The organism is Mastigocoleus testarum BC008, from assembly GCF_001456025.1.
In the GTDB taxonomy this organism is placed as follows: Bacteria; Cyanobacteriota; Cyanobacteriia; order Cyanobacteriales; family Nostocaceae; genus Mastigocoleus; species Mastigocoleus testarum.
In genome coordinates this window covers 173,015-230,685 of record NZ_LMTZ01000140.1, presented here as the reverse complement: position 1 = coordinate 230,685, position 57,671 = coordinate 173,015, and the positions used below count along the sequence as shown (strand labels likewise).

47 protein-coding genes (1 of these 47 cut by a window edge) are annotated in these 57,671 nt (G+C 36.9%); 25 read left to right on the top strand and 22 right to left on the bottom strand.

Annotated features, from left to right (window positions below):
• Positions 1-186: 186 nt before the first annotated feature.
• Both metK and BC008_RS37890 read right to left on the bottom strand, forming a co-directional pair.
• On the bottom strand, positions 187-1,452 hold the full coding sequence (gene metK / locus BC008_RS37895; protein WP_027838887.1) for a methionine adenosyltransferase: 1,266 nt from the start codon (positions 1,450-1,452) through the stop codon (positions 187-189).
• A 288-nt stretch (positions 1,453-1,740) separates the two neighbouring features.
• Positions 1,741-2,745, bottom strand: coding sequence for a phosphoribulokinase (locus tag BC008_RS37890; protein ID WP_027838886.1), 1,005 nt, complete (start codon positions 2,743-2,745; stop codon positions 1,741-1,743).
• 1,385 nt (positions 2,746-4,130) lie between these two features.
• Between BC008_RS37890 and petH the strand changes: the two genes are divergently transcribed.
• The 3 genes from petH to BC008_RS37875 all read left to right on the top strand — a co-directional run bounded on the left by petH (position 4,131) and on the right by BC008_RS37875 (position 8,482).
• Positions 4,131-5,474 (top strand): ferredoxin--NADP reductase, encoded by a 1,344-nt coding sequence (gene petH / locus BC008_RS37885; RefSeq protein ID WP_027838885.1) that lies wholly within the window; start codon positions 4,131-4,133, stop codon positions 5,472-5,474.
• A 124-nt stretch (positions 5,475-5,598) separates the two neighbouring features.
• A complete protein-coding gene (locus BC008_RS37880) occupies positions 5,599-6,924 on the top strand; it encodes a homoserine dehydrogenase (RefSeq protein WP_027838884.1) in 1,326 nt (441 codons plus the stop codon).
• Between the two features lie 349 nt (positions 6,925-7,273).
• Entirely contained in the window at positions 7,274-8,482 is a 1,209-nt protein-coding gene (locus tag BC008_RS37875; RefSeq protein WP_036262352.1) for an S-layer homology domain-containing protein, read from the top strand.
• 267 nt (positions 8,483-8,749) lie between these two features.
• Here the strand turns inward: BC008_RS37875 and BC008_RS37870 are convergent, their stop codons facing one another.
• The gene (locus BC008_RS37870; protein WP_153009734.1) at positions 8,750-9,187 is read right to left on the bottom strand and encodes a CAAD domain-containing protein; all 438 of its coding nucleotides are present in this window, start codon (positions 9,185-9,187) and stop codon (positions 8,750-8,752) included.
• Between the two features lie 1,535 nt (positions 9,188-10,722).
• Positions 10,723-11,178 carry a pentapeptide repeat-containing protein gene (locus BC008_RS37865; RefSeq protein ID WP_027838883.1) on the bottom strand — a complete coding sequence of 152 codons (456 nt, stop codon included), beginning with the start codon at positions 11,176-11,178 and terminating at the stop codon, positions 10,723-10,725.
• A 512-nt stretch (positions 11,179-11,690) separates the two neighbouring features.
• On the opposite strand from BC008_RS37865, the gene BC008_RS37860 reads away from it, so the two are divergent.
• Positions 11,691-12,527: a metallophosphoesterase family protein gene (locus BC008_RS37860; RefSeq protein WP_063800849.1), complete on the top strand. Its 837-nt coding sequence runs from the start codon at positions 11,691-11,693 to the stop codon at positions 12,525-12,527.
• Between the two features lie 156 nt (positions 12,528-12,683).
• Here BC008_RS37860 and BC008_RS37855 read toward each other — a convergent pair whose 3' ends face one another.
• Positions 12,684-13,514: a M48 family metallopeptidase gene (locus BC008_RS37855; RefSeq protein ID WP_235596002.1), complete on the bottom strand. Its 831-nt coding sequence runs from the start codon at positions 13,512-13,514 to the stop codon at positions 12,684-12,686.
• Between the two features lie 372 nt (positions 13,515-13,886).
• Between BC008_RS37855 and BC008_RS37850 the strand changes: the two genes are divergently transcribed.
• The 3 genes from BC008_RS37850 to BC008_RS37840 all read left to right on the top strand — a co-directional run bounded on the left by BC008_RS37850 (position 13,887) and on the right by BC008_RS37840 (position 16,357).
• Positions 13,887-14,417: a DUF4330 domain-containing protein gene (locus BC008_RS37850; protein ID WP_027838881.1), complete on the top strand. Its 531-nt coding sequence runs from the start codon at positions 13,887-13,889 to the stop codon at positions 14,415-14,417.
• A 741-nt stretch (positions 14,418-15,158) separates the two neighbouring features.
• Complete coding sequence (locus BC008_RS37845; protein WP_036262350.1) at positions 15,159-15,575, top strand: RusA family crossover junction endodeoxyribonuclease; 417 nt, start codon at positions 15,159-15,161, stop codon at positions 15,573-15,575.
• Between the two features lie 482 nt (positions 15,576-16,057).
• Positions 16,058-16,357: a hypothetical protein gene (locus BC008_RS37840; RefSeq protein ID WP_036262348.1), complete on the top strand. Its 300-nt coding sequence runs from the start codon at positions 16,058-16,060 to the stop codon at positions 16,355-16,357.
• 353 nt (positions 16,358-16,710) lie between these two features.
• Here BC008_RS37840 and BC008_RS37835 read toward each other — a convergent pair whose 3' ends face one another.
• Entirely contained in the window at positions 16,711-17,607 is an 897-nt protein-coding gene (locus BC008_RS37835; protein WP_027838878.1) for an alpha/beta fold hydrolase, read from the bottom strand.
• 489 nt (positions 17,608-18,096) lie between these two features.
• Here BC008_RS37835 and BC008_RS37830 point away from each other — a divergent pair, with 489 nt between their 5' ends.
• Both BC008_RS37830 and BC008_RS37825 read left to right on the top strand, forming a co-directional pair.
• Positions 18,097-18,681: a hypothetical protein gene (locus BC008_RS37830; RefSeq protein ID WP_082650723.1), complete on the top strand. Its 585-nt coding sequence runs from the start codon at positions 18,097-18,099 to the stop codon at positions 18,679-18,681.
• A 144-nt stretch (positions 18,682-18,825) separates the two neighbouring features.
• Positions 18,826-19,593 (top strand): hypothetical protein, encoded by a 768-nt coding sequence (locus BC008_RS37825; RefSeq protein ID WP_027838876.1) that lies wholly within the window; start codon positions 18,826-18,828, stop codon positions 19,591-19,593.
• A 183-nt stretch (positions 19,594-19,776) separates the two neighbouring features.
• Here BC008_RS37825 and ftsE read toward each other — a convergent pair whose 3' ends face one another.
• Complete coding sequence (gene ftsE, locus BC008_RS37820) at positions 19,777-20,526, bottom strand: cell division ATP-binding protein FtsE (RefSeq protein WP_027838875.1); 750 nt, start codon at positions 20,524-20,526, stop codon at positions 19,777-19,779.
• Between the two features lie 192 nt (positions 20,527-20,718).
• Positions 20,719-21,474, bottom strand: coding sequence for a WecB/TagA/CpsF family glycosyltransferase (locus tag BC008_RS37815; RefSeq protein ID WP_027838874.1), 756 nt, complete (start codon positions 21,472-21,474; stop codon positions 20,719-20,721).
• A 1,085-nt stretch (positions 21,475-22,559) separates the two neighbouring features.
• Between BC008_RS37815 and BC008_RS37810 the strand changes: the two genes are divergently transcribed.
• The 4 genes from BC008_RS37810 to BC008_RS37795 all read left to right on the top strand — a co-directional run bounded on the left by BC008_RS37810 (position 22,560) and on the right by BC008_RS37795 (position 26,811).
• Complete coding sequence (locus BC008_RS37810) at positions 22,560-23,267, top strand: response regulator (protein ID WP_027838873.1); 708 nt, start codon at positions 22,560-22,562, stop codon at positions 23,265-23,267.
• Positions 23,268-23,447: 180 nt separating this feature from the next.
• Entirely contained in the window at positions 23,448-25,133 is a 1,686-nt protein-coding gene (locus BC008_RS37805; protein WP_027838872.1) for a SpoIIE family protein phosphatase, read from the top strand.
• A gap of 3 nt (positions 25,134-25,136) precedes the next feature.
• Entirely contained in the window at positions 25,137-25,559 is a 423-nt protein-coding gene (locus BC008_RS37800) for an ATP-binding protein (protein WP_027838871.1), read from the top strand.
• A gap of 811 nt (positions 25,560-26,370) precedes the next feature.
• Positions 26,371-26,811 carry a hypothetical protein gene (locus BC008_RS37795; protein ID WP_058184490.1) on the top strand — a complete coding sequence of 147 codons (441 nt, stop codon included), beginning with the start codon at positions 26,371-26,373 and terminating at the stop codon, positions 26,809-26,811.
• Between the two features lie 167 nt (positions 26,812-26,978).
• Here BC008_RS37795 and BC008_RS37790 read toward each other — a convergent pair whose 3' ends face one another.
• Both BC008_RS37790 and BC008_RS37785 read right to left on the bottom strand, forming a co-directional pair.
• Positions 26,979-27,419 (bottom strand): ketosteroid isomerase family protein, encoded by a 441-nt coding sequence (locus BC008_RS37790; RefSeq protein WP_235596001.1) that lies wholly within the window; start codon positions 27,417-27,419, stop codon positions 26,979-26,981.
• A 442-nt stretch (positions 27,420-27,861) separates the two neighbouring features.
• Complete coding sequence (locus BC008_RS37785) at positions 27,862-28,383, bottom strand: orange carotenoid protein N-terminal domain-containing protein (protein ID WP_027838869.1); 522 nt, start codon at positions 28,381-28,383, stop codon at positions 27,862-27,864.
• A 234-nt stretch (positions 28,384-28,617) separates the two neighbouring features.
• Between BC008_RS37785 and queG the strand changes: the two genes are divergently transcribed.
• On the top strand, positions 28,618-29,568 hold the full coding sequence (gene queG / locus BC008_RS37780; RefSeq protein ID WP_027838868.1) for a tRNA epoxyqueuosine(34) reductase QueG: 951 nt from the start codon (positions 28,618-28,620) through the stop codon (positions 29,566-29,568).
• On the top strand, positions 29,565-30,209 hold the full coding sequence (locus BC008_RS37775; protein WP_036262346.1) for an HAD-IA family hydrolase: 645 nt from the start codon (positions 29,565-29,567) through the stop codon (positions 30,207-30,209). Before queG ends, BC008_RS37775 begins: the two co-directional genes overlap by 4 nt.
• A 135-nt stretch (positions 30,210-30,344) precedes the next feature.
• Here BC008_RS37775 and BC008_RS37770 read toward each other — a convergent pair whose 3' ends face one another.
• The 3 genes from BC008_RS37770 to BC008_RS37760 all read right to left on the bottom strand — a co-directional run bounded on the left by BC008_RS37770 (position 30,345) and on the right by BC008_RS37760 (position 34,068).
• Positions 30,345-31,079 carry an ABC transporter ATP-binding protein gene (locus BC008_RS37770; protein WP_027838866.1) on the bottom strand — a complete coding sequence of 245 codons (735 nt, stop codon included), beginning with the start codon at positions 31,077-31,079 and terminating at the stop codon, positions 30,345-30,347.
• Between the two features lie 305 nt (positions 31,080-31,384).
• Complete coding sequence (locus BC008_RS37765; RefSeq protein WP_027838865.1) at positions 31,385-32,602, bottom strand: ABC transporter permease; 1,218 nt, start codon at positions 32,600-32,602, stop codon at positions 31,385-31,387.
• Positions 32,599-34,068, bottom strand: coding sequence for an efflux RND transporter periplasmic adaptor subunit (locus tag BC008_RS37760; protein ID WP_027838864.1), 1,470 nt, complete (start codon positions 34,066-34,068; stop codon positions 32,599-32,601). Before BC008_RS37760 ends, BC008_RS37765 begins: the two co-directional genes overlap by 4 nt.
• A gap of 697 nt (positions 34,069-34,765) precedes the next feature.
• Here BC008_RS37760 and BC008_RS37755 point away from each other — a divergent pair.
• A complete protein-coding gene (locus BC008_RS37755) occupies positions 34,766-35,665 on the top strand; it encodes a tetratricopeptide repeat protein (RefSeq protein ID WP_027838863.1) in 900 nt (299 codons plus the stop codon).
• Positions 35,666-36,131: 466 nt separating this feature from the next.
• Here BC008_RS37755 and BC008_RS37750 read toward each other — a convergent pair whose 3' ends face one another.
• A complete protein-coding gene (locus BC008_RS37750; protein ID WP_027838862.1) occupies positions 36,132-36,539 on the bottom strand; it encodes a response regulator in 408 nt (135 codons plus the stop codon).
• Positions 36,540-36,815: 276 nt separating this feature from the next.
• Between BC008_RS37750 and gyrA the strand changes: the two genes are divergently transcribed.
• Together gyrA and BC008_RS37740 are read left to right on the top strand one after the other, a co-directional pair.
• A complete protein-coding gene (gene gyrA / locus BC008_RS37745; RefSeq protein WP_027838861.1) occupies positions 36,816-39,317 on the top strand; it encodes a DNA gyrase subunit A in 2,502 nt (833 codons plus the stop codon).
• Between the two features lie 613 nt (positions 39,318-39,930).
• A complete protein-coding gene (locus tag BC008_RS37740) occupies positions 39,931-40,110 on the top strand; it encodes a chlorophyll a/b-binding protein (RefSeq protein WP_027838860.1) in 180 nt (59 codons plus the stop codon).
• A 135-nt stretch (positions 40,111-40,245) separates the two neighbouring features.
• Here the strand turns inward: BC008_RS37740 and rpoD are convergent, their stop codons facing one another.
• Both rpoD and gyrB read right to left on the bottom strand, forming a co-directional pair.
• A complete protein-coding gene (gene rpoD, locus BC008_RS37735) occupies positions 40,246-41,415 on the bottom strand; it encodes an RNA polymerase sigma factor RpoD (protein ID WP_027838859.1) in 1,170 nt (389 codons plus the stop codon).
• Between the two features lie 2,151 nt (positions 41,416-43,566).
• On the bottom strand, positions 43,567-45,504 hold the full coding sequence (gene gyrB / locus BC008_RS37730) for a DNA topoisomerase (ATP-hydrolyzing) subunit B (RefSeq protein ID WP_027838858.1): 1,938 nt from the start codon (positions 45,502-45,504) through the stop codon (positions 43,567-43,569).
• A 342-nt stretch (positions 45,505-45,846) separates the two neighbouring features.
• On the opposite strand from gyrB, the gene miaA reads away from it, so the two are divergent.
• The 5 genes from miaA to BC008_RS37705 all read left to right on the top strand — a co-directional run bounded on the left by miaA (position 45,847) and on the right by BC008_RS37705 (position 51,685).
• Positions 45,847-46,794: a tRNA (adenosine(37)-N6)-dimethylallyltransferase MiaA gene (miaA, locus tag BC008_RS37725; protein ID WP_027838857.1), complete on the top strand. Its 948-nt coding sequence runs from the start codon at positions 45,847-45,849 to the stop codon at positions 46,792-46,794.
• A gap of 109 nt (positions 46,795-46,903) precedes the next feature.
• Positions 46,904-47,638, top strand: coding sequence for a GDSL-type esterase/lipase family protein (locus BC008_RS37720; RefSeq protein WP_036262343.1), 735 nt, complete (start codon positions 46,904-46,906; stop codon positions 47,636-47,638).
• A gap of 180 nt (positions 47,639-47,818) precedes the next feature.
• Positions 47,819-49,297: a glycolate oxidase subunit GlcD gene (glcD, locus tag BC008_RS37715; RefSeq protein ID WP_027838855.1), complete on the top strand. Its 1,479-nt coding sequence runs from the start codon at positions 47,819-47,821 to the stop codon at positions 49,295-49,297.
• 373 nt (positions 49,298-49,670) lie between these two features.
• Positions 49,671-50,915: a glycoside hydrolase family 10 protein gene (locus tag BC008_RS37710; protein WP_027838854.1), complete on the top strand. Its 1,245-nt coding sequence runs from the start codon at positions 49,671-49,673 to the stop codon at positions 50,913-50,915.
• A 191-nt stretch (positions 50,916-51,106) separates the two neighbouring features.
• On the top strand, positions 51,107-51,685 hold the full coding sequence (locus tag BC008_RS37705) for a hypothetical protein (RefSeq protein ID WP_027838853.1): 579 nt from the start codon (positions 51,107-51,109) through the stop codon (positions 51,683-51,685).
• Between the two features lie 80 nt (positions 51,686-51,765).
• Here the strand turns inward: BC008_RS37705 and BC008_RS37700 are convergent, their stop codons facing one another.
• The 3 genes from BC008_RS37700 to BC008_RS37690 all read right to left on the bottom strand — a co-directional run bounded on the left by BC008_RS37700 (position 51,766) and on the right by BC008_RS37690 (position 53,704).
• Positions 51,766-52,665: an MBL fold metallo-hydrolase gene (locus tag BC008_RS37700; protein WP_027838852.1), complete on the bottom strand. Its 900-nt coding sequence runs from the start codon at positions 52,663-52,665 to the stop codon at positions 51,766-51,768.
• A gap of 11 nt (positions 52,666-52,676) precedes the next feature.
• Positions 52,677-53,060: an aspartate 1-decarboxylase gene (gene panD / locus BC008_RS37695; RefSeq protein ID WP_027838851.1), complete on the bottom strand. Its 384-nt coding sequence runs from the start codon at positions 53,058-53,060 to the stop codon at positions 52,677-52,679.
• 128 nt (positions 53,061-53,188) lie between these two features.
• On the bottom strand, positions 53,189-53,704 hold the full coding sequence (locus BC008_RS37690) for an inorganic diphosphatase (RefSeq protein WP_027838850.1): 516 nt from the start codon (positions 53,702-53,704) through the stop codon (positions 53,189-53,191).
• Between the two features lie 263 nt (positions 53,705-53,967).
• On the opposite strand from BC008_RS37690, the gene BC008_RS37685 reads away from it, so the two are divergent.
• Positions 53,968-54,513 carry a GNAT family N-acetyltransferase gene (locus BC008_RS37685; RefSeq protein ID WP_027838849.1) on the top strand — a complete coding sequence of 182 codons (546 nt, stop codon included), beginning with the start codon at positions 53,968-53,970 and terminating at the stop codon, positions 54,511-54,513.
• A gap of 134 nt (positions 54,514-54,647) precedes the next feature.
• Here the strand turns inward: BC008_RS37685 and BC008_RS37680 are convergent, their stop codons facing one another.
• On the bottom strand, positions 54,648-55,247 hold the full coding sequence (locus tag BC008_RS37680) for a 5-formyltetrahydrofolate cyclo-ligase (protein WP_036262341.1): 600 nt from the start codon (positions 55,245-55,247) through the stop codon (positions 54,648-54,650).
• A 243-nt stretch (positions 55,248-55,490) separates the two neighbouring features.
• Here BC008_RS37680 and BC008_RS37675 point away from each other — a divergent pair, with 243 nt between their 5' ends.
• Positions 55,491-55,901 carry a GNAT family N-acetyltransferase gene (locus BC008_RS37675; protein WP_027838848.1) on the top strand — a complete coding sequence of 137 codons (411 nt, stop codon included), beginning with the start codon at positions 55,491-55,493 and terminating at the stop codon, positions 55,899-55,901.
• Positions 55,902-56,004: 103 nt separating this feature from the next.
• Here BC008_RS37675 and BC008_RS37670 read toward each other — a convergent pair whose 3' ends face one another.
• The gene (locus BC008_RS37670) at positions 56,005-56,961 is read right to left on the bottom strand and encodes a GDP-L-fucose synthase family protein (RefSeq protein ID WP_027838847.1); all 957 of its coding nucleotides are present in this window, start codon (positions 56,959-56,961) and stop codon (positions 56,005-56,007) included.
• Positions 56,962-57,060: 99 nt separating this feature from the next.
• On the bottom strand, positions 57,061-57,671 hold the 3' portion of the coding sequence (gmd, locus tag BC008_RS37665; RefSeq protein ID WP_027838846.1) for a GDP-mannose 4,6-dehydratase. It continues 469 nt past the right edge of the window; only the last 611 of its 1,080 coding nucleotides appear in the window; its start codon lies off the right edge, out of view — the gene reads right to left on this strand; the stop codon is at positions 57,061-57,063.

The window sequence follows — 57,671 nt, the reverse complement described above, 5'->3', positions numbered from 1 at the left end:
TTCTGCCGGGTTATTAATTAAATAGCTTATTTTAGTTAGCGTAGGTTGAGAGAATTAATTAAAAGTAAAACAGGAAAAAACTTCATGAAAAAGAGTATAGACAAAAAACTCAAAATTTTTATCTACACTCAGAAATTAATTAACAACTAACTTAAGCTGTCAAAAGTTCAAGTTGTAAAAGTTTATTTAAACTCTTACACCTGCAGAAAGTAAACTTTGTGCAGCAGCTTTTAATGCTGCAGCTTTGTCAGTACGTTCCCAGGGCAAGTCTAAATCTTCCCGCCCAAAGTGACCATAAGCCGCGACGTCCTGATAAAAACGTCCGCCTCGGTCGCCAGGTAATTTACGTAAGCCAAAAGCATGAATAATGCCTGCTGGGCGCAGTTCAAAATTCTCTTCCACTAATTTAAGCAAAGTGTCCTCATCCACTTTACTGGTACCAAAAGTCTCAACAAAGATACTCACGGGACGAGCAACCCCGATCGCGTAACTTAGCTGTACTTCACACTTCTGGGCCAAGCCAGCAGCGACAATATTCTTCGCCACATAGCGACAAGCATAAGCAGCAGAGCGGTCTACCTTCGTGGGGTCTTTACCAGAAAAAGCACCACCACCATGACGGGAATAACCACCATAAGTATCGACAATAATCTTACGTCCAGTCAAACCGGAATCTCCTTGGGGACCACCAACCACAAATTTACCTGTGGGGTTTACCAAAAAGCGAGTATTAGCATCTGGTTTAATTTGAACGTCACCAAAGACTGGCTCCACAACTGCCGTTAATAGGTCCTGCCTAATTTTGGCTTGGATCTGGGCTTCGTCCGTAATATCCCCAATACTAGCGGCATGCTGAGTAGAGATTAGGATTGTGTCAATTCCAACTGGACGTCCGTCTTCGTAAACGACTGTGACTTGAGTTTTACCGTCAGGACGTAGATATCCCAGTTGACCAGTTTTGCGCACAGCGGTTAATCGGCGAGCAAGTTTGTGTGCCAAACTAATTGGCAAGGGCATTAGTTCGGGAGTCTCATTACAAGCAAAACCGAACATGATACCTTGGTCGCCAGCACCAATTTTATCAAACAAGTCTTCACTATTTTCTTCGCGGGTTTCGCTCGCGGTGTCTACGCCTTGAGCAATATCTGGTGACTGTTCGTCTAATGCTACAAGTACTGTACAACTTTGGGAACAAAAACCATTATCGGCGTTGGTATAGCCAATTTCTGCTACTTTTTTACGTGTTATCTCGGCATAATTTACATGTGCTTTGCTTGTAATTTCGCCAGTGATTAACACCAAGCCAGTATTCACTACTACTTCAGCTGCTACGCGGCTGCTAGGGTCAGCAGCGAGTAAAGTATCCAAAATAGTATCGGAAATTTGATCGCAGATTTTGTCGGGATGACCTTCTGTGACTGACTCGGAGGTGAAGAGATAGCGATTAGACAACAGCAATTCCTCCATTTTTATGTTATTTGGAACACTAAATATTTCCATTTAGCTTAAATATCCAATCTTCCAAATCATAACAATTTTTTTACAACTAAATATTGCTATTTCAATATAGTCGTTTCAATTCTGAAAATCATTTTTTACTATTAAAAAAATTTGACATTTGTGACTCTTTAATGTTTTATACCTAATCACCAAGTTTGAGACCAAAAATTAGATCAAAAATTTAGACAAAAAAAGGACACCTCCGAAGGTACCCTAACTACTAGCCTAAATATTTAAAATTTAGACTTTAGCTGCCATTTTTGCTTCTTGAGATGTTAATTTCTCATATGCTGCACGCATTTTTAAACCTGTCAGTACTTGGAATAGTCCTGTGCCATTATTAGACCCAGGATACTCTCTATGTTGTAACAATAAATGGGTCATTTCACCTTCATACTTAGTAGAGGTGTTACTGAGATGAGTTTCAATATAGATAACTTCGTCCAGATTGTCGAATTGACCGTCTATTTCCAAGACTGAAACGTAGCGGCCATAATAAACGTCGGAACCATAGTAAACTTGCATTCCGGGATAGGAACAAGTTAGTTTTCTGCCACAAGGGGTCCAATTGATGGTAGAACCTTCATCAAACAGATATACTGGCTCAAAGCCTTCTCTATCTTCCCTTTGTAGCATTCTTACTCGTAGAACCTTCCGTTCTTTATCATCCTTGATCAGGTTGGTTGGTAAGACTTGTAATACGACATCCGCGAACTCTCTTTGTGGTTCGATATATTTTTGGAAGTCGGGTTTACGAGAATTGATAGCCGCCAGAACATCTTCGTAGCGATGACCGCGCTCAGCCATATCTCGCTGAATTTTCCACGCAATTTTTACTTCATCACTAATGTCCAAGTAAACGCTAAAATCGAGCAGCGATCGCACGCGTTCGTCGTACAAAGGATGTAATCCTTCCACAACAATGATATGATTTTGTTCTACTCTTTCAGGGGGGTCAATTTCCCCTGTTTCGTGATTATATATAGGTTTATCAATGGGTTGTCCTTCTTTGAGCGCCTTGATTTGTTCGTACATCAAATCAAAGTTGTTTGCTCTGGGGTCAAGGGCTGTAATACCTGTTTCTTTTCTTTGTTTTCTGTCTAACGAATGGTAGTCATCTAAACAGATGACCGTCATTAACTCTTCACCAAAAAGATCTATTAGACGACGCAAAAAAGTGGATTTTCCACAACCAGAATCTCCGGCGACTCCAATTAAGACCACACGTTCCGGCTTACTTATCATAAATCTCCTTTAGTTTAGTAAAGATGAGTCAATCAATAATTTTTCACACAACTATTTAACAAGATAGGAATTCATCCCCAAGGTCTGCTCTATCTCGATGTAACTCAGCAAGTCCATTAAAAACGTGTCGGGAAATAATAAAGTAACAATTATCACCCTTGCATCCAAGCTTTATTGGCCGCTGGTAAGTATTTAATCCTAGTTATATATGGGATCTTAACAGAATGAGGTATTCTATACAAGATTTGATATTAATCCAAATTTAGTATTTTTCTAGGTACTTCAGATTTTATCTCTGTTGTTAGGTATATAGGCGTAAAAACCTTCACTTACATACGCCATTCTGCCTGCAGAGATAGCTATTTGGCGATAAACAAAGGTTGGGACAAAAAGTCCAGGTTAATAGTTGAATTATGGATATTTTTTTTCAAAAATGATTGATTATTTAATTTTTGATGTCATTTATGACATTGTTATTTTTAGAACACGTAAAAACTATAAATGCAGTATTTAAACTAGTATGTAAAAATCAAAAAAGAAAAATGTATTCCTTTTCCCATTCTGGGATGCTAAAGATTTTCTACCGGAAGGTCTTTACTTCTCACCCCAAGTTCTTAAGTTCTGAGTCTTCAAATCCAAATCCAGGCTCTTAGCTTATTCTCTCTTGAAGCTGAGTTGGAACTTACAAAGTTAAAGGCTTGAAGTTCAAAGTTTTTAACTCAAAGTTTTTAACTCAAAGTCTAAAATCAATATTCTGAACTTGAAATTTTATTAAACTTAAAATTTTAAGTTTTGTATGGTTTTAAGTTTTATATGAGTTGTGAGTTTTGAGTTTTGAGTTTCGTATGGTTTACAAATTTTAAACCCCGAATAGAGATTTATGAGCTATAAGGGGTGAGAGCGCTTGCAATAAATTTTGATCGAAACAAGCGCATGAAGGGGTATGTATCAATACAGCTTAGCTAAACATCTTAAAGCTAGTATTGGGTTTTGGGAAAAGATAAAAGGGTAAGAGCTAAAAGTTTTTCTTTCCCATTGCTGTTTTCCCTTAACCAGAAAATTATTGGGATGTCTGTCTCTATGGAGAAGAGCAAAGGAAAAGTAATCTACGCGATCGTGTTCCAATGATTGGCGAAGAAAAGATTAAATTGACTCATGATTAACATTCTCCTAGAGACATATCCTTTAAGTTAGAAGCTGAATGGGTGTGTTTTTTGCGATGCCTCGTTAGTTTTTTGGTGAGTGCAAATCGCGAAGCATTAGCTTGTGCCTCCTATTGCATACGTGTCAGCTTTGTGTAGCCGAAATCAGGTAAACTAAAGCTGACCGGTAGTGGGAAGTTTTTTTGATAAACGGTTACGTAGAAAATCGGAGTGGTAGAACGAATGTACAATCAAGGTGCTGTTGAAAATGCTGTCAGGGGTTCGGGTAGTCGATGCTTTGTCTATGAAGTAACAGGGCTGCGTCAGAATCAAGCATCCGAGTTAATAAACTACCCAATTCGTAGAAGTGGCAGTGTATTCATCAGGGTGCCTTATAACCGCATGAATCAAGAAATGCGGCGGATAACTCGCCTCGGCGGAAAAATACTCAGTATTAAGCCGATGGGTGTCTCGGAACAAGCTAACGGTAAGGCTTCAGAAGAAGTAGTTACCAGCACGGTCGATAACAGCATTGCACAAGAGACTAACAATAATAAAGGGCATGGTAAAGCTACACCCCAGAAAGCTAACAGTGAGGTGAAAGGTTTCTCCAAATCACCAGCTGAGCAACAGCCCAAGAAGAAGGACAAAAAAGGCAACACCATGTCTCAAGCAAAAGCAAAGAAAAATGCCCATGCTAACGTTCCGGTAAACATTTATCGTCCCAACTCTCCCTATGTTGGCAAATGTTTATCCAATGAAGAATTAGTTGGTGAAGGTGGAATCGGTACAGTCCGTCACTTGAAATTCGATCTTTCACAAGGAGATCTGCATTACGTTGAGGGACAAAGTATCGGTATCATTCCACCAGGGACTGATGCTAAGGGTAAACCTCATAAATTAAGATTATATTCTATTGCTTCTACCCGCCACGGTGATGACGTAGACGACAAAACAGTGTCTTTGTGCGTTCGTCAGTTGGAATATAAGCATCCAGAATCCGGCGAAACTGTCTATGGTGTTTGTTCCACCTATCTCTGTAACCTGGAAGCAGGCACAGATGTAAAAATCACTGGTCCGGTAGGTAAAGAAATGCTTTTACCTGAAGACCCTGATGCTAACATCATCATGATGGGAACTGGAACAGGTATAGCACCTATGCGTGCTTACTTGTGGCGCATGTTTAAAGACGAGGAAAAGAAAGCTAACCCAGACTATGAATTCAAGGGTTTTGCCTGGTTAATATTTGGTGTGCCTAAAACTCCTAATATCCTCTACAAAGAAGAATTAGAAGAACTACAACAGAAGTACCCTGATAACTTCCGTCTAACCTACGCGATCAGCCGCGAACAACAAAATAAAGATGGTGGTAGGATGTATATCCAGCACCGTTGCGAAGAATATGCAGATGAGTTGTGGAACTTGATTAAGCAAGAAAAAACCCACACTTATATTTGCGGTTTGAGAGGTATGGAAGGCGGTATTGATGAAGCTATTGCTGCTGCTGCTGCTAAAGACGGTGTTACCTGGAGTGATTACCAAAAACAACTCAAAAAAGCAGGTCGCTGGCACGTAGAAACCTATTAAGGACTACGGGCGAAATAATTGGCTAATTAATGACTAATTACTGAGTAGGCAGGATAATCATTAAATAGGGTGGGCAATTTTGCCCGCCCTGTGTGTTTTATGGTTGTTAACGGGGGCCGCATTCGTGGGTGTTAAACTCGGTATATTAGGATTGGGAACCGTAGGAACGGGGACGGTACAGTTACTTTTGGATAGAACTGAACGTCACCCATTATTACAAGAAATAGAAATATTACGGGTTGGAGTCAAAAGCGTAGAAAAGCCCCGTGATGTGCAACTGCCTTCGGGTACATTAAGTTCTGATTTGACGAGTATTGTTACTGACCCCAAAATTGATATCGTAGTAGAACTAATTGGCGGTTTAGAACCAGCACGATCGCTCATTCTCCAAGCGATCGATTGCGGAAAACATGTGGTCACCGCAAATAAAGCTGTAATTTCTCGTTTCGGCGATGAAATATTGAATGCTGCGAATAAAGCCGGGGTTTACGTCATGCTTGAAGCAGCCGTGGGTGGAGGGATTCCAGTCGTTCAACCCCTAAAGCAATCTTTAAGCGTTAATCGCATTCAAGCAGTAACTGGAATTGTTAATGGTACCACCAACTATATCCTGACGAAAATGCAAACTCAGGGTAGCAGTTTCGATGATGTTTTAAGTGATGCTCAGCGCTTGGGTTATGCAGAAGCTGACCCCACAGCAGATGTTGATGGATGGGATGCTGCAGATAAAATTTCTATTCTTGCTGCAATTGCTTTTGGTGGACGTATCAAACGTGATGAAGTCTATTGTGAAGGAATTCGCCAAGTTAGCCAAACAGATATTACCTACGCCGAAAAGTTAGGTTTTACGATCAAACTTTTAGCGATCGCAAAACGAGAAGAATCTTCCCCATTAGCAGTAAAAGTTCATCCTACTTTGGTTCCGATAGATCATCCTCTAGCAAGTGTAAGCGGTGTTTACAATGCAGTTTTAGTAGAAGGAGAACCTCTCGGACAGGTAATGTTTTCTGGTCCGGGAGCAGGTGCAGGGGCTACCTCTTCAGCCGTATCTTCAGATATTTTGAATTTGGTGGCGCGAATCAAAAGTAGTCCATTTAATGAAAAAGCAAATGGTAAAAATGCAAAACCTCAGATTACTTGCTTAGATCCTCTATTGGCTAGTGCTCATCAAGATTATTGTCAAATTGCACCAATGTCAGAATTAGTCACTCGCTTTTATGCCCGTTTTCTCACCAAAGACCAATCAGGGGTGATCGGCAAACTAGGTACTTCTTTTGGAAATCATGGCGTTAGTTTGGAATCTGTTGTGCAAACGGGTTTTCAGCAAGATTTAGCGGAAATTGTAGTTGTTACCCATGATGTAAAGGAAGGCAACTTCGAACAAGCTTTAAAAGAAATTAGAACTTTAGAGGCAGTAGATAGTATTCCTAGTTTATTAAGGGTATTGTAGTTGATATCAAATTTACAAACTCAGAAATTTTGATTTCAAAAATTTTGAGTTCAAAAATTTTGAGTTCAAAAGATTTGAGTTCAAAAGATTTGAGTTTGGAAAAACTTATAGTTGTAGTTATAAATTATTATTGGGATATTTGTCTAATCACTATTTCCTTGGAAGCAAAATTAGTATTTAAGGTCCCAAATAACATGCATATTGCTACAAGCTGAAAATAATTAACTGAGAGATAATTAGTCAAAAAATCGCAAGTTTTAAAATTTTGTTTTCAATAAACTAGAGAAACAAACTAGTATATGCCTTAATTAGAGTATAAATTAACTGTAGTCATACCAGGGTAATTACGATGACAAATCCCCCACCTAACAATTCTGAGTCATCCCGAACTGGTACCCTAGGCTTCGATGAATTCATAGCAATTCTGGTTGCCTTTGCGACCATCGGTGGTATTTTATTTTGGTCATTTTCCCGCAAGCCTGATGGTAGTTGGAAGCTTAACTGGTTTTCTAACCAATTCAGTAATTTATCTTCCCAAAGAAAAACTTCTTTACAAACAAATCAACCTTCAATCGTTATTGGTTCGAGAAATACAGAGGTAGTTGAAAAACAATCTCCTGTATTGTCTTTGCTTCCTCAAAACAATAAAAATCTTATTTCCGAATCAACTATTTCCCCAAATAGATTACAGTCCCCAGAAATTCCTGGAAGTCGCCCGTCTCTATCCGATAGGGTCAAATTAGGACCTATACTTCCTGAAAATTCTGATTCTTCAAATTTAGTGACCAGCCCAGAAGATTCAGAACTACAAGTATCATCACCTGCCAAAACTTCACAAATACCAGAAGCTAAGGATAAAGATACAAATACAAATACAAATACAAATAATGGCGTTCGAGTAACTCCAGATACTGCTGTCACTCCAAGCCCTGTAGATAAGGAAACAGCAATTGTTACACCCAAAACATTTACTGATGTCGAACAAGCTTCTTGGGAACGCCCTTTTATTGATGCTCTTTCTTCCCGTGGAATGATTGATGGCTACCAGGATAATTCTTTTAAACCAGACCAACCTGTAAGTCGTGCTGAATTTGCAGCTCTATTAAATCAAGCTTTTAACAAGCAAAAAACCCCAAGAAAGTTGGAATTTAAAGATATCAAACCAGACTTTTGGGCAAATTCTGCAATCGAAGAAGCCGTTAGTACAAAATTTTTATCAGGTTATGGCGATCAAACTTTTAAACCCACGCGTAAAATACCTCGCGTAGAAGTTCTAGTCGCCATTGTAAGCGGATTAAACTTGGAAGTACCCTCTTCTACCAAACAAGTACTAGAAACCTATGAAGACGCAAATAAAATTCCCAAATATGCTAGGGAAAAAATTGCCATAGCCACAGCAAATAATCTTGTTGTAGATAGTACTGGTACACTCAAAAAATTTGCTCCAGATCGTCAAGCGACTCGAGCTGAAGTTGTGGCGATGATTCATCAAGCATTGGTGCGGACAAATAAATTACAACCTATCCGCTCGGATAAAATAGTCCCTTATCAACCCTAAAAAAACAAGTTAGGTAATAATTTTGATTTTGAGAGCTTGGAAATAAAATTTAGTTTCTAAACTTTCGGAGGTTTATAGGTGAAAGTGGCTTGGTGTTTTTATAGACACTAAACCACTTTCATGTTTATTACAATGTTGTTAATTTTCACAAATGGGAGATTATAAATCACAAGTATTGCGCTTCCCCAACTTGCTCAGCTAGAGTTGGGACTTCCCAACATATTGAGCTTAAAATCTCCACAAGTATCAAATAACTAAATCTAAGCTTTAAGCTTCAGAAGTATTTTGACCAACAACTTGAGATCTCAAACCTTGGATCTCACTTGTTAGCTCTTTACGGGTTGAAGCCTTAAGTAAGTAGCGGTACACAAACCAAATAGAGTAACCAATACCTATTAATTCAAAACTTGGTGCTACTAAAGGAATGTCATTCAACGCATCTAATACAGCCAAGACAACCTTAACAGCAATCACAGCTGCAACAAACACAGCTGCAAAAATTAGGGGTTGTTTGTATTTGTTGTAGAAAGTTCCTAGGTACTCAGGAAGAGTGGCTAAAAAACTAGAAATTTGTTCGCCGTATTTTAACCATTCCTCTTGGGGCTGTGTAGAAGGCTGAATCTTTGTGATAGTCCCTCCAGGCTGATTATTTACTTCTACTTCTGGCATTGTTGTCTCTTGAGTTTTGCTTTCCATGACTTCCATCTCTTATAAATTTGCTTCCATAATCAAGGATTGTTGAATTATCCGATTTTGAGGATAATCACAAACAACAAGAATGTTGAATGAGGAATGTAGCAACAAAACTGCACGAAAGGATTTTCGGGTAAAAAAGGATTTTAGTAAAAATAACCTCAATCCCCCTTCTATACCTACGTCGTTCGCTAAAAATTAGAAAATCAGTAGGATTTTAGCAGCATTCAAGTACTGGCACTAACTTAAATCAGTATTCTAGATACAGTTTTTTTAATTAACCCCGAATCTTAAGACTAGCTTTATTTAAAGCTATCTCAAGCACCTATAAATCGTGTTTATCCGCTGTACAAACCACGCAATAATCAGTGTACCTTTCTATTTATACAAGTATTGCGACAGATTTTATCTAACATTACAGCTATATTAAGCTGCAATCCCCATTCAAGGCATCGGTACCGATATTAATACGCTACAAAAGTTTTTATGTGTTGAATTACACGATATTTTTTTTATGTTTGTATCTTGGCGTAATAGTTTGATTCCAAAATGAACCGTTTCCAAGCGGATTTAATTTACTTTCACAATTGAATCAAAAGTTTTTTTGAGTAATAAAGTGTAGTAAGGGTAGGACTTCCAGCCATTATACTCCATAGATAATAAAATTTTGTTTGGGATCGTTTTTGTCTTAGATTTTTTCTTTTTACAAAAGTAACATTATTATTACAGAAATAATACATAAGTTTTTCTAAACACTTAATCGGTAAGGTATTTCAAATTATCAATTTTCGCTTTTCAAATACAAGAATGATATTTTTGCAATTTAAAGCTTTTTATCGCTCCATATTGCTAATTTAGGGCCAACGAGTGACAAATTTAAATTGACTTAAGATTAGTGGTTAAATAATTTAACTATAGCAATCCGAAATCATTCATGAGAAATAAAATCGCTGAAACCCTTGTACATACGTCTTTATTATTTATGTGTTTTCTCACGTTTCAATCAGGATTGCTATAGTATTTAGATTTTATTAGTATTTAGAGAACTAGTATAAGAAAATCTAAGTTAAACAATAAACAAAAAATCTCAATCTTACGGGAAACGTTCGTAGAATGAGATTCTTGCAAAAACTTTATTATTAAATTTTAAGGTCTTTACTACCTTTCACAGTCATACTTTGTGCATCTGAGCATATTTGTGCATCTGAGCATAAAGTATCAACACAAAATTTTACTCGATAGTATGTCCCTAGAAAACAAATCAGTTTACTTAACAGAGAAGAAATACCTTAGTTCCTGAATCAATCTGTCTATTTGAATAAATCTTGTTTAAACTATTGGGCAAATCTACTGGGCGAATCTATTTGGCAAATATTTATTACGAAAGTTTCGAGGAGTTATATTCGCCATATATTTTTTGCTCTTTCACGAATGTCAGGGTGATTAAAATGTCAACGGAAAGAGCATTTCAGGAATAGAATTATTATGATGTTTGGTTAAATTTAATTCCAATCTATCTGAGTCGCAATTTATCTGTTCTTAATCTTCTAATCCCAATCCTCGATTTGTAAATCTTCACCTCCAATACCGATACCAGTATGAAAAATCTCAGCATCGCTGATATTCATGTCATTCATCGAAGCTCCATAAACATTGGAGTCATATATCTTAGCCCCTGACAAATTGGTATGATCGAGATTTGCTTCTTTGAAATTGACGTTAGAAAGCATTGCTGAGGATAAGTTAGCTCCTTTCAGGTTTGCGCCAGTTAAGTCAGCCCCTTCCAGATTTGCATGTTCGAGATTGGCACCTTCAAGATTTGCATTTCTCAGATCGGCACCGATTAAGTGCGCTTCACTAAGGTTTACTCCTGATAAATTACAACTCATACATTCCCGGGTTTCAAGCAACCTTTGTACGTGTTGTTGATTACTCGCTTGAACTGAGCTAGTCAAAAATAGGGGAGCTAGAAAGGCGAGGGTCGCTAAAAGCTTAGTATTCATGATATTTTCCCCTTTACGGTAAAATGTCTCCGTTTTCCTCACATTCTTATTATCTCACTATAATCTGTCAATAGATTGATTGATTTTGAACTAATGTTATGAATTACCCCTGTGTGCTAAAAGTTTCCAATTAAGCAATCCGTGAAAGATGTTAATCGGCCCTACTTTCAAGCTCACTAACTCATTAGTAACATCTTATTTCAAGGATATGTAAATTTTTTTAAATAAATTTAACTTCTGTTTTTGATACATGTCTTCCTAAGTACACAATAACTGTTTTTTTTGATACTGGGTAACCGACAGGTCAAGATATAGCCATATAAAATGAAGAAAGTCTAATACTTTTTAGATACGCACAATCTAGGCAGCAATTAGTCTACTGTGTTGCAACGTGAATTAAATTGAAAAGTAATTTTCTCATAACATTTAGCACAAAATTTTATTGTTCGAGATATATCCGGATGTCGATGTATCAAAAAAATTAAGCACCATCATAAGATTAAGCAAAAGTGATGACGGAAACTAGCCACAGGCGAATTGCGATCGGGGATGTACATGGTCACTATAAAGGTTTGATGACCTTGTTAGAGATGATTGCTCCCAGCAGTAGCGACAGTATATATTTTTTGGGCGACTTAATCGACCGAGGTCCCCAAAGTGCCCAAGTTGTTAAATTTGTTAAAGAAAGTCCCCATAAATGTTTGTTGGGTAACCACGAACAAATGTTGTTGAATGTAATGGCAGAAGAAGAAGCGTCTAGTTCGGTCATACAAAACTGGCTTTATAGCGGCGGACAAGCAACTATTTCTAGTTATCAGGGAGGTACAATTCTCAAAGAAGATGTGGAATGGTTAAAAACTCTACCGACCTATCTCGATTTGGGGGATGTTTGGTTAGTTCACGCGGGAATAGATCCAAATATTCCCTTAGCAAAACAAACAGCGGATCAGTTTTGTTGGGTACGTGACGAATTTTTAAGTGTAGAAGAATCCTATTTTACTGATAAATTGATTATTGTCGGTCACACGATAACTTTTACCCTTCCTGGTGTGGCACCTGGTAAACTAGCACAGGGAGAAGGTTGGTTAGATATTGATACAGGTGCTTATCACCCACGCAGTGGTTGGTTGACTGGTTTTGATATTACAAATGGTATAGTATATCAAGCTAATGTCCTCCAAAATTGTCAGCGTACACTAACTTTGGAAGAATCTGTAGTCAAAGTAGAATCCCATCAATTTGGAGTTGCTGTGAGAAATAAGCAGCGAAAAAAACAAAATAGTAAGAAAGCTAATAATACCCCTTTTGGGATGTTCAAGCAGAAATTTAATTTTTTTAACTCTAAATAAATTCTGTTCTTTTAGAACAGGCATATTTTACTTATTTTAAAAAAGTAATCACCGATCAGTGACTACTGACCAGTGATTGCTGAAAATCTGTGATTTTATTTAGTTTTTGATTGAGAGTTATTGCTTGCAAATTCTTGGTTGCAAATGTTTGGTTTTCTATTTTAAGGGTCTGATATTAGCCTTATAACTAGCACGACCTAAGCCATCGTTTCCCTTACTTGGTAGGTTTTCAATCTGCACTTTGAGATTACGAATCCGAGAGCTAGTAGCCGGATGGGTACTAAACAATGTTGGAACTGACCGCTTATTTAATAACTTTTGCATAAATGTAACCATACCTGAAGGAGCATAACCAGCGCGATTCAGGCTTCTTAATCCTCGTCTATCTGCATCGTATTCGTGACGGCGACTATTAGGACGTTTTAGTGCTAACTCTACGCCAAGGCTTACTAGTCTTTCTCTTCTTACTCCCAAAGCAGTTGCAACTCCAGATGCAAGGGTAGTTTGTCGTAACTGTTTAACTAAGTGTCTACCACCAATGTGACCGATTTCATGTGCAATTACACTTGCTAATTCGGCCTCGTTATCTGCAGCTTCTAATAAACCCGTATGTACGTATACGTAGCCACCAGCAGTTGCAAAAGCATTGATTTTTTTATCTTCAACTACTTGAAATTTATAGGGAATATTTGGGCGACCGCTTTGTGCTGCTAAGCGTTGACCGATACGATTGACATAACGATTAACCCGACGATTGCGGTAAAATTTAATTCCTCTTCTTCCCAACTGTTGATTTATTTGCTTACCGATCTTAACCTCTTGGCGATCGGATACATTGGATAGTTGAATAACCTGTGCTCCTTCTAACAAAACTCGCCATAAAGGAGTCGCTTGGGAAGGTAAAGGAGCACTCAAAAAAATGATTACAGCAACAAAAACTGAAATCAGTGGATAAAACCAGCGCTTAAAAAAGTGTTTTGGGAACATAATCATCCTGTTAGCAGCGATTTTTGCCAGAACTTAAAATAATCCGACGCTTTTAAAGCTTTACAAGTTGCATTGCCGAATATGTGCTACTCAGTAATCAAGAATATTTTGAAACTAATTAATGAGTTTTTGGATATGCTTTACTTCATTAATAATGTATTTCATGCAAACCGTATTGTTTTCGTCAACATTAACAACACAATAGTAGTAAATCTCAGTTACCGACTTCAGTACTCATGATAAACTGTCGCATGAGTGTTGCTATATCTATTTTTTAGTATTTAAAAGTAGGTCATATAGTTATAGTTATATTCACTCTCAACTTAAAGAAATTAAGTCAAGTTAAGCAATTGTTATTTCGGGAAAATCGTTATGGCTATTTTAGATTCCAAAGGACGTTTGTTTGGAAAAATCAATCTCCTAGATTTTGGTGCATTAATAGTAATCATGCTAGTTGTTGTCGGTATTTTTCTTTTCCCTGGAACAAGTGGTTCTGTCGCTCAAGTTGGAACAAAAACTGCACCAATAGAAGTAGATTTACTTGTCCGTGGTTTAAATGTTCGAGAACCTCAAAGATTATATGATGAGGATTTAAAAAAAGGAGGAAAGACTAAAGTAATTATCCGCAATCAGCCCTACGGAAAAATTGATATCAAATCTATTCAAGAAATAGACAGAACAATTATTGCAACTCAACCTGATGGTACTGTAAAAGAGGTTAAAGACCCAAGAGCAAATAACTTTAGTAAAGATATGCTCTTAACTTTAGAAGGCAAAGCCACAATCACAGAAAATGGTCCCGTACTTGGTAACAGTAAAGTTAAAATTGGTATGCCATTTGAATTAGAAGGCTTTAATTATAATTTCAAAGGTTCAGTAATCGATATCAGAGTAAACAAATAATATAGATTTAGTGATTGTTATATTCAAATTTATATTCCTCTCATTGTATGGGAGGATATTTTTATTATTTTTTGATAGACCACGAATTTATTTACATATTTACAAACTAACTTTAATCTCGAACCTTGTTAGCAAAACAACTAAATCCTGATTATTTATTTACTATTTTTTAGTAATTTTTGAAAAATATTATCTTTACAATTACCAATACTTAATTTTGATTTTATTGCTAGTTAAACATAATTTTAAACTAACTGTTATCCAGTTTTTTTGGAACTTTTTTCGAGATAATACTACAAAAATTTAAAAATTATAAAATATTTATCATTAATGGAGTAATTATACCCAAATTAATCTGACATATTTAATTATTCTTGATGTTTTATCTTTAGTCATGCTAAATTATGAGTGTAAAAACAAACAATAAAGTACTTTAAATAACAAAGCAAGGATGTTTATTATTTAGATAAATATGAGTTAATTTTAATAGCTTATTTAAATATAAACCAGGGTATATTTTTATAGCATTTATATTTGTATTTTTCTGTATATTTTGTTTTATCTTTTATATCTCTATCTTGAGATTAATTTGATGCAATAACTAAGATGTGTTAGCGATTCAATTACAAAAATATAACTAGTCTTGCATCTCTTTCACAGAATAATTACATTGACTGTAATTTATTAATTTCAGAAAAATTTTACTAACTAATTATTAATTTTATCTGTGAGATCTTATCAATGCTACCATTTGAATTTGTCGTCATTGGTAAACCGATTTCTCACCAAACAAAACAAAGAAAATCTCTCCAATCCTGGAAAAAAAAGGTACGTGAAGCTGCTGAATCTTGCTGGAAGAGAGAGGAACCACTGGGAAGTCAACTCAAGGTTACCATCACACACTATTATGACTGTCCTGTTGACGATGAGTCAGCAGTTCCGGATAGCGATAATATTATTAAACCAATCAGGGATGCTTTGAATGGTTTTATCTATGTCGATGACTACCAAATTACCGATTTTGTGAGTCGCCGTCGTAATCTTAATGGTTCTTTTAGAGTTAAAGGAATATCTTGTGTTCTAGCAGAAGGGTTTTCTTCCGGTCAAGAATTTTTGCATCTTAAAATAGAGCTTGCACCAGATCCAGAAGCTTTATAATTACTAACAAATATTACATACACGGTAGAATCTAGATACTATTTATTGGCATTAATGAAATATTATTTTCTTCTTCATAATTTTATGTATCACCAAGTTTAATTTGCTTTAATAGTTTATAGAAATAAATATACTAGGATAATCCCATTTAGTTCATATTATGAAACGTAATATTTGATTAGTTTGTATTTAAATTTGACTTGCTTTTTTTCTTATAAATCTAAAATGCAGGGAGAATATTGAGGTAGGGTAATGGGATATATTGATTGCTTATATCATCTATAAAAAAGTAGGGTATAAGATATATTTACGATGTTTATCCCTACTTATTTTTATTGGCAGTTATTAATACGAAAATTTTAAATAATAACATTTTTCTTATCTCTATTTTATCGATAAAATTTAATTGTATTACTTGATATCTCACTATTTAGTTGATATCATACAACAGAAATATATCAGGATTAGTCATAAGCTGGCACATGAATCAAAATTCATTGGAACGTCGGCGATTACTTAAACTTGCCAAGGAATATCGTCAGCAAGGATATGAAGTCACTATAAATCCGTCACCGGAAAAATTGCCGTCAGTACTGGCAGATTGTTCCTTAGATTTAATCGCAGTTAATGGGAAAAAAGTTGTTGCGGCTGAAGTTAGAACTAAAGAAAATTTAACTTTGAACGGATCTGAAGATTTGAGAAGAATCAGTAAATCTTTGGAGAAACTTCCTAATTGGGAACTTGAACTAGTAATTACTAATGAGCGTCGAAAGAGTTGTTAAATAACTTAGGAAATACAAAATTTAAACAAGTCAGTTAAGACTAGTTTAATTAATTAATATCTTGTGGATAACTCATCATAAATAATTGCTTTTATTTTAGGGCATAGGATATTTTTTATTATTATCAATCCTTTGCCCAATTATATTTATAATATTGAGTTTTTAGATAAGGAATTTTCTTATCTATTAGCTCTGTAGTTCTCCATAGCAATTCTATTTATTCATAAAAACCAATATTGTAGAGATCTTCCAGAGCCAAATCCTGATGTGGTAAGACCTACAATATTTTTCTGTAGGATTTATATGTTCAAAAATCAAATATGATTGCTATAGTATCCAATATTTAAGTTTACTTACTCAAGTAGGGGTAAAAACTTTCTGATTAATCCAATAGTAACTGCAGGTAACTCAAGTTGTGGGGTTAGTCCAACACCTTCTATTTCTTGGAAAAAGCGAATTGATTGCGGGTTCATTTGTGCAAGACGTTGACCAATCTCTGATTTAGTGAACTGAGATTTTTGACCCCAAAGAATTGCACTTGGAGTTTCTAACTGTCTGATGTAAACAGATAAATCAAAACACAGTTCTCCACGAACAAAAGACAAAGCAGCATATTCAGCATTTTCTTGTTTTGCTGATAGTAGATATGCTTCTACTATCTCATCACTAATGCGATTGGGTTGAGCAAATTGTCTTTGGACTAAAAAATTACGAATGCCACTGCGAGTTGCGATTCCAGCACTATAGAGCAAATTATCGATAATAGGAGTGCTCGCCAATTGAGCAAAAAAGCTACGGGAATAATCTTCGCCGAAATCAGAAATTCCTGCTGGAGCCATCAAAATCAACGATTTAAATAACTCTGGATTCGCGATTGCTATGCGAATAACAAAAGCTGCGGTTAAAGAAGATGCTATGACCGTGACTTTTCCTTCACAGACCTGTTGTAAAAATTCTTTAATGCTCTGCAAATAATCTTCAACTTTATAATTTCGTATTGGACGATCAGAATTGCCCCAACCAACTAAATCTGGTGCGACGATCCGATATTCTGCAGCAAATGCAGGATAAACTTTCGACCATTCATAGGCCGAAGAACCACCTCCAAAACCATGTAAAAAAACCAAAGTCTCCAAATTTCTAGTAGCAGCACTACCCCCATGCCAAGGAGAGCTTCTTGCTGTATAATAAGCCATTTGGCCTAATGAAGTAATGGCAAAATTTTGCTCAAATCCTAGTGGCTTAAACATAATTAAACTGTTAGATTAGTTGAAATTACTAGTAGAGAACCTGAAACACCGATTAAATTTATTATCAATGACTATCAGCGAGCGTCGGTTTAAGATAATTTCACCTTCAACGGTATGGTAAAAGATATCCAAATGACCCAATTAAATTGGACGATCTATCCTCATCTTGTTTTGAAGTAGTTGTAAAATAAATGCTTAGCTTGTGAAGTTTTAGTATGTTTTTTTGGAGTTATCCTCAGTATGAGGTTGCATAAACGTTGTATTATCAATAGTTCTACTGGTAAGCATTACATATGTAGCTCTAAAGATAAATTTAAGTTTATTATGGTAATCTATCAGAAACATCACTGATAACTTTTAACGTCAACAATACTGAAAATCACATTGAATTTTATCCTTTTATTTTATAAAGATTACTTAAATATAATTTTAGACACGTAATTAGAGAACGCTATTTGATGTCAATTAAAAATACTCAAGCCGGATGTCATGTTAAAGACTGATAGCCTTCAATTGGATACAGTACTAACTTTTAAAGCTCCTCAATTTATGCCCTCCGAGTTGGACTTGGAAAATATAGCTGGTTCTTCAACAAAACAAAGTCAAACCACACCTGGAAATCAAAATCGAATCGATACACTAAATAAGTGTTTTTCTCTAAAATTAGAAGGTTTGAAATGTTTTGAAAAAGTAGAAAATCAATTTAAAGAATGCGGCGTAGTTTTTAGTAATTGTATGGCAATACAACCCTCTAATCCCGCATTTCCACCTCGTTCTGGTTCCGTGGTACTCATGGGCTCACCCCAAAGCGGTTCATTGGAAGTTTTTTTTCTTAATCCCGTAAAATTAGTTAGGGCTTTCGTTACCAGTTCTCAAAGACTAATTCTTTCTGCTTACGATCGCGACGGTCACTTGCTAACTCAGTCAGTACTGCCAAGTGCAAATCTTGCAAATTCTGACTCCTGTGTTTCTCCCAACAAGTTATTATTTGTAAGTGCAAATAATATTCACAGCGTGAGCTTCTGTGCTTTTGATGGTCAGTTCACTGTTGATGACTTTAATTTCTGTATTTAAAAAAATTTTTTATCTTGATTCTCCAAAGTGATATATACTCTCGACTCACATATTGTTATAGAGTATATTCATCATCAACTATATCCTCTGGATTTAGATGTATTTTATGAGACACTTATCTTTGGAGTGAAGTAGGTAAATACTGTGATTAAGGCTTCGTCTTATTGGCAGCGAATAATTGATACTTTCCCAGTTAGGGTACTTACGGAGTCTAAGAGCAGAAGCCCGAAACAGCTCAATTTAAAGCGTTTCCAAGGACCTGGAGGGGCTTTGGGGCTCCTAACATTTGTTGTTGCAATGTGGGAGTGGAACTGGAAGCTATTGTTCGCAAGTAGCATTGCTATTGGAACGATGATGTTAGTTTACTCCATGCAAGAATGGAACTGGCAGCAATTTTGGTGCGAGGTCCGTAAATTTTCTGGTAGTCCCAATCGACGCTTAGCTTTAGCTGTAATCAGTGGTGGAATTGCTGCTGTAAGTACATACATGGCTTTCTCTATTTGGGTTGATTCTGATAGTCGATGGATTGCGTTTGGAGCTATATTACAAGGTTTGGGTACGCTGCTAATATTAATATTGCTGGTTTGGCAAATTATTGCTCTTTACGGCGATCGTGAGGATGAATATATCGAGCAATTATTGAACCAGTTGACAGATTCAAACCCACTCAAGCGTTTAATTGCTGTGAGGAGACTGGATAAAATTGTTAAGGGTGATCGCGTTAACCCAGTAGTAAAAAAAAATATTGCTCAACATTTTGGGCTATTGCTTTCTCAAGAATCAGAATCTGTAATTCATGAAGCAGTTCTTGATTCCTTACAAGGATTAGAGAAATTACCTAAATTATCCCCACCGAAATTGAAAAAGATTGTGCCGGTTAAGGTCAAACTTAGCAATGTATTTCTGGACTAATTAATCTTCTTTTCTTAGCAATTAGAAGGAAAAGATAAATATATGAGTTATTAAGGCGCACTTTTGGTGCGCTTCTAAAGATGCTACATAAAAACGGTAAGTTTGAGTGTAAACAATTCTAATTTAAGTAATTAGAATTTTGGCATTTACAAATTCTTCTTACAATCCTCGTTGTGATGAATTCTATTGCTGAAGCCTAATTTTGCCATTATTTACCTCCACAACACGATGATTGCAACGCCTAACTAAATTTTCGTCATGGGTGGTAATAATTACAGTTGCTCCAAAAGAATTTAATTTTTGAAGAATCTGAATAATCTGCCAAGAATTATCTAGGTCGAGATTTCCCATAGGTTCATCTGCTAAGATTAGCTGCGGCGTACTAACAATTGCTCTAGCAATGCTCACCCGTTGCTGTTCTCCTCCAGAAAGATGTTTGGGAAATTTATTTGCCTTCGAGAGCAAGCCAACAAGCTTTAAAGTTGGTTCCAAGCGCCTTCTAATTTCCTTACGAGTATATCCTTGAGCTTGCAATACAATATTAACGTTTTCCGCAACTGTACGTTGAGGAATTAATTTGTAATCTTGAAATACAATACCAACTTGTCTGCGAAACAAGGATATTGCGTCTCCCCTCAGCTTTACTAGATCGCAGTCATCAACGACAACATATCCCTTGGTGGGAAGCTCTTCCCTGTAGAGTAGTTTCAGCAGTGTTGATTTTCCCGAACCGCTTGCTCCGGTAATAAACAAAAACTCTCCTCTTCTAACTTTCAGATCTACATCCAGAAGTGCTCGAGTACCATTAGGATAAATTTTGGTGACCGAGCAGATTTTTACCATTGGTGTTGTATTAACATCAGCTTGATAAATTTCTGGGGTTGTTAAAGAGGTGAATAAATTAGTATCAATATTTGATTTTAGTAATTGCATATTGCTGCTGTACTAGGAGAAGTTGTAGTTTAAATTGATTGAGAGCTAAAACAAAATAGCAAACACAAAATAATTATTCCCAGGCTGAGCCTGGGAAATTCAAACTTCCAATTCAAAATATTCGACAGTACAGTCTGAGCCTTAGGAAAGATGCCGTAAACTCCCAATTGAGCGTAGCTTGGTTGAGTTCGTTCACCCGATCGCACCAATAGAAGTCAAACTATAAATAATAGATTTGATCGCAAATTGAGGTAAGGCTAACATTCTTCGCCAGCGCCATGGTTCCTGATAAAGGCGGTAAAGCCACTCCAAATGATTATTTCCCAACCAAGCTGGCGCACGATTTTTATTCCCAGACCAAATATCAAAGCTACCACCAACTCCCATCCAGATTGCTTCGGGACATAAATGTCGGTTTTGAGCGATCCATAACTCTTGGCGCGGTACACCCAAACCAACAAAAATCACTTGTGGTTGAATTTGAATCAATTTTTCCTGTAATTCTTTTTCCTCTTGAGAAGAATGGTAGCCACAATAACAGTCTATCTTTCCCAAACTAGGAATTTGAGTCTGCCAAAACTTTGCTGCTTTACTAGCAACTTCTGGTGCTCCACCATAGAAAAATACTTTTGTATTAAAGTCTAATTTGTCTAACTTTTGCAATAGTATTTGAGCTAATTCAATTCCAGGAGTTCTTTGTACTTTTTGCCACAACAGCCACTTCAAATACAGAACAACTCCAGACCCATCTGGAATAACTAAATCAGCATTTTTAATGACCTCAGCTAAAGATGGATCCTCTTCCGCCTGCATGGTCATTTCTGCATTAATCGTAACAACATGAGTCCCGATTTTTGCTTGCAAACGCTCTAATAACCAGCATGTATAATCATTCATTACATGAACTGGTAATCCCAAAATCAAAAATTGTTTTGGCGATTCAGACATAATATCCATCTAAAATTAGCCTCACACCAAGTTTTATTGAACGATAGTTTATCAAATTTTTATTAAGGATAATTAGTGCAAATTTTGCCTGTCAAAATTTATTACTAAGAGTAAAAAAAATGTATCTTTGCTTCTGAAAACTGCTCTAAACAGCAATGTAAAATTGTTCACATAGAAACTGAGAGTATTTCTTTCTTAACTATCCGAATGAATCTCATACAAAAATTTCCACGTTAAGTTTTTTTTAAACGTATTTCTGAAATAAAAAACAGTTACTTTTAATTCTGCTCGATAATTCACCAATATTATGCCCAAACAAGTATACTTTTAGCAAAGGAGGTTAATAACCACTTCTCAAATGAAAAATTGTTAACAAAGGAGATGAAGAGTTGAAAGAGTATAAATTTACCGGTGCTGTTGTTCTACTATGACTTAGGGTAGAGGTAGAAGCGGTAAGTAATCACCTATCAACCTCACATAAAACAAGATCAGTCCCAATCTTAGAATAAAACATTATTTTTGGTTTCAAGGCTAAATTCTAGATGTGAAATTATAGGTATATTGTAGATGCAATTTTTCTATAGCTAACGCTCGGAGAAATGTATCGTATGAGCAAAAAAATATTCTAATATAAACTTTTACGCAAGTGTATTCCAAATATATTCTCCCCTATTTTTGAGTACATTAGTTATGTAGGCGGGAATCATAATTTTCAGATCGCTCCGGTTATGAGCTTGTGATTTGCGGGTTTTAACCAAGCAGGCTGAGAATTAAGTTCCTACATCGAAACCAAAAGCTAAATTTCCTACCTTTGGATGCTTGCTTGCTATGTAGCACGATCTAAATTGAGCCCTAAAATCTAAAAAGTAAAAAAGGTTAAAGTGGTGCTTTTTAGATATGCCGATTGAAACATTGTCAAGCCTGACATTACTCACGCAAGCAATCCGGCACAGCTACGGTTAACTAAAGGGTGTAGTAACCCGCAAGACTTAGATAGAAAGCGCTCCTAAAGCGCAAATTTTATTGAAGTACTTTCCTTCCCCAACTGAAAATGCGGGGTTTCCAGAATCTCGGAGGTTTTTTACATGAACAAAATTCGTGTGGCTCTGATCGAAGACCACGATCTAACCCGACTCGGTATCAGGACAGCGTTAAAACATAAAGAAGACTTCGAAGTTGTTGGAGAAGCATCAAATGCTGTTGAAGGGTTGAAATTATTACAAAAACACCAGCCAGACGTTGCTATTGTCGACATTGGTTTGCCAGATAAAGATGGGATTGAACTTACAAAAGAAGTTAAATCAATTGGTGGCTCCTCTACAAAGGTATTAATTTTGACACTAAGAGACAGTAAGGAATCTGTATTAGCTGCATTTGCAGCAGGTGCAGACTCTTATTGTATGAAAGATAGGTATGATAATTTGCTTGAAGCTGTGAGACACACTTACAATGGTAATGCTTGGATCGATCCTGCGATCGCACGGATTGTTTTACAACAAGCTCAACATAATTCACCAAAGCTAGAAGTTGCGGCAGTGGAAAGCAAAGTAGTAGCTCGTAATTCTCAAAAAACTGAAGAACGTGACTCCATTGACCCCTATACCCTTACAGAAAGAGAACTGGAGGTACTACAGTTAATTGTTGAAGGTTGTAGTAATGCTGTGATTGCCGAGCGACTATACATCACCGTTGGTACAGTAAAAACCCATGTGCGAAATATTTTAAACAAGCTATGTGCTGATGATCGTACCCAAGCCGCAGTTCGAGCATTACGCTCTGGGTTAGTTGGTTAAAAATTCTTAAGGGAACCTTTAAGTTCAAATCCGAGGGTGATTTACAACTTTGGAAATAAAAATTTTCAAAGTAAGTGAATTATCTTCAGCTTATTCATTCTTATTTTTAGTTACTTATAATTTGGGATAAAAATATACAATCATTAATTGTCAAAAACTTGTAAATATACAAAGTCGAATATGACTGAGACAGATGCGGAAAAGCTTAAGCTCATGGTGGTTGATGATGAGCCAGATAATTTAGATTTACTCTATCGTACCTTTAGGAGGGATTTTCGAGTATTTAAAGCTGATAATGCCAAAAAAGCCTTAGATGTTTTAGAAAAACAAGGCGAAATGGCTGTTATTATATCCGATCAAAGAATGCCAGAAATGAATGGTACAGAGTTTCTCAGCCTAACAGTAGATCGGTTTCCGGATACAATACGCATTTTATTAACAGGTTTTACAGATGTAGAGGATCTGGTTGATGCAATAAATTCTGGTCAGGTATTTAAATATATAACTAAACCTTGGAAGCCAGATAAGCTCCGAGTCATAGTCGAACAAGCCACTGAAACATATCGCGTAGTCAAAAAACGTACTAGTGAGTTGAGTCGCGCCTTACGGCGGGAATCTCTGTTTAATGCAGTCACCACAGCTATTAGAGAATCTTTAGACTACGAAAGTATGTTGCAAAAAATAGTTGCGACCATTGGACAAACTTTTGCTGCAACATGTTGCGTGCTCAGACCAGTCGAAGATGACTATCTGACATTAAATCAATTTTCATACTGCAGTACGGAGTTTTCTGAAACTTATTCTGAAACTAATACTTATCCAGATTCCAATTCCCTGATTGATGAAGTATTTAAATCCGGGGAGTATCAACTCAGCCAATCTTCCCAAGGCTCTAAAGTTTGGCAACACTTAGCGTTACCCTTGAGATATCAACAAAGTTTGCTCGCTGTACTCGTGCTTTACCAGCAGAGTGATAGTTGTCCTTGGGAATTGGAAGATATTTCTTTAATAAAAGGAGTGTCAGAACAAGCTGCTTTGGCAATTTCACAGGCAAAACTTTACCACCGTCTTCAGGAAAAACAACATCAAATTAGTGTTGAACTGGAAGTTGCTCGACAGATTCAACATAATTTGTTGAGACAAAGTTTACCAGAACTCAAAGATGTCAGAGTTCAGGCTTGCTGTTACCCAGCAAGAGAAGTTGGGGGAGACTTTTTTGAGGTACTCGTTCATCCAAAGGGAGATATTTGGTTAGCAGTAGGTGATGTTTCTGGAAAAGGGGTTCCCGCAGCTTTATTTATGGCTAGTGCAATTTCAGTATTGCGTAGGGAATTATCACAGGAAATACCACCAATGCCAAATATCGTCATGCAAAATTTAAATAATGCTTTAAGCGAGGATTTAATTAGCAATAATTACTTTATTACCGCAGTTTTAGCTCGGTACACACCCAGTTCTAAAGAATTAGTATATGCTAATGCTGGTCACGTTTACCCATTACTTTGGTCTGGCGATGCGGCTTCAGTAAAAGTTCCTAAATATTTGAAAATTCGTGGTATCCCATTGGGTATATTGCCCAAATGGCAAGCTGAATCTGATTGTTTAACACTAGCAACTGGAGACACATTAATATTAACTAGCGATGGGGTGACAGAAGCATCAGTTGCGAGTAAAACGGTAGATCCAAGTCAAGAAGTTGTTGGGACACAAACAAGTACGAAATTAATGCTCAATCAAGAAGGTCTATGGCAACTTTTGAAACAAGAAAAACAACCACTTTCTCTCGATAGTCTACTTGCTCGCATTCAAGCTGAAAATAGAGTTCAGGAAGATGACCAAACTATACTCTCGTTGGAGGTTTTGTAAAGGATGAAAAGTGAGCTTCATGTACCAAGTGACTTGAAGTTTTTAACGATTGTTGAAAACTGGTTGCTGGGATGCTTGCAAGCTGAGTTAGGCGAATCTTTTGATTGGTCTCACCAATCAAACCGATTACGTTTGGTATTGGTTGAAGCCTACTCGAACGTAGTACGTCACGCTCATAAAGAAAAGCCCAATCTCCCAGTGTTGATCCGCTTGGAACTCAGAAAAGAAGATATTGCTCTGGAAATTTGGGATCGCGGTGAAGGTTTTGATCTGTCTAATTATTTTCCTCCTGCCCCGTCAGATAAGCAAGAAGGAGGTTATGGTTGGTTGATTATGAATCGTCTGATGGACAAAGTCGAATACGATCTTGAGGTTGATGGTGGTAATTGTCTAAAACTAGAAGTTTCCCTACCTGCACCAAATTAAAATCAGAAAGAATTCTACTTACCCTAAAAATTCTATTTCCTATAAAAATATGTGAAAAGGTAAAAATATTATTAGATTATTCTGCTCAAGCGACAAAAGTTGATATTATTTGACAAATTTACCATATTAAGCGTTTTATTTTTGTGAAACTATAAATTGTTTCAGAGATTTAAAGTCGTACATTTAAAATAAAATTAGGAAAACTCCTATTAACCTGGCGTTCCAAATAGAAGATTAAATTTAATTGAAAATAGTTGATTACAAAAATTGATAATCATTAAAGCACATATTTGCGCGTTTGTATTTTTAATTAGTTATAAAACTGTGTATAGTTTTTGATAATTATTGACTAAAATTAGAAAAAAGGGCTTGAAAATAGGAAAAATACTCTAAAATTGTAAGCAAGCATAAGGCATGCCACAGTTTCCACACCTAAATATGGCATAACATTGAGTTAAGCTTAATGCAAAGGCAATGGAAGCTGATTTTAGAGGGGTTCAAGTAATTTTTATAATTGAACTTTTAGCAAAAAAACTTTTTACTTTTCAGTTTTCAGTCAGTATATCCTTAAGGTCATGACACAGTAATATTTTTGCTGTAATAAAAAGTAACTGAATTGATAAATTTTGCTAAAGAAATTGCACTTAAAAATAAGGGAATTCAAATAATAATAATAAATAATTAGATTTGTAGCTATAACTGTTCAGTCGGATTATAGTGATTTTAGTAGGTATTCAAAACTATTTAAAATCCTGCTTTCAGAAAGCAAAATTTTGTTTGCGTAAAAAGTATAAAATACAAATTGTAATCAATGGAGACTTTATTCTTTTTATCACCCCGCTATCGACTCGATGATCGTTCATCCTGGCTAGAAGGAGTTGACCCCAGTCGCCGTTACTGGATTGCTGTAAATGGAGATCGGAATCAGGCAGTAGCAATACCTGGACCAATAGTGTCTTCGAGAAGTGAACTTCAACAAATAATTTTTCAATTTCGGTCGTTGCGACCTACAGAAAAAATGACTTTGACTAGGGTCGCTAGTACTTGCACGATTCATTGTATAGCTGATAACTGCTATGCCTTGGAAGTTGAAGATGAATTTGCTCCGATTTCTCACTTATTTGATCGAGAAACTCTAGATGCTCTGCTCATGACAGCACATCCAGATTGGCGGTGCTCTCCTGCTGACATTGATTTAGGCAGAAAGCTTTTGATGCGATCCTTGGGAGGAGCTGCGGCTGTTAATAAATAAGTTGGTAAAGTGGAGGTCGCCAGACCTCCAAATACCGCAAAATAGCACTGAGGAAAACTCTGTGATTAATTTCCTAACCATCTAAACTAATTAACCCAGCTAAGTTTGCTGGATAAATTAATTAAGCAAATAACTAAAAATTAATTCTTATTTAATTCTTATTATTATCATCCGATAGATAATAATCCTTTGGGAGAAGCTAAAACCTTGACTTTGGCGCTGATTATTTCTTTGTTTTCCCCTAAAGCAAAATCCCACAAAACATTAAGCCCAAACCAAGGGGTTTTCACTTTACCAGTAACTTGAAATCTAGAGTTACCTGATGCTGTATTTCCAGTAATACTCTGGCGAGGGTAGGCTTTAATCCCTTGAGCTTCCTTTTCTAAGTAATTAAGAATAGCCTCCCCACCAACAACAGCTTCTCCACAAGGGGGATACATAACACCACTTTCTCCAAACAATTCAGCAGTGAGATGAAATTCTCCTGTGTTCATTGTTTGAAAATAACGAGATATGGTTAATTCGTTGATGCCTTCACTTTGGAGCGTAGATGGCACAAAATTTTCCATTTTCGCAGTACTGACTTGTTCGAACTTGGTATTTTTCATAACAACGGTCAATTACCCTCAGAAGTTTCAAATCAAAATCTATCTTTCATCAAAGAAAGTCGTAAAAACTTAGTTGAATTATTTGTTGAAACTCCACTGTTCGACTGTTAAATATCTGAGTTATTAAATTAAACCTGCGAATGCACAACTTCTGTTTTCAAATAAATTGGTTTATAGGCAGATGTAAATAACACATTTAGTAATCATTAAACAAGCTACAAACTAATATAGAAGTAAAACTTAATACCAGATATATAGTTTTCAGAACGAATAAATTTGGCTGAAGCTCTACAATGGTAAGAAAATTTAGTTGAGTTTGTTCTAGATTTTACAGTGGAATTCAAACCCCCGAATTTCAGGATGAAAAAAATAAGTGACAACTACTAGTTAAATCTGGAGAAATTTACCAAAATTTGGATGATTAGAATTATTTGCGTCGATATTATTCAATGAAGGGGTTGACGCCCATATCTGTAATAACCTTACGTAAAACTGTAATTTTTTGGGCGAAGCCTAAATTTTTAAGTGCTTTGATAGCTTCTTTTCCCTGCTGCGAAAGCTCATTTCCAGTGGGTATTAGTATCATGATTCCTTGTACCATTAGTTCTGATAATTCATACCAGAAGGCTAACTTTGTATTGTTACTTAGAATGCCATAGGAACGGGAAATTTGAGTATTTTTCTGAGCAATTAGATCTCGCATAACCTGTAGTTGCTCTTCATCACTCATGAGCTTTATTTGATTTAAAAGCCCTGCGACTAAATGTAAACGAGCTGGACCCGTTGCTACGGGAGTGATAGAGTACCCCACTTCAGTATGAATAAACCACAGTAATGCCAGTTGTTCATCAACATTTAGACTTTTTAAAACAGCGATAGCACTAGTAACTGCACTGGATTTTTGAGTGCTGTAATTAGAGATATCAGGAAAAAAGTTTTGCGCTGAATCTGCAGTAAACGTCATGATAACACCACGATCGACTACTTAATTAGCTGTATTTTTTTGGAAAACAATACAAAAGTGTTATTATCCTTTTGCTTAAGTTTCCAATTGCCATTTTGCATACAAAGTTAATAATTTGCAAATAAAATTTACAAATAGGGTTTGTAAGAGATATTGAGAGCGGGGATCGGTTATTTTATGTAAGATAGGGGTGCTTTTTGTTGGTAAATTTTGAAAGATACAAGAATAAGATAAATGAATCAATTTACCTTCATCAGCAGCACTCAAATCAAGCAAAAGGTGCTAGAAATTGGATTTCACAAAGTAGGGATCGCTGATATAGATATTATTGATAACCAAGTGCAACGATTACGGGCTTGGTTAGCTTTAGGTTATCACGCTGATATGGAGTGGATGAATTCACCCAAGCGGCAAGATATTAAATTAGTTATGCCCGAAGTGCGATCGCTAATTTGTGTAGCATTGAACTACTATACTCCACATCAGCGCCCCAAAGGTTTAGAATATGCCAAAATTTCTCGCTACGCTTGGGGAAGAGACTATCACAAAGTGATGCACAAAAAATTAAAGGTGCTTTGTAGGTGGTTAGAAAGCTTCAGCCCAGAAATTAAAACTCGTTATTATGCAGATACAGGTCCAATACAAGATAAAGTATGGGCACAAAAAGCTGGAATTGGTTGGATAGCCAAAAATGGTAACTTGATTACTCGAGAGTATGGTTCTTGGGTTTTTTTAGGAGAGGTCCTGACAAATATAGAATTGACTCCAGATAACCCTCACACAGAACATTGTGGTAGCTGTACCCGTTGTCTTGATGCTTGTCCAACAAATGCAATTACCCAACCATTTGTAGTTGATGCGAATCGCTGCATTGCTTATCATACAATTGAAAATAGGCAAAAACAATTACCAGAAGATATAAAAGCTAATTTACGAAATTGGGTTGCAGGTTGTGATATCTGTCAAGATGTTTGTCCTTGGAATGAGCGTTTTGCCCATACAACTGATGTTGAAGAATTTAATCCCTATTCTGGGAATCTTGCACCTAAGCTGGTAGAATTAGCCAAAATCTCTAACGAAGAGTGGGATCGGCAATTTCCGGCGTCGGCGTTGCGGCGAATCAAGCCAGAAATGTTACGACGGAATGCCCGTGCGAATCTTGACACATTAGGGGCACCAGAATGACGACCCAGAAAGTAATTATATTTGATTTTGACGGAACTATTGCTGATACAGTTGAAGCCCTTGTTGTTATTGCTAACCGTTTGGCTCTTGAATTTGGTTATCCACAAATAACTCCAGAAGAACTGGCTTTACTGAGAAACTTAACTTCTAGAGAAATTATTAAGTATTCGGGAATTTCAGTGTTTAAAATACCTTTTCTTGTTAAAAAAGTGAAAGGGGAATTAAAAAGAAAAATTCCGGATCTGAAACCTATATCGGGAATTTTGGAATCTTTATTAGTTCTTAAAGAAAAAAATTATCGCTTGGGGATTATTACTTCTAATTCGGAAGAAAATGTCAAAGAATTTCTTAAAGTAAATGATTTAGAAAGTATATTTGAATTTATTTATTCAGGAGTAACAATATTTGGTAAAACAACTATCATTAATAATGTTCTTCGGCAACAACAGATAAAATCTTCAGAAGCGATTTATGTTGGAGATGAAACTAGGGATGTAGAAGCTTCTCAAAAAGCTAATATTAAAATAATTGCAGTAACTTGGGGCTTTAACAACGAAGAAGTTTTAAGTCAGCAAAATCCAGATTTTATAGTTAGTCATCCAAGTGAATTGCTGAATGTAATACAGAGGTGTGAAATATGATAAAGGTATATTCTGATACTAGTAATTGGTGGTTGATAATTGGTAATTGGTAATAAGCAGGCAAAAACAGTACTCTATTTATTTGTAAAATACAGTGTTTCTAACCTAGGGACTTGCTGTGATCGCAATCAAAAACTAGAAAGTAGCTGTATTAACTAGGTCAGCTGGGGTCAGGTTAGATTCTATTACTTCACCATCACGGAACCAGACAATACGCTCTGTTTGACGAGCTACCTCTGGTTCGTGAGTTACCATTACAACAGTAATCCCGCTAGCATTAAGTTCGCCAAAAATATCTAATACTTCTTGAGTTGTACGGGAGTCAAGCGCTCCTGTCGGTTCGTCAGCTAAAAGTACTACCGGACGGTTAACAATAGAACGAGCGATCGCAACCCTTTGTTGTTGTCCTCCAGATAATTGGTTGGGCTTATTTTCTAGGCGATTTCCTAAACCAACTCTTTTGAGTGCTTCTGCTGCTTTTTCCAGTCGTTCGTTTTTAGGAAGACTGGCGTACACCATTGGTAAGGTTACATTTTCCAATGCTGTCAATTGGGGTAGTAAATGAAACTGCTGAAATACAAATCCCAATTTTTTATTACGAATATGTGCTAGTTGGGTATCATCCATTTGTGCAACATTGACGTTGTCGAGATAATAACTTCCCGAAGTCGGACGGTCCAAACAACCAATAATATTCATGGCTGTGGATTTCCCAGAACCACTCGGTCCCATAATTGAACAGTATTCACCCTGTCGCACAATTAGAGTGACATTATTAAGTGCTTTGACTTCGGTTTCACCACTACCATAAATTTTAAAAATATTTTCTAAGCGAATAATTTCTGGTTTATCTGTTTTATTATTTATCATTATGGAAATTAGGATCTTTTGAGGTTAAAGATTGGATTTAAAGTTATAAATTCACATATTTTGACTGGAGGAGTAAATTATTTTGACAAAATTATATGAGTCCAAATAGGGGTGTCTGCAAAACACAAAAACCAGTTTTTCCCCAATCAGCATTTTAGGTTTAACTGAACCGTATTACTTGATAACCCACAACTTGGGTCAATAGTTTTACATTAAGATCTGCTGAAGAAGAAATTTTTTCAAGACCTGATAATAAGTCTTAATCATCATGTGGGTTTGGACTTTGTAAAGTCTATTTAAAACTATCAAGCACTCCGTAAAGCCACAATCGGATCAAGCTTAGCCGCGCGACGTGCAGGGACCACACCAAAAAATAAACCAATTCCACCGGATATACCAACAGTTATGGTAATAGTTATCGGAGAAATTCCTGCTTCTAAAGGAGTCACAGCTGAAACTAAAGTTATACCACCGACACCCAATCCAGTACCAATTAAACCTCCAGCGACAGAAACAATAATAGCTTCAATGATAAACTGCATTAAAATATCTTGTTGAGTCGCTCCAATTGCTTTGCGCAATCCAATTTCTTGAGTGCGTTCGGTAACGGAAACCAGCATAATATTCATGATGCCGATACCACCAACAAATAAAGATATGCTTGCGATCGCTGCAAGCATAATCGTTAAAGCACCAGTAACTTGACCGACTGTTTCTAAAGCATCTTTTTGCGAACGAATAGTAAAATCATCTTCACCAACTATGTTATGTCGCAGACGTAGTAAATTTGCAATCTGAAACTCTGCAGCTTCCACACTATCACCATCTTTAGCAGAAGCCACAAGGTAATCTAAGGCGATACCATAGGGGGAATTTCTCCCAATAAGTCTATTTGCTGCGGTTGTGATGGGTACTAACGCTGTTTCGTCATAGTCTGCACCCACGCTAGAACCTTTGGGAGTTAATATACCAATGATTTGGAAGCTAACATTTTTGATTTGCAATTGTTTGCCAACTGGGTTTTTGTCACCAAATAACCTTTCTGCCAAGTCTCCACCTAAAACAGTAACTCGATTGCTACGTTCTTGATCAATTTGACTGAAAAAACGCCCCTTTTCAATTTCAAATTCTCGGATTTCAGGAAAACTTGGTGAAGTTCCAATAACATTAACGTTAGTATTTTGATTGCGATAGGTAACTAACTGTCTGCGATTTAATTCTGGAGCAACTCCGACAACTGTAGGTACCTGAGTCGCAATCGCTTTCGCATCTGCAAGTACTAAAGTTCTAGGAATTTCGAAGGTAATTCGTTGGGTTTCTTGATTACCCGGAATCACAAATAATACGTTTGGACCGAGAGATTCTAACTCTTTGGTGACAAATTTTTGTCCTCCTTCACCAATCCCAATCATAGCTATGACTGAGGCATTACCAATAATAATTCCTAGCATAGTTAGAGTACTACGTAACTTATTTGATAACAGGGTTTTCCCCGCCATTTGAATGCTCTCAACAACGTTCATTTATTTTGCTCCTCCCGTGCTTTTTTGATTCTGTACTCTTCGGGAGGACTCAAAAATACTCGTTCGTCTGTTTGCAAACCTTCAAGAATTAGTGTTTCGTTTTGAACTTGCGAACCTATTGTTACTTCACGAAATTGGGGCTGATTATTTCCATCTGGAACTAAAACTCCATTTTTACCTTTCTCTGTCAAGATTGCTACTGTCGGTATTAACAACGCATTGTTGACTTCATCCCCTAAAAATGTCAAATTTACGTTCATTCCCGAACGCAATTTATCCGTACCAGTTTCAATGGTGACCCTAACCTTAAATAAAGTTACACCTTCTTCTTTGACTGCTTCTGGAGAAATCAAGCGCACGCGACCTTTAAATACTTCATCAGGATAGGTATCAGCAACAATCTCTACAGATTGTCCCGATCTAATTCTGCCGATATCAGCTTCAGTCACATCAGCTAAAATTTCTAACCCCTGGGCTAGAGCAACAATAGAACTGGAAGTTGCTGAAGCACTGGTCGAAGCAGAAGTATCTGGGGTAACAAAAGCACCTGCATCTGTATACTTCTGGGTAATGACCCCAGAAAAAGGTGCACGAATAATTGTATTTTCTAAATTAACCTGTTCCGTTTTTAACTGAGCTTCAGATGCCGCCACAGCAGCACGTCTTTGAGCTATTTCTTCTGGGCGAGAACCTTTTTCTAACAACTTAAGTGCTTCACGAGCTTCTGCAACAGATGCTTCCAAACGAGCAACTTCTTCCGAACGAGTACCACTTTCTAGCAAAGCCAGCCTTTTCTCTGCTTCTTGTAAATTAGCTTTAGCTGTATTATCTTCACTAATGTATTGATCTAATGTATCTCTTTGTACTGCGCCTTCCTTGTGTAATGCTCTGTAACGGCGCAGCCGCTCACTACTTAAATCAACCCTAGCTTTTACCGATGCCACTTGGGCTTTAGCTTGAGCAATTTCTTGGGGACGATTTCCTACTTTGGCAGCTGTTAACTGTGCTTCAGCTTGTCTTAATCGAGCTCTGGCTTGGGAAATTTCTTGGGGGCGACTACCATTAATAGCTTGTTCTAACTGTGCTTTAGATTGTCCCAAATTAGCACGAGCTTGTAAAATTCTTGCTCGTACGTCTGCACTATCCATCCTGGCAATAATTTGCCCTTTCTTTACTTGATCGCCTTGTTCGACATATAAACTTGTCAGGGTACCCTGATTTTTTGGACTTAGATTGACATTTTTGATTGGTACAACCCTCCCACTTGCCTCAATCCGCAAAGTAACATTTTTTGCAGAAACAGGAACTGTTAGTTGAGTTATGTTTTCTCTACGATTGTTACTATTTGCAATAGTGTAAGCCGTTATTGAGCCAATAATTAAGGTCGTGCTGATAATTCCACCTATCAACCAGCGTGATGGGTATTTAATTTTGCCAAGCAAGGGAATTTCTATGGGTGTAGCCATAATAGCAGCTTTGAAATAATGCCTTGTTAAATAATCTCTACATTTGAGAAATACAAATTTCCCAATTTTCGTTTTTTCGACTAAATAATTTGTTATTACTTTTTTATGTTAACTTTTATAGCCCTGATTTTTTTGACTTTGCTAATTATTTTTCCTCCCGAAGAATTAAAATAAACTCATTTTTTTGTCTTTATCTGCAAGTCATTCTTTATTCTTTGACGTTTTTCTATTTCTCCCCATCGATTGCCAGGAGATATTGAGTTTTTGACATTATTACGCGTAAATTGAAGAAAACTGCTATATTATTGGCTGAAATTTCAATATACATAAAAAGTATAAAACCAGACTAAAAATCATTTGCCGTGTCAATAAAGTAAAAAATACCTTTGAAAGATGGTTGAGATTTCTTTTTTTCAAATTTTTCAAGTAATTTGAATTTACAGTTAATATTTCTGTTTTTGAGGCGGCTCGGTTGTTAAATTGGATATGAGACAGTTAGTTTTTGTTTTTTCCGTGTTAATTGTTACTGCGTAAATGTAGTTTCTGTCAGGATCTAATTAATAACTATCTGTAAATTAATTGTTGTAACAATGGAAAAAAGCTAATATAAATGACCGTAAAAATGTCCTTTCACTCTCTCCAGAGATCGTTTAAGCTATCTGAAAGATTATTTAATGTCTGGCAGCGAGGCGGTGATTTGCCAAAAAGAATAGCTTTAGTTTCTGTGATGATAGGTTGTAGTTTTTGTGGTGGCGTCATTCAAAGTGCTAATGCCCAAGCACTAGTGCCTCATACACTCCAACTCGATCGCAATAAATTAGAACAGCAAGGGTTAAGCCTAGCACAGGAAGCTGCTCAAATAGCACAATTCCAGCCATCACCCGACATGATACAGCAAATGGCTTTACCACGGGCGAAGCTTGCATCTCAACTAGCCCCAAAAAATGATAAAGTTTGGTTTTTGTTGGGCGGCTTATATTTACAAACTAAAAACTTTGATAATGCAGCATCAGCATTGGGAAGAGCAAAAACTCTAAATCCTAAAAATGGAGATATTCTTTTTGCTTTAGGATCGGTTTATTTTCAGCAAGAACAATACCAAAAAGCAGTTGGTCACTATCAAAGTGGTTTAAAATTGAAGCCCAAAGATCCGGAAGGATGGTTTGATTTGGCAAATGCCAATTATATGCTTGGCAAGCATCCTGAAGCTATTGCTCAGTACCAAAAAGCAATATCCCACAATAAAAAATTCTGGCCTGCAATAAATAATATTGGTTTAATTTTGTACGAACAGGGCGATGTTTCTGGAGCAATGAATAAGTGGAAAGAAGCCATCAACAAAGCCGAAGAAACCAAACAACCAACTGCAGAACCTCAATTGGCATTAGCCGTTGCTCTTTATGCTAGAGGTGACCGGCAAAAAAGTATCGCAATTGGAGAAAAAGCACTTCGTACAGATGGGCGTTATGCTCAATTAGATTTTCTCAAACAAAATCTCTGGGGTCAACGTCTTTTGTTAGACACCGAGCAATTCTTACAGCTTCCTCAAATTCAAGCCACTCTCCAGCGCAATCGTAATTTGCCACAGCCTAGATAAAATTTATTGCCACTGGCTTATTGTCACCTGGCTTGGGTCCGGAATCTTATACTTATCCAGACAACATTTGCACCAAAAATTCACATTCGGCCTTCATACACTTCCGTCAAGTCATTCCAGTTTTAGAATATTACGAGGGGCAAGTTTTCTACTTGCCCCTAAATTGTCTTTTATTAGCACCTATATGAAGTTAAAGCCTGAAACTAACATTTGTTTGCGTTCCTAGAGCAAAAACCTTGCATCTCTCATACGAGGGAAATTATACACGTATTACTTGCTCAAAGGCTTTACTTGGTAGTACAGATACATTAATCTACTAAAAAATTCACTCGACATAGTTGACGAGCAATTGTTAGTGACATAGGTTGTTAAATTAAGGACAAAGAATGCAAAACTTCTAGATTTTCTGGAAGCCTTATCGAGATCAAGGGTAGAATTTCTTCAATAATGAAGATAATGTATTTCTCTAACCGTTGTTTTTGTCAGGTAGCAGCGCCACAATTTGCTCGACAAATTGTTGATGATCGACAATTGGTTTCGAGATATAACTGTCTGCGCCACTTTGCTTGAGAAAATTTTCGCGATCGCCTTCCATTGCGTGGGCTGTCACCAAAATTACTGGCAAAGAAGCTGTTTGAGGATCGGATTTTAACATCTGTGTAATTTTAATCCCATCAACAGACTGACCTTGATAAACGCTTCTAGACAGGGAAACATCCATTAGAATTATGTCTGCTTCTCCTGTTTGAGCAATTCTGATTACCTCATCCACATTTTCAGTGTGTTTGACATCCAGACCACCGCGTTTTGTCAAAATTTTCGAAAAAACGCGGGCATTAATTAGATCGTCTTCAACAATTAAAACTGTTCTCATGAGCACTTAATTTTTTATACCCAATCTTAATCTTAAAAGTACAGGCGGACATGAGGGTAAATACCACTTAGTCCAATTTCATATTATGTACGTGCCTCTTTTTAATAATCAATCTAGTTGGACTCGATCGAGGATAAAATTACTGATTTTTGTTTTGAAAGCATCAATATTTTGTAATGAACGCCACTTCATCCGCTATGCTGTGGTTTATGCTGTGGTTGCTGCTATGTCAATTTGTCGCGATTGTTGTGTAGTTAAATTTCAGGTCAAAAACTCATGGCAAAACAATTAAACCTTCTCTCACCGGGACAGGTGATCGTCACAGCCCTGCACACCGAGATGCAACAATCGTATCTCGAGTATGCCATGAGTGTGATTGTGGGGCGAGCACTACCGGATGTGCGTGATGGCTTAAAACCAGTTCACAGGCGAATTTTGTATGCAATGCATGAATTGGGGTTGATACCAGATCGCCCTTATCGTAAATGTGCTCGTGTAGTGGGGGATGTATTGGGTAAATATCATCCCCACGGCGATCAGGCTGTGTATGATGCACTAGTCAGGCTAGTACAAGATTTTTCTAGTCGCTATCCTTTGCTTGCCGGACATGGTAATTTTGGTAGCGTGGACAACGATCCACCTGCTGCAATGCGTTATACCGAAACCCGCCTTGCACCTGTGAGCCATGAAGGAATGCTTTCGGAAATCGGGGAAGAAACAGTAGAGTTTATCCCCAATTTTGATAATTCCCAAGCAGAACCAACGGTATTACCAGCACAGTTACCTTTTTTGTTACTCAATGGTTGTGCTGGAATTGCGGTTGGAATGGCAACAAATATTCCACCACACAATCTCAGTGAAGTTGTAGATGGGTTAATTGCCTTAATTGATAACCCTAACCTCTCTGATGAGAAATTATTTGAGTTGATTCCAGGACCCGATTTTCCCACTGGTGGGGAAATTGTCGGTAAATCAGGAATTCATGAAGCTTATAAAAGCGGTAGAGGAAGTATTTTACTGCGGGGAGTAGCCCAAATTGAGGAAATACCAGGTGGACGTGGAAGCAAACGTCGAACAGCAATTGTAATTACTGAATTACCTTACCAAGTAAATAAAGCAGGTTGGATTGAAAAAGTTGCTGATTTCGTCAACCACGGTCGGCTGCAGGGTATTGCTGATATTCGTGATGAAAGCGATCGCGAAGGAATGCGAGTCGTAGTAGAATTAAAGCGGGATACAAACCCCCATGAAGTTCTCCAACGTTTGTACCAATTAACTGCACTGCAAGGTAATTTTGGCGTTACACTTTTGGCTTTGGTAGAGGGTCAACCTCGACAATTATCGCTACGACAAGTTTTACATGAATTTCTTAAGTTTCGAGAGCATACTCTTAATCGTCGTTATACCTACGATCTGCAGAAAAAACAAAGCCGCTTACATTTAGTATCTGGCTTACTCAAAGCTTTGGTAAATATTGATTTAGTAATAGAGGTTTTGAGGTCTGCGGCTGATGGTAGTACGGCAAAAATGACTCTTGCAAACGAACTAGATTTAACCCAAGAACAAGCTGATGCTATTTTGGCAATGCCATTGCGACGCTTAACAAATTTGGAACAACAGAACTTACAACAGGAGTCAGAAGAGTTAGAAGCACAGATAAATACATTACAAAAATTACTTAATGACCGTCGGGAACTACTTAAGGCACTTAAGAAAGATTTACGTTCTCTCAAACGTAAATATAGTGACCCCCGTCGTACTAAAATCATAGAGAGTTATAAACCTAATTCTCCTCAAGGGGCAAATAAACAAAAAAATTCCAGGGGACAAATTTCATCACTGCAAGTACCACCCCAAGAAGTAAGATTGGAATTTACCCAAAGAGGATATGTGCGAAGACTTCAGAATACAGGGAAGAAGTCAAAAGCTGAAAGTGCAATGCCCGATAACGACTTTGTAATCGAAAGTACGATCGCTAATACCCAAGAAGATTTACTCGTTATTACCAGCGGAGGTAAAGTATATCCAATTAGTGTAAGTGATATTCCTCGTAGCAGTGGAAGATCCGCAAGGGGAACTCCTTTAATAACTTTACTTAGTCCAACTGCACAGAGTACTCAGGAAAACATTATCAATCGTTTTATTCTCCCAGAAAACCCTGAAAATAGTGAAATAATTCTTGTCACTCGACAGGGGAGAATTAAACGTCTTTCCGTTGCTGAAATCTCTAACCTTACCCGTCGTGGTGTCACCATTATTAAACTCAAAGATGACGACGAATTGCTATGTGCCCAATTTATTAGCGCAGGGGAACAATTAATTTTGGCAAGCTCTGGCGGAAGATTGCTGCGCTTTGAAGTCAACGATGAAGAAGTATCGGTGATGGGGCGAACTGCTATGGGTTTACAGGGGATGCGTTTAGGCAAACAACAAAAATTAATTGCTTGTGTCAAATTAGTTGTGGGTAAAAATTTACTATTAGTAACGCAACAAGGGTATGCAAAGTGCATTAATCTCAGTAGAGTAAAATTGGCTCATCGAGGTGATTTAGGGGCTCAATCTCTGAAGTTTGCAGTTAAGACAGATAATTTAGCTGGTGTTGTTCAAACAACTAACGATACTGAAGTTGGTCTAGTAACTAACCATCAACGTCTAGTCAGGTTGTCCGTTGAAAATATTCCTCCGTCTAAGAAAGATGACAAAGGAAAAATGAGTGTGCAACTGAACCGTGATGAACAAGTAATTACGGCAATCCCAATGAAAACTAATAAAAATTAAATTAACCCCCGTTAACGAAACGGGGGTTAACTAATTAATGGTCGCAACGACTAAGAATGATGGTAACTATAACTGCGCTGCGTTTATATCAAATCTACCAACGCCGTAAATAAATCTACTATACAGACGACAACAAACAAAATCCAGAACTAATAACACACAGCAATTGATATTTTATATGCCCCTCCCTATACGTTGGTGGGGCTAGATACTTATATTCTCATTCTCAAATATATAGCAACACACACCTCGTTTAGGACATCATATTTTGATTCAAAGGGAACAGGGAACGGAGAATAGAAAAATCGAAAACGTCCTGAAAATTATGGCGACTGCTATAGTACTCAAAACTGACCAGTATGAGTCGGTATATTATCTTTTAATTACGAAACCTAAACAATTTACATCAATCTTGAAATAAAGCTAGTGCGAGCGGTTTTTCATTGGCTCTATCCAGGGGATGATACTTATCTAATCATCACTAAATTATATATATGTCAAGGTTGAGTCATAAAAATATAAAATTACATGGCACATTAGATTGTTTGTGTTATAAAATTTAACTTAAGTAATTAAAACTTTACTTAAGTTAATTAATCTTGGAGCTCTAGTTATGACAGATTCAACTAAAACTGTTGCCCCCGTAGCAGAAGAACGCAATGCTTGGCGCTGGGGCTTTACTCCTCAAGCAGAAATCTGGAATGGTCGTTTAGCAATGATTGGTTTTGTGGCAGCTGCTCTAATTGAAGTATTTTCCGGACAAGGCTTTTTACACTTCTGGGGTATCCTGTAAATTTTCCAGCAATAATGTTTATTACATAAATTGTTACGTAAATAAAAAAAACTGGGAGTATTTATCAACTCCCAGTTTTTCATTTTGATAGACAAATAATATCGGGGCGCAGCTTGCTGCACCTCAACATATTTTTTAGCGAATATACTCTTTGAGAACGCTATTACGATTTGGATGGCGTAATTTACGCAGTGCTTTTGCCTCAATTTGACGAATACGTTCGCGGGTGACATTAAAAATTTGTCCAATTTCTTCGAGAGTCTTCATCCGACCGTCGTCTAAGCCATAACGTAGTCTGAGAACATCTCTTTCGCGAGGACTGAGACTATCAAGTACCTTTTCTAAATCTTCTCGAAGAAGATTTTTAGATACCTGATCTTCCGGTGTTTCACCATCAGACTCGATGAAGTCACCTAACCGAGAATCTTCTTCTTTACCAATTGGTGTTTCCAGAGATATTGGTAGTTGGGCTGACTTGGCGATAAATCGCAACTTTTCAATGGTCATTTCCATTCTGGTTGCAATTTCTTCCTCAGTGGGTTTGCGTCCCATTTCTTGAGAAAGAAGCTTAGTTGTCTTCTTAATTCTAGAAATAGTTTCATAAAGGTGGACTGGAAGACGGATAGTACGAGATTGATCGGCGATCGCTCTTGTTATTGCCTGACGAATCCACCATGTTGCATAGGTAGAAAACTTATAACCTTTTTCATGGTCAAATTTCTCAGCAGCACGAATTAAACCAAGACTACCTTCCTGAATTAAATCTTGGAAAGATAAGCCGCGATTCATATATTTCTTGGCAATTGAAACTACAAGGCGTAAGTTGGACTGCACCATCTTATCTTTTGCCCTGCGACCAATATGAAGGCGATAGCGAAATTGTGGTAAAGGTATCTGCACAGCTTGTGCCCACTCGCTATCTTGAGGTTCGCGATCTAACTGTTGTGAAAGTTTTTCGCGAACTCGTTCCATTTCGAGTAAATCAGCAATTTTTCTCGCTAATTCAATCTCTTCATCCGCTCTCAGTAAGCGAATGCGACCTATCTCTTGTAAGTAAAGACGAATCGAATCCTCAGTGTAATGCTTCTTCTTTGTTTGCGAACGGCGACGCGATTTTGCGGCTTTTCCAGACTTAGCGTCCTCTTCAGACTGAGGGCCTAAAAATTCTTCCTCATCGCCTTCCTCGCCGATCAGCAAATCATCTTCTTCAGCGACTAAAAGTTCATCCAATCCAATTTCCGCTCGTTCGATCATTTCCAGATCAGGCTGATAAATGTTTTCGAGTACGTTGTTAGCCTGGTTCATGCCGCGTTCCTCATGCTCCTTGCAGAATCAATTACTCAATTTGTGTTTACTGCTCTTATTAACTGAGCTATTTGCCTTCTTAATTTCGAAGGCTATCTTTAACGATTAACCTAGATTAATTCTTGGAATTTGTTGCTCCAGAGATTACGCAAAAAATTAATTATGTGACGCAATCAATTTAAAAAGAAGCTTTATCCCAGTATTAAGGTAGATACCATTTATGCTGTTTGACAACACCTGTTTTTAACTAAGTTGGTCAAAAAAAAGACTCATCTTGATTAAAAATTTACCGTTCCATACAAACGAATATGGTTTTTGGTAGTTTTTCTGTAAAGACTGTTCCGATTGTAGCTTGTTTCACTGAAATTGCACTTTCTTTTTGTATGATATCCATAAAGTAATTAAGTAAGGTAAAGTAACTGTAGTAAAAAGATAAAGATATGGGCATTGAATACAGCCATTAACTCAAATCTTTTCCACTTCTTTCCTAAAGTGCAGTAATAATTTCGCTACATTCAAGCAATTTTTCGTTTCAGTCGTTACAGTCTTCTAAATAAAGAAGGAAAATGTAAACTACCTAGATATAAAGCATTTTATATCAGGTTTCTAAAATAGATTTTGACGATTCCATATTCGTACATACTTTAGAAATTCCCCATCTTTGTAGTTAGGTTTACCATATAACGAGAGATTTTTTTGGGCATATACAGACTATAGATAAGTAGATTGTGGTAAATTAATTTACCAATTTTTGACAAGACTCATCCATATTTTTTTGAACTTTAAGCAATAACAGTATCTGGCCATTGATGACATTATTGTAATAAAAGCCGAATTCCTCACGTTAAAATAGCGATTTGGTGTTGTCATAACTGATTATTGTATGAAGGCCTATTTAGGTTTTATCAATTCAGCCATATTCACACGTTAGCGCATTCTTGAAAATTCAACCTTATGAAACTTGACAAAGTTTTATCACTGTATACACAGATATTTTAATCAATCCGAATTAATTTGGCACTTAAGAATCCCGATATTAACCTAATTTTGGTAAAAGTGCATAGCAATTAATACCTGCATCATAATATTTTTGTGTCTGTGATTACCTGTTTATCTAATTTTAAAGTAAACTACTCTCCTAATGTTAATCTAATATACTTACGTATATAACTACGTACATACATCATTGTGAATTCTTGTAGAATATTTGCAATTAGTAATGAAGATGTTTCATTTTGAATAAATAGTGACGAAACAGACAATTAAGCGGCACAAACAGTTCCGAGAACATCTTAGTTTTGCAGAGTTATACGAGGTATACTCTGAATCTAGTTCCGTGTTAATTAAATTTATATGTCATACTAGTGAGTGTGCCAATTAATACGCATATTAGTGCTGAGCATACAGCTACAGGAAAATGCATTCCCCGTTCAACAGCAAATTTTCACTAAAATTAGCTAAAAATCTCACTTGGGAAATTTTTCAATCTCATCGAGAATGCTAATTACAGGTTACGACAAAAGGTGTAAGTTTAAGTACGATTGGGATCTGTTTTCATCTATAACAGGGGTATCAAAAGAACAAGAAGCTTGTTTTACTATATTTTTTGAATTCCTAATTTTTTGAATTCCTAAGTTATCGCTCTTTCATCACTCTCATTAGAGTAAAAAGTCAAATCCTTGCTACATAATACTTTTAGCCAAAAGTGATGGTTTTAGTCATGGTGTTAGAAAATAAAGCTCCAAACCCAGTCTCTGTTTGAAGTGAAAAAATTGTCTGACATTTTTACTTCTTGGACGCAGCAAGCTGTGAGGGGCACCGGAGGTGTTAGTACGCATCCCACGGATGTTAGCGTTGCTAGCGTAGCGTACCGTAGGTATTGCGTGACGTAGTCATACAGCAAGAGATGTCCAAACGCTGTAAGCGCTAACGTCGTAGACGCGGTAAAACCTAACCTATGAATAATAGTAATAGTAAACTTTTGGTCCTCTTGTTGTCCTATCTACTTTGACTTGTAAATTGCGCGTAAAGCTTATAAATGTTAATAACCGAGTAGATAAAAATTTTATATGAAAATAACAAGCAAAACCTATCCACATTCACAAGGTTTGGATAGGCTTGAATAGGAATACAATGATTTAATTTTTCTAATTAAATATCTAACTCAACAAGGTTGAGTTGACAGCCATATGTTTCAATAAATTCCCGTCGGGGTGCGACGCGATCGCCCATCAAAATAGTGAAAATACGATCTGCTTCAGCTGCATCTTCAATTTCAACTTGTTTTAAAGTCCGACTTTCAGGATTCATGGTTGTATCCCAAAGCTGTGCCGGCATCATTTCACCCAAGCCTTTGAAGCGTTGAATATTGTAATTAGCATTAGCTGGAAATTGACTAATAATTCTGTCTTTTTCGCGTTCATCATAGCAATAGTAATGATTGCGTCCTCGTTCTAATTTATATAGAGGAGGACAAGCAATGTAAATATAACCTTGCTCGATTAGGGCTTTTTGATAGCGATAGAAGAAAGTTAATAACAAAGTACGGATATGTGCACCATCGACGTCAGCATCAGTCATGATAACTATCCGATGGTAGCGGAGTTGGGAAACATCAAATTCTTCTCCCTTAACTCCCAAGCCCAAAGCAGCAATTAACGATTGAATTTCGTTATTTTTGTAAATTTTGGAATCATCTGTTTTCTCAATATTGAGGATTTTACCCCGAAGTGGCAAGATGGCTTGAAAACGTCTATCTCTACCTTGTTTAGCACTACCACCCGCAGAGTCACCCTCTACCAAGAAGATTTCTGACTCCTTTGGATCGCGAGAAGAACAATCTGCAAGCTTACCGGGTAAAGGTGAAGACTCCAATACAGATTTGCGTCGTACTAATTCCCGTGCATGACGGGCAGCTTCTGCAGCTTTGAATGCTTGAATGGCTTTATCTAGAATTAAATCGACAACACTAGGGTGAAACTCCAAATATTCAGTGAGAACTTCTCCCACCAAAGAATCAACAATTCCCCTAACTTCAGTATTACCAAGTTTAGTTTTGGTTTGTCCTTCAAATTCCGGTTCGGGGACTTTGACAGAAATCACACCGGTTAATCCTTCACGGACATGTTCGCCACTTAGATTAGAGTCACCATCTTTAAGTTTGTTTTTCTTGCGGGCAATTGTATTTAAAGTTCGGGTAAGAACAGCCTTTAAACCTTCAAGGTGAGTACCGCCATCCACAGTACGAATATTATTCGCAAAGCCCAAAATGTTATCGCTGTAGGCATCAGTACACCATTGCAATGCAACCTCGACCTGGACATTATTACGTTCTCCCTGAACAAAAATAATCTCCTCATGCAATGGCTGTTTGTCGCGGTTGATGTAGGCGATATATTCGCGAATTCCGCCTTTGTATTCGTAGGTTTCAACCTTTGGTACGTCGGCTCTAAGTAATTCTAAACGATTATCAGTAAAAGTTATTTTGACGCCTGCATTCAGATATGCTAATTCCCGCAGGCGACTGGCTAAAGTAATGTAATCAAATTCTGTGGTATGAGTAAATATCTGGTCATCAGGTTTGAAATTTACTCTTGTACCATGACGTGATTGTTTATCCGGTTGAACTTGCAATTCATTTGTTGGTACGCCACGTTCATAAAGTTGAGTGTGCACCTTTTTATCACGCCAAACTGTGACCTTTACCCATTCCGAGAGGGCATTAACCACAGATACACCAACCCCATGTAATCCTCCAGAAACTTTGTATCCACCACCGCCAAACTTACCTCCGGCATGCAGAACAGTTAATACAGTCTCCAAAGCTGACTTTCCTGTTTGCGGGTGGACATCTGTAGGAATACCTCTACCGTCATCTGTCACAGTAACAGAACCATCGACGTTCAGATCCACCTCCACATGGGTACAGTAACCTGCCAAAGCCTCATCGATTGAGTTATCGACCACTTCATAAACTAAGTGATGGAGTCCCTTCGGTCCTGTGCTACCGATATACATCCCCGGTCGTTTGCGGACGGGTTCCAGACCTTCCAGAACTTGAATCTGATCGGCACTGTAACTGCTCGTCATGAAAATTCTCCTGATTTGTGGGGTTGAAGTCGCCGCTGGGGCAGACAAGTTAAAAATACTCCCGAATTCTAGCACAAAAGCCTTGATGGCGAATTTAGACCTTTTTGAGAAGAATTTTTTTTAGGGGATGTACCCACCTTAAAATACCTTATAGCAACAGTCAGATCTAAAAAATAATAAAAATAATCAACATTTTTTTGGTCTGACTGCTAAGTGTTACTAGAATATGTTGAATTGTGAGGATATCAATAACCATCTTTGAATTGGAGATAATTCATAATTCTTAACTAATTGTTCATACTTGCCTAATTGTTTACTACTTAATTGTTTAACTGATTGCTGATGACTAAATTGATTGTGATTTGTGGTGCAACTGCAACTGGAAAATCTGGGTTAGCATTGGCTTTAGCGATGAGACTGGAAACAGTCATTTTGAGTGCTGATTCGCGTCAGGTTTATCGAGAATTTGATATTGGGACAGCAAAGCCAACACTTCTACAACAAAAATTAGTGCCCCACTATCTGGTGAATATTTGTGACCCAAGAGAAATTATGACGGTCGCAGATTTTCAGTTGTCGGCACAATCTTTAATATTAGAGCAACAGAATCGACCTACAGTAAAAGAAAAAGAAAAATATGGTAGCTCTTCACCATTATTTTTGGTTGGTGGTACTGGACTGTACATCAAATCCATCGTTCGTGGAATGAAGATTCCTAGAGTTGCACCTCATCCGGAATTGCGATCGCAATTGTACGATATTCCCCAACATCAACTCTATGGGATTTTAGAACAAGTTGACTCAATTGCAGCTCAAAAAATTCATCCGAATGATTCAGTACGTACAATTAGAGCATTAGAAGTATTTTATGTGACAGGCAAACAGATATCACAACAGCAGGGAGAAAATCCACCAAATTACCCGATTTTACAAATTGGTTTAGATTGTGAGTTGGATTATCTTACCAGTCGCATTGCTCAGCGTACCGAAAAAATGATTGCAGATGGGTTGGTTCAAGAGGTCGAAAATCTTTGCCACAAATACGGTACTGATTTACCTTTGTTGAACACCTTAGGATATCAAGAAATCAAACAATACCTCGCTGGAGATATTTCTCTCGAGTCAGCCAAAGAATTAACTGTTTTGCATACTAGACAATTTGCGAAGCGACAACGGACTTGGTTTCGTAAAGTACCTGACATTAAATGGTTTGACATTCAAAGTTCAGATTTACAAGAACAAGTTTGGCTTACTGTCCAGGAATTTCTAGCAAAGTCAGTTCGAGAATGAGTAAAGTTGCGAAAATATACAGTATTTTCTATTATTTTTATACTAAAGTTTTTTCTCGATTAGTAATTATAAATTACCCATTACGAATAGTCATAAAACAAGTAAAATAATGAAAATTATATTATTTATATCTATTAGTATAAATTTTTTATTAGTGTCAGTAATCAGTTTGATAATTATTAGAAAAGGTGGAATTGAATTTATTAATTCTCAACTCCAAAAATATCAAAAAAGTCATAATGAAATTGTGCATACACCTTACTATACTCACAAAAAAAGCCAATATGAAAAGTTACCTAAATCTGAATTGGATATTATTTTTCTGGGAGATAGTTTAACCGATGAAGGTGAATGGATAGAATTACTAGATAACCCTCATATTAGAAATCGTGGTATTTCTGGAGATACAACTAATAGAATTTTAGACCGTCTCGATAATATTGTGACAGGTAAACCCAATCAGATATTTTTGACCATCGGGATTAATGATTTTATTAATGAGAGTCGTTCTTCAGATTATATATTAGAAAAATATAAGGAAATTTTATCTCAGATTCATACACAAACTCCTAAAACAAAAGTAATCGTTCAAAGTGTTTTGCCTGTAAATAACCAAATATTAGGTTATTGGTACAGCAATCAAAATATAATCGGATTTAATTTTAAATTAGAAGAACTAGCTCAAGAATTTAACTACCAATATATAAATGTTTTTCCTAAATTATCTGACTCGCAAAATCAGTTAAATGCAAGATATACGAATGATGGATTGCATTTAAATGGTCATGCTTATTTGGTTTGGAGAGATGCTGTTAAAGAATATTTATCTACAGATCCAAGATAAAGATTTATCAGGTAAAAATATTCAAAGATAAATTATTTATCACAACATCGATAACCAGAAAAAATCGATCGTATCTTTTGATGTGCGATCGCAAAGATATTCCTAGTTTTAAATTTAGAATCATAATAAAAATGTAACAATTATAGTATCTTTGCCAATTCCTACTCCTCACCGAAAACCATGCTGACCCAGGATAAAACACAACGCAATTGGAAACCGATTATTAAAGAATTTCAAGCTGTTCTTGGTAAAAAAGGTGTAATTGAGCGTCGCGAAGAATTAATTACCTATGAATGTGATGGTTTAAGCAGCTATCGACAACGTCCAAATGTAGCAGTTTTACCCAGAACAACAGAACAAGTTGCAGCTGTAGTAAAAATATGTAATAAGTACTCCGTTCCCTTTATTGCTCGGGGTTCGGGTACTGGTCTATCTGGTGGTGCTTTACCGATTGAAGATTGCGTGTTGATTGTGACTTCTTTGATGCGACAAATCTTGAATATCGATTTAGATAATCAGCGCGTTATCGTACAACCAGGAGTAATTAATAATTGGGTAACCCAAGCGGTAAGTGGTGCTGGCTTTTATTATGCTCCGGATCCTTCAAGTCAAATTATTTGCTCAATTGGTGGTAATGTTGCAGAAAACTCTGGTGGAGTGCATTGTCTGAAATATGGTGTAACTACCAATCACATTTTAGAATTAAAAGTTGTTACTCCCACCGGAGAAATTGTGAATTTGGGGGGACAAGTCCCTGAAACCCCAGGATATGACCTCACCGGTGTGTTTGTTGGTTCGGAAGGTACGTTGGGTATTGCGACAGAAATTACGTTACGAATTCTCAAAACCCCTGAGTCGATTTGCGTATTACTAGCTGACTTTACCAGTGTAGAAGCTGCTGGTGCGGCTGTTTCTGATATTATCAGTGCCGGGATTATTCCTGGGGGTATGGAAATGATGGATAACATGAGCATCAACGCAGTAGAAGATGTTACCGCACTAAATGTATATCCTCGAGATGCTGTAGCAATATTGTTAGTAGAAATTGACGGCTTAGAAGTGGAAGTTAAAGTCAATAAACAGCGAGTTATTGATATTTGTAAGCATAATGGAGCGCGCAATGTCACAAGTGCTAGCGACCCAGAACAACGCCTTAAATTATGGAAAGGACGCAAAGCTGCTTTTGCTGCTGCGGGTCATTTAAGTCCAGATTATTACGTACAAGATGGTGTGATTCCTCGAACTCAATTACCATACGTATTAAAAGAAATTGAGTCTCTAAGTGAAAAATCTGGTTACAAAATTGCTAATGTTTTTCATGCGGGAGATGGTAACTTACACCCATTAATTCTTTACGATAACTCTGTGGAAGGTGCATTGGAAAAAGTTGAAGAAGTAGGGGGAGAAATTCTCAAACTTTGTGTAAAAGTAGGTGGTAGTATTTCTGGCGAACATGGGATTGGTGCTGATAAGCGTTGTTATATGCCCAATATGTTTACTAAAGCCGACCTAGATACAATGCAATTTGTCAGGGAAGTATTTAACCCCAAAGGTTTAGCTAATCCGGAAAAAATATTTCCTACACCTCGTACTTGTGGCGAAGCAGCAAGAACTGTTACTGAAAATAATCAAAAATTTGTCGGAGTAGACAGATATTAAATTCATTCGTTCTAATCAACTAGAACTAACGCAAAATTATGATAATAAGTGGTAATAAGATATTATCTTACTACCACATTATTTTTTATATATATAAGTACAAAATTAAAAATATAATTTATCTAGTATATATCAATAGATTCTCAAACAAATAGTTACTTCACTAATGAAAAATTTAGTTACAAAAGTAGAACATTACCTACAGCAAAGGACTAAAATGTTAAAGATTTGTTTTGAGTATAGGTATGTTAGGGCATAAATTAAAATTTTGTTCCCAGTGAATATCTGTCTTAAAAAACACCAAAATCAATGTTTGATATTGAATTTATTGTTGATCGAATTTCAATAATAAATTATCGAAAATAAATTAAAAATGAGTTATTCTGTCCGTCGCTTATTTAATTTTCTAATTTGTTTTGGATTAGTATTTAGTTTGATAATATTTTCTCTATTATCTTTACCTGTAACCTCTCAAGATGTTATTCCTCCTAAAAAAAACGAAATCAGGGGAGTATGGTTAACTAATGTTGCCAGTGGAGTTTTATATGTTCCTTGGGGTATAGATCGCGCTTTAAATCAATTGTCGACAGTTAAATTTAACACTGTTTATCCTGTGGTTTGGAATCGCGGATATACTTTTTATAATAGTAAACTGGCCAAACAAGTAACAGGAAGAACTGCAGAGCCTCTATTAAGATTATTACATTTTGGTCAAGATGTTTTACAGCAAATAATTACATTAGGGAATCAAAAGGATTTACGTGTAATTCCATGGTTTGAATATGGTTTTATGACACCTTCTAATTCTTCCTTAGCAAGATTTTATCCTCAATGGCTAACAACAGAAAATTCTGGAGAGAAAACAACACTTCATGGACCACAAGAACTGATTAAAATTTCATCTGAAGATTTCAGAGTAAGGCAATTTGTGCGTAGGTTTTTCCGTCAAGAAGCATGGTTGAATCCACTGCATCCTGAGGTGCAATCCTTTATCAAAGGACTAATTTTAGAGGTTGTGAAAAACTATGATGTGGATGGCATTCAGTTAGACGATCATTTTGGGATGCCGGTTACATTTGGTTATGATGAATTCACGATTAAACTATACCAAAAGGAGCATCAAGGTAAAAGTCCCCCAAATAATCCTTCAAATCCAGAATGGATGCGTTGGCGTGCGGATAAAATAACTAATTTTATGGCAGAAATAGTTAAAGATGTTAGATCTATCAAACCAAATATAATTATTTCTTTATCTCCTAATTCGAAACATTTTGCTTATAAAAACTACCTACAAGATTGGGAAACATGGGTAAATAAAGGTTTAATAGATGAATTAGTAATACAGGTATATCGTCATAATAAAAATGATTTTATTACTGAACTTAAACAACCAGCTTTACAATCAGCAAGTCAAAAGATTCCTGTTGGAGTCGGGATATTTACTGGAAATCCCCAAACTCCCATAGAAATGCGACAAATTCGAGAGCAAGTAAAGATAGTTCGCCAAAGTCAATTTAATGGGGTGTCATTTTTTTATTGGGAGACTTTATGGGGTTACATGACACCTGAATCACCCAAGCAGCGACGAAAGAATTTTTTAGAGCTTTTTTCTAAATAAAGAAAAGATATCTTGGAAATTGGTAGTTGTTAATCTTGTAATTCGTAATATGGCTGACGCCACGCTAGAGCCTAACACCAATACCACATGCAGGCTCTAGCTGCGCTACCTCCGGATCCGCTAACGTCACTAGTACGCGCAGCACGAAAGTAATTCGTAGTTGATTAAGATAAATCAAAATCAAAAATTAAATGCAATTAATTTTATTTATATTTTTATGGACCGCACTCACTGGAGGTAGTTTTGTCTTAAGTTTGATGCTGGTTGAAATTGGTTATCAACAAGATGTAGAAATATTAGGAGCAGTTTTCGGAGGGTTGATTATTGCCTCAGCACAAGCAATGATATTTCGTAAAAGTATATTGTTCGCTAGTTTATGGGTTTTATCTTCATTTGTTGCTTGGGGAATCATTTCTGTAATAGGTATTGGCGCTTTAGGGTGGTTTGTTATTAACACCTCAAATATATATTCGAGAATCATCTACGGCTTAATCCTCGGTGGTTTAGGAGGCTTAGGTGTTGGATCTGTACAATGGTTATTAATCCGTCAATACTTACCTTCTGCTTGGCGATGGATACTTATTTCTTGTATCTCCTGGGCTACAGGATTTGCGACGGGTTCTAGTTTAGGTTTAATCTTATATCGCTTCACCCAGTTATTCGTAGGTGAAGTGATAGGTTTAGCACTGACTTGGATAATAGTCGGTGCTTTAAGTGCAATTGAAATTTACAGATGGTTAAACTTGAAAAGTATTTTAAATGAAAATTAAGCTTTTCTATATTTAGTCTATATTTAGATTGAGCTAACTTTTTAAGAAGGTTGGCATTAAAGTAAACGAAAACTACAAATTCAAGTTATATTTACAACTAATCCTTCGTAAGCAATCAATGCTTTAGGGTAAATAGAATTAACTGCTGTTTGAATTTTGTCTAAACATTCATCATTATCATCTGGGTGATGCTGAGAAATTATTAAACTTTTTACCCCTGTATTTAAAGCTAAATCCGTAGCAGTCTGCCAATGTACGTCTACTTCTTGGTCTGTACGTATTGTTTGTGGGTTGTAAGTAGCGTTGGCAATCAATAAATCAACATTTTGGGTTAATTGTGCAATATGCTCGCACTCAGACTCATCGGCATTTGTATATAAGTCGGTAATATAAGCAACGTTATAATCTTGCCAGCTGATTCGATATCCAAGTGACTTTTGAGTTTTGTTAATCAATGCTGCAGTCACAGTAATATCATTAAGAGTAATGGTTTTACCTGAAGTTAAGTTATAAAACTGTAACTTTGATTGCATCACTTGTAATGGATACGGAAACAAAGGTTGCAACATTTGGTCGCATAAGCATTGTTTTATTGAAGCACCATTTGTTGCCGCCGTACCATAAATATGAAAACAATTATCCTTCACAAATGCTGGAGCAAAAAAAGGAAAACCTTGAACCCTGTTAGTTTGCGAATTAGTGAAAAATAAATGTGCTTCAATTGGTTTTTTTCCCTCAAGCCAACTTTTTCCTAGGACACGCAAGCCTGTACCAGCGTCCAAAACTAGATGCTGACCGTCGATATTAATCTCTATACAAGCAGTATTACCACCGTAGCGACGATTTTCGCTGTTTGGAGTTGGAATTAAACCCCGTACTCCCCAAAATTTGATGAAAAATTTCCCATCTTGGTTTTTACTTCCGGTAGTTTGCTCATCTGTTACGTAGTTCTGAGGATGTGACAGTTCTTGATTTGACATTTTCCTGAAAACTAGACATTATCGAGCAAGTCATCATAACGCCTCACTTCCAACAGTTGATTGTTTCGATTGACAATTACAACCTTTGGAGAGTGGGTTTTGAGTTCTTCAAAAGTGAACTGCCCGTAAGACATTATAATCAAGCGATCGCCTATAACGCCCTTACGTGCAGCAGCACCATTTAACTCAATCGCTCCGGAGTTGGATGGAGCAGGAATTGCATAGGTAATTAATCGTACTCCATTGGTAATATTTACAACTTGTACTTGCTCAAACGGGAGAATATCTGCTTTTTCCAAGAGCATTTGATCTATGCTTATACTTCCGACATAGTCTGGATTCGCGCCCGTTAGGGTGCAATCATGAATTTTTGCTAAAAGGAGCGTTCGTTGCATCTCTTTTAGATCTTTCCGTAATTGTAAATTTATGATTTGGTCAGTTAGTCAGGGAAAGTTATTTCTTTCCCTATTTACTGACTTTAGCTGCTTGAGAAACTTTTTAAGAATTTCCTTCTGTGATATCTTTAGCCCTTATTACCAGCAGCGATGCATTGCTCTACTAGGGGCATAACTTTATCCACATCTTGCCAACCCTTAATTTCTGTGATTTTCTTTTCCAAATTTTTGTAGGATCGGAAAAATTCAGCTATTTCATCCAATCGATGAGATGGTAAATCTTTAAGAGATTTTACGTTTACATAGCGCGGATCTTTGTCAGGAACACAAAGAATTTTTTCATCGCGATCGCCACCATCAATCATTTCAAGCATTCCAATTGGTCGTGCAGCAATCACACATCCAGGAAAAGTTGGCTCATCCATAATTACCATCCCATCAAGGGGATCGCCATCATCAGCCAAAGTATTTGGTACAAATCCATAATCGTATGGGTATTGTACTGAAGAATAAAGTACTCGGTCGAGGGCGAAAGCCTGGATATCTTTATCGAATTCGTACTTATTTTTACTACCGCCAGTAATTTCAACGAGAACGTTGATTATACCAGGTTTCGGCTGAGCCGGAATAAGAGATAAGTCCACAATAGTGCTCCTGAGCTATTAAATTCTTAATGAGTGGGCACACCCAAAGGCTCCCCTGTAGAATTCTAGGCTAATATGTCCTCGTGCCAAAGCCAAGTAGAAAATTAGGATGAAGAAAATTGAAGATTGCAGTTCGGGGATTAAATGCTAATTTCATTTAAGGTGGCAAAAATATTTGCATACTTATGACTTAGCTATATTAATCTTTGACTATTTACTATTTTTATCCCCTCAAAAAATTTAAATAAAGTGTACTAGTGGCTATGATTAGACAACCCACTTTGCAAACGCAAAGGTTAATCCTTAGACCTTTCATACTCGGTGATGCACCACAAGTGCAACGATTAGCAGGTGCATGGGAAATTGCTGATACGACCTTATCACTTCCCTACCCCTATGACGATGGAATGGCAGAGAAATGGATTAAAACTCATCTACCAGGTTTCAGGGAAGGAAGTCAAGTTATATTTGCGGTAGTAATACACGAAATCAATGCTTTATGTGGTGCAATTGGTTTGGGAATCAATCGAGAGAACTCCCGTGCAGAAATCGGCTACTGGATCGGTAAGCCTTACTGGGGAAAGGGTTACTGCACAGAAGCTGCCAAAGAAGTTTTAAGATATGGTTTTGAAGACCTAGGATTAAATCGCATTCATTCGAGTCATTTCTCCCGCAACCCTGCATCAGGAAAAGTAATGCAAAAAATAGGGATGATTCACGAAGGATGTCATCGCCAACATATATTGAAATGGGATAAATTTGAAGACTTAGAGCAATACGGAATCCTTAAAACTGATTGGTGTAAGTAATCTAAGTCATAGTCTTATGACCTGAAAACGAAAAATACTTTTGTGGTAGTAAAATAGCATTAGCATTCGACATGCTAGTCCTAGCACTATAAATCCCTGTAAGTTAGCAATCAAAAATAAGGATATGAATTCTCTCAAGTAAACTTCTGTAATCCTTTTTCTGTACAAATAGCTCCTAAGGGTTGGTCCCAGTCCTCAATTGGTATTTGTGGTAGATAAGCAAAGTCAAAAAGTATACCAATAGTTTGAATAGTTCGCCATTCAGGAGAACTCAATAAACGGTCATAATAACCACCACCATAACCTAAGCGATATCCTTTACGATCGCAAGCAACGCAAGGAACTAAGATTAAATTGACTTCTTGGGCACGTATTTTTGGTAGTTCGGGGTGAGGCTCTACAATACCATAAGCACCATTAATTACTGGATCGTCGTATTTCCAATGATGCCAATGAAGAGATTTACCAATGCACCTGGGAAATCCCCAGACCTTATCTAATTCAATATTTGCTCTGTTAAACAACAAAGAACTTAGATCGGGTTCTTGGCGAAAACTGAAATAAGCAAGAATAGTCTTAGCCTTACTCAATGCAGCAGAATTTTGTAAATGACAACAAATAAGATTGCTTTTTTCTCGCCATTCTTGTTTAGTCAAAGATCTACGAGTAGAAATCACAGATTGGCGTAATTTTAATTTTTGAACGCTATTTTTTTGATGATTAGCTTTATTCATAATTTTATTAAAAATATTAACAAACCTACAAATGCATGTTACGGACTGTAAGTTTCTTGTAATTAATACTGGTGCAATGAGTTATTTTGCCTAAATTAAATTTAAGTTAGGCTTTGAATTACAAATCTGATATTTTGATTGAGTTAGAATTTTGATCTAAGTTAAGAGTTGGTGTCTGTTATAAAAGTATATATAGATACAGTTTATTCTACAATAAATAATTATTTTGTAAATATTAAACCCATGACAGAAAGTAGAATTCAATATACAGAAACACGTAACTTTTGTATTGACAGTATATTGAATCTTTATAAAGCAAATGAGTGGTCAGCAGCAGAAAAACCTCAGCAATTATATGATGGCTTGATGAATTCTCATTATCTAGTTTCTGCATGGGATGACGATCTACTTGTTGGTTTAGGCAACGCTATTACTGACGGTTACTTAGTAGTTTACTACCCACATTTATTAGTTTTACCAGCATATCAGAAAAAAGGCATTGGGTATAATTTGCTGCAAAGATTAACTAGTAAATACAAGAATTTTCACCAACGCATTTTAGTCGCAGATAATGGCGCAGTAGGTTTTTATAAAAAATGTGGTTTTGAAAGAGCAGGAAAAACTCAACCAATGTGGATTTACCAAGGAAAGTGAATGGGTTGTAAGAGAGAGGAGACAGGACAAAGAAAGAAATAGTTTCCAATCTCTTAGTCCAATCTCCAATCCCTACTGATTCAAATCAAGCTACAAGTTTAAATCAAGCTACAAGCTGTGGAGCATTCTGACGATACCACTCAACAGTATTTTTGAGACCTTGCTTAAAATCTACTTGAGCAGTAAAGCCAAAGGCTTGTTTGGCTTTTTGAGTATCTAAACAGCGACGGGGTTGTCCATTGGGTTTATCAGTTTCCCAAACAATTTCACCCTCAAACTCCATCAACTCACAAATTAAGTCAATTAAATCGCGGATAGAGATCTCGTAACCAGTTCCCAAATTTACAGGATCGGACTCATTGTAATATTGAGTTCCCATAACGATACCCCGTGCAGCGTCTTCAGAGTAAAGAAACTCTCGGGTTGGACTACCATCTCCCCAAACAGGAATACGAGTGACCCCACTCATCTGAGCTTCATGCACTTTACGTATTAAAGCTGGAATAACGTGAGAACTTTTAGGATTGAAATTATCTTCTGGACCATACAAATTTACTGGTAAGAGATAGATACCATTAAAATCATACTGTTGACGATAAGCTTCTAATTGTACTAACAAAGCTTTCTTTGCAATACCGTAAGGAGCATTTGTCTCCTCCGGATATCCGTTCCATAAATTGTCTTCTTTGAATGGTACCGGAGTAAATTTGGGGTAAGCACAAATAGTACCAACACAAACAAATTTTTCTACCCCTGCTTCATAAGCCGCATGAATTAGCTGGGTTCCCATCATCAAGTTATCGTAAAATAACTCAGCAGGCTTTTCCCGGTTTAAACCAATACCACCGACATGAGCTGCAAGATGAATGATGATATCCCGTTGGTCTGCTGCTTGCTTGCAGTTTTCCATTACGCGCAAATCGCATTCGCGCGATCGAGGTACAGTAATTTTCTCGCGATTGGCTCCAGCTTTACACAGCTGTTCAATGACTTGATTTCCTAAAAAACCAGCCCCACCAGTGACGAGAATGCGTTTTTTCTCTAGCTCCAAGCATTTCATATTTTTATCCTGGTCGATATAAAACTTCTGTGGCTCCAAGCAGAAAGCGCAAAGCTATGAAGCTAAAACTCTAGCCCATAGCTGGGAGTTTAATAAAAATTACATATGCAGTGCACCGAGTTCTTGGCGAATCATGGCATTATCTTTAACAGATTCAGCAACTTGAGCATTGGGGGAAGTTAAACCTAGTGCTTTGAGATCTGCTTCTACCATTAAGGAAACTAATTGTTCAAATGTAACTGAAGGTTTCCAACCCAATTGCTCTTGTGCTTTAGTTGAATCACCAATTAATAAATCTACCTCAGCTGGCCTGAGATAGCGTTCATCAAACTTCACATAATCTTGCCAGTTAAGATTTACATAGTTAAATGCTATCTGTAAAAATTCTTTAACAGAATGGGTTTCCCCTGTGGCTATTACGTAATCATTGGGCTTTTCTTGCTGCAACATCATCCACATGGCCCTTACGTAATCCTTAGCATAACCCCAATCCCGTTTAGCATCCAGGTTACCCATGTAAAGGTCTTTTTGTTTTCCTGCAACAATACGTGCTACCGCCCTGGTTATTTTACGAGTAACAAAAGTTTCTCCTCTTCTAGGAGACTCATGATTAAACAAAATACCGTTGCACGCAAACATGTCGTATGATTCGCGGTGATTTACAGTTTGCCAGTGAGCATAAACTTTAGCACAAGCGTAAGGACTACGAG

Excerpts from the sequence above, each read along its gene's own strand:
- BC008_RS37770 (WP_027838866.1), bottom strand. The coding sequence starts at position 31,079 with ATGATAAATAATAAAACAGATAAACCAGAAATTATTCGCTTAGAAAAT.
- BC008_RS37705 (WP_027838853.1), top strand. The coding sequence starts at position 51,107 with ATGCAATTAATTTTATTTATATTTTTATGGACCGCACTCACTGGAGGT.
- BC008_RS37675 (WP_027838848.1), top strand. The coding sequence starts at position 55,491 with ATGACAGAAAGTAGAATTCAATATACAGAAACACGTAACTTTTGTATT.
- queG (WP_027838868.1), top strand. The coding sequence starts at position 28,618 with ATGAATCAATTTACCTTCATCAGCAGCACTCAAATCAAGCAAAAGGTG.
- BC008_RS37750 (WP_027838862.1), bottom strand. The coding sequence starts at position 36,539 with ATGAGAACAGTTTTAATTGTTGAAGACGATCTAATTAATGCCCGCGTT.
- BC008_RS37775 (WP_036262346.1), top strand. The coding sequence starts at position 29,565 with ATGACGACCCAGAAAGTAATTATATTTGATTTTGACGGAACTATTGCT.
- rpoD (WP_027838859.1), bottom strand. The coding sequence starts at position 41,415 with ATGAACCAGGCTAACAACGTACTCGAAAACATTTATCAGCCTGATCTG.
- BC008_RS37685 (WP_027838849.1), top strand. The coding sequence starts at position 53,968 with ATGATTAGACAACCCACTTTGCAAACGCAAAGGTTAATCCTTAGACCT.
- BC008_RS37800 (WP_027838871.1), top strand. The coding sequence starts at position 25,137 with ATGAAAAGTGAGCTTCATGTACCAAGTGACTTGAAGTTTTTAACGATT.
- BC008_RS37710 (WP_027838854.1), top strand. The coding sequence starts at position 49,671 with ATGAGTTATTCTGTCCGTCGCTTATTTAATTTTCTAATTTGTTTTGGA.
- BC008_RS37835 (WP_027838878.1), bottom strand. The coding sequence starts at position 17,607 with ATGTTTAAGCCACTAGGATTTGAGCAAAATTTTGCCATTACTTCATTA.
- BC008_RS37890 (WP_027838886.1), bottom strand. The coding sequence starts at position 2,745 with ATGATAAGTAAGCCGGAACGTGTGGTCTTAATTGGAGTCGCCGGAGAT.
- BC008_RS37850 (WP_027838881.1), top strand. The coding sequence starts at position 13,887 with ATGGCTATTTTAGATTCCAAAGGACGTTTGTTTGGAAAAATCAATCTC.
- gyrA (WP_027838861.1), top strand. The coding sequence starts at position 36,816 with ATGGCAAAACAATTAAACCTTCTCTCACCGGGACAGGTGATCGTCACA.
- BC008_RS37700 (WP_027838852.1), bottom strand. The coding sequence starts at position 52,665 with ATGTCAAATCAAGAACTGTCACATCCTCAGAACTACGTAACAGATGAG.
- BC008_RS37795 (WP_058184490.1), top strand. The coding sequence starts at position 26,371 with ATGGAGACTTTATTCTTTTTATCACCCCGCTATCGACTCGATGATCGT.
- BC008_RS37720 (WP_036262343.1), top strand. The coding sequence starts at position 46,904 with ATGAAAATTATATTATTTATATCTATTAGTATAAATTTTTTATTAGTG.
- BC008_RS37790 (WP_235596001.1), bottom strand. The coding sequence starts at position 27,419 with ATGAAAAATACCAAGTTCGAACAAGTCAGTACTGCGAAAATGGAAAAT.
- BC008_RS37810 (WP_027838873.1), top strand. The coding sequence starts at position 22,560 with ATGAACAAAATTCGTGTGGCTCTGATCGAAGACCACGATCTAACCCGA.
- BC008_RS37815 (WP_027838874.1), bottom strand. The coding sequence starts at position 21,474 with ATGTCTGAATCGCCAAAACAATTTTTGATTTTGGGATTACCAGTTCAT.
- miaA (WP_027838857.1), top strand. The coding sequence starts at position 45,847 with ATGACTAAATTGATTGTGATTTGTGGTGCAACTGCAACTGGAAAATCT.
- BC008_RS37840 (WP_036262348.1), top strand. The coding sequence starts at position 16,058 with ATGAATCAAAATTCATTGGAACGTCGGCGATTACTTAAACTTGCCAAG.
- BC008_RS37845 (WP_036262350.1), top strand. The coding sequence starts at position 15,159 with ATGCTACCATTTGAATTTGTCGTCATTGGTAAACCGATTTCTCACCAA.
- gyrB (WP_027838858.1), bottom strand. The coding sequence starts at position 45,504 with ATGACGAGCAGTTACAGTGCCGATCAGATTCAAGTTCTGGAAGGTCTG.
- BC008_RS37830 (WP_082650723.1), top strand. The coding sequence starts at position 18,097 with ATGTTAAAGACTGATAGCCTTCAATTGGATACAGTACTAACTTTTAAA.
- BC008_RS37855 (WP_235596002.1), bottom strand. The coding sequence starts at position 13,514 with ATGTTCCCAAAACACTTTTTTAAGCGCTGGTTTTATCCACTGATTTCA.
- petH (WP_027838885.1), top strand. The coding sequence starts at position 4,131 with ATGTACAATCAAGGTGCTGTTGAAAATGCTGTCAGGGGTTCGGGTAGT.
- BC008_RS37760 (WP_027838864.1), bottom strand. The coding sequence starts at position 34,068 with ATGGCTACACCCATAGAAATTCCCTTGCTTGGCAAAATTAAATACCCA.
- BC008_RS37875 (WP_036262352.1), top strand. The coding sequence starts at position 7,274 with ATGACAAATCCCCCACCTAACAATTCTGAGTCATCCCGAACTGGTACC.
- BC008_RS37670 (WP_027838847.1), bottom strand. The coding sequence starts at position 56,961 with ATGAAATGCTTGGAGCTAGAGAAAAAACGCATTCTCGTCACTGGTGGG.
- BC008_RS37785 (WP_027838869.1), bottom strand. The coding sequence starts at position 28,383 with ATGACGTTTACTGCAGATTCAGCGCAAAACTTTTTTCCTGATATCTCT.
- BC008_RS37765 (WP_027838865.1), bottom strand. The coding sequence starts at position 32,602 with ATGAACGTTGTTGAGAGCATTCAAATGGCGGGGAAAACCCTGTTATCA.
- BC008_RS37870 (WP_153009734.1), bottom strand. The coding sequence starts at position 9,187 with ATGGAAGTCATGGAAAGCAAAACTCAAGAGACAACAATGCCAGAAGTA.
- BC008_RS37865 (WP_027838883.1), bottom strand. The coding sequence starts at position 11,178 with ATGAATACTAAGCTTTTAGCGACCCTCGCCTTTCTAGCTCCCCTATTT.
- ftsE (WP_027838875.1), bottom strand. The coding sequence starts at position 20,526 with ATGCAATTACTAAAATCAAATATTGATACTAATTTATTCACCTCTTTA.
- glcD (WP_027838855.1), top strand. The coding sequence starts at position 47,819 with ATGCTGACCCAGGATAAAACACAACGCAATTGGAAACCGATTATTAAA.
- BC008_RS37805 (WP_027838872.1), top strand. The coding sequence starts at position 23,448 with ATGACTGAGACAGATGCGGAAAAGCTTAAGCTCATGGTGGTTGATGAT.
- BC008_RS37740 (WP_027838860.1), top strand. The coding sequence starts at position 39,931 with ATGACAGATTCAACTAAAACTGTTGCCCCCGTAGCAGAAGAACGCAAT.
- BC008_RS37860 (WP_063800849.1), top strand. The coding sequence starts at position 11,691 with ATGACGGAAACTAGCCACAGGCGAATTGCGATCGGGGATGTACATGGT.
- panD (WP_027838851.1), bottom strand. The coding sequence starts at position 53,060 with ATGCAACGAACGCTCCTTTTAGCAAAAATTCATGATTGCACCCTAACG.
- BC008_RS37680 (WP_036262341.1), bottom strand. The coding sequence starts at position 55,247 with ATGAATAAAGCTAATCATCAAAAAAATAGCGTTCAAAAATTAAAATTA.